This is a genomic window from Neobacillus sp. PVCKKU3, assembly GCF_058323225.1.
Window position 1 is genome coordinate 1 of record NZ_JBLVQN010000051.1, and the last position, 45275, is coordinate 45275.

33 protein-coding genes are annotated in these 45275 nt (G+C 41.2%); 9 read left to right on the forward strand and 24 right to left on the reverse strand.

Going from position 1 to position 45275, the window contains the following annotated elements:
• Window positions 1-363: 363 nt before the first annotated feature.
• Window positions 364-825 (forward strand): SRPBCC family protein, encoded by a 462-nt coding sequence (locus ACNQGS_RS25165; RefSeq protein WP_491489716.1) that lies wholly within the window; start codon window positions 364-366, stop codon window positions 823-825.
• A gap of 485 nt (window positions 826-1310) precedes the next feature.
• On the opposite strand, the gene ACNQGS_RS25170 is transcribed toward ACNQGS_RS25165, so the two are convergent.
• The 5 genes from ACNQGS_RS25170 to ACNQGS_RS25190 form a co-directional block, all read right to left on the reverse strand.
• Window positions 1311-1550, reverse strand: a complete 240-nt coding sequence (locus ACNQGS_RS25170) for a hypothetical protein (protein ID WP_491489717.1) — start codon at window positions 1548-1550, stop codon at window positions 1311-1313.
• A gap of 265 nt (window positions 1551-1815) precedes the next feature.
• On the reverse strand, window positions 1816-3078 hold the full coding sequence (locus ACNQGS_RS25175; protein WP_491489718.1) for an MFS transporter: 1263 nt from the start codon (window positions 3076-3078) through the stop codon (window positions 1816-1818).
• Between the two features lie 129 nt (window positions 3079-3207).
• Window positions 3208-4059 (reverse strand): creatininase family protein, encoded by an 852-nt coding sequence (locus ACNQGS_RS25180; RefSeq protein WP_378588438.1) that lies wholly within the window; start codon window positions 4057-4059, stop codon window positions 3208-3210.
• Window positions 4060-4097: 38 nt separating this feature from the next.
• Window positions 4098-5462 (reverse strand): MFS transporter, encoded by a 1365-nt coding sequence (locus ACNQGS_RS25185; protein WP_378588435.1) that lies wholly within the window; start codon window positions 5460-5462, stop codon window positions 4098-4100.
• A 188-nt stretch (window positions 5463-5650) separates the two neighbouring features.
• Window positions 5651-6403, reverse strand: a complete 753-nt coding sequence (locus ACNQGS_RS25190) for a helix-turn-helix transcriptional regulator (RefSeq protein ID WP_378588432.1) — start codon at window positions 6401-6403, stop codon at window positions 5651-5653.
• A gap of 412 nt (window positions 6404-6815) precedes the next feature.
• Between ACNQGS_RS25190 and ACNQGS_RS25195 the strand changes: the two genes are divergently transcribed.
• On the forward strand, window positions 6816-9848 hold the full coding sequence (locus ACNQGS_RS25195) for an efflux RND transporter permease subunit (protein ID WP_491489719.1): 3033 nt from the start codon (window positions 6816-6818) through the stop codon (window positions 9846-9848).
• A 111-nt stretch (window positions 9849-9959) separates the two neighbouring features.
• On the opposite strand, the gene ACNQGS_RS25200 is transcribed toward ACNQGS_RS25195, so the two are convergent.
• A complete protein-coding gene (locus ACNQGS_RS25200; protein WP_491489720.1) occupies window positions 9960-11075 on the reverse strand; it encodes a M20 metallopeptidase family protein in 1116 nt (371 codons plus the stop codon).
• Window positions 11076-11179: 104 nt separating this feature from the next.
• Entirely contained in the window at window positions 11180-12640 is a 1461-nt protein-coding gene (locus ACNQGS_RS25205) for an amino acid permease (protein WP_491489721.1), read from the reverse strand.
• A gap of 410 nt (window positions 12641-13050) precedes the next feature.
• On the opposite strand from ACNQGS_RS25205, the gene ACNQGS_RS25210 reads away from it, so the two are divergent.
• Complete coding sequence (locus ACNQGS_RS25210) at window positions 13051-14481, forward strand: sigma-54 interaction domain-containing protein (protein WP_491489722.1); 1431 nt, start codon at window positions 13051-13053, stop codon at window positions 14479-14481.
• 107 nt (window positions 14482-14588) lie between these two features.
• Here the strand turns inward: ACNQGS_RS25210 and ACNQGS_RS25215 are convergent, their stop codons facing one another.
• The 4 genes from ACNQGS_RS25215 to ACNQGS_RS25230 form a co-directional block, all read right to left on the reverse strand.
• Window positions 14589-16664: a sensor histidine kinase gene (locus ACNQGS_RS25215; RefSeq protein WP_491489723.1), complete on the reverse strand. Its 2076-nt coding sequence runs from the start codon at window positions 16662-16664 to the stop codon at window positions 14589-14591.
• A complete protein-coding gene (locus ACNQGS_RS25220; RefSeq protein ID WP_491489724.1) occupies window positions 16639-17325 on the reverse strand; it encodes a response regulator transcription factor in 687 nt (228 codons plus the stop codon). The genes ACNQGS_RS25215 and ACNQGS_RS25220 overlap by 26 nt, the downstream gene beginning before the upstream one ends.
• A 200-nt stretch (window positions 17326-17525) precedes the next feature.
• Complete coding sequence (locus ACNQGS_RS25225; protein ID WP_491489725.1) at window positions 17526-18449, reverse strand: alpha/beta fold hydrolase; 924 nt, start codon at window positions 18447-18449, stop codon at window positions 17526-17528.
• 21 nt (window positions 18450-18470) lie between these two features.
• Entirely contained in the window at window positions 18471-19697 is a 1227-nt protein-coding gene (locus ACNQGS_RS25230) for an MFS transporter (protein WP_491489726.1), read from the reverse strand.
• 103 nt (window positions 19698-19800) lie between these two features.
• On the opposite strand from ACNQGS_RS25230, the gene ACNQGS_RS25235 reads away from it, so the two are divergent.
• Window positions 19801-21570, forward strand: a complete 1770-nt coding sequence (locus ACNQGS_RS25235) for an ABC transporter substrate-binding protein (protein ID WP_491489727.1) — start codon at window positions 19801-19803, stop codon at window positions 21568-21570.
• Window positions 21571-22299: 729 nt separating this feature from the next.
• Here ACNQGS_RS25235 and ACNQGS_RS25240 read toward each other — a convergent pair.
• The 8 genes from ACNQGS_RS25240 to ACNQGS_RS25275 all read right to left on the reverse strand — a co-directional run bounded on the left by ACNQGS_RS25240 (window position 22300) and on the right by ACNQGS_RS25275 (window position 32887).
• Entirely contained in the window at window positions 22300-24309 is a 2010-nt protein-coding gene (locus ACNQGS_RS25240) for a (Fe-S)-binding protein (RefSeq protein WP_491489728.1), read from the reverse strand.
• Between the two features lie 49 nt (window positions 24310-24358).
• Complete coding sequence (locus ACNQGS_RS25245) at window positions 24359-25234, reverse strand: electron transfer flavoprotein subunit beta/FixA family protein (protein ID WP_491489729.1); 876 nt, start codon at window positions 25232-25234, stop codon at window positions 24359-24361.
• A gap of 14 nt (window positions 25235-25248) precedes the next feature.
• Window positions 25249-26325 (reverse strand): electron transfer flavoprotein subunit alpha/FixB family protein, encoded by a 1077-nt coding sequence (locus ACNQGS_RS25250; protein ID WP_491489730.1) that lies wholly within the window; start codon window positions 26323-26325, stop codon window positions 25249-25251.
• A 19-nt stretch (window positions 26326-26344) separates the two neighbouring features.
• Window positions 26345-28321: an oxidoreductase gene (locus ACNQGS_RS25255; RefSeq protein WP_491489731.1), complete on the reverse strand. Its 1977-nt coding sequence runs from the start codon at window positions 28319-28321 to the stop codon at window positions 26345-26347.
• 149 nt (window positions 28322-28470) lie between these two features.
• Complete coding sequence (locus ACNQGS_RS25260) at window positions 28471-29700, reverse strand: PucR family transcriptional regulator (RefSeq protein WP_491489732.1); 1230 nt, start codon at window positions 29698-29700, stop codon at window positions 28471-28473.
• A 194-nt stretch (window positions 29701-29894) separates the two neighbouring features.
• On the reverse strand, window positions 29895-31310 hold the full coding sequence (gene gnd / locus ACNQGS_RS25265) for an NADP-dependent phosphogluconate dehydrogenase (RefSeq protein WP_491489733.1): 1416 nt from the start codon (window positions 31308-31310) through the stop codon (window positions 29895-29897).
• A 34-nt stretch (window positions 31311-31344) separates the two neighbouring features.
• Window positions 31345-32172 carry an HAD family hydrolase gene (locus ACNQGS_RS25270; RefSeq protein ID WP_491489734.1) on the reverse strand — a complete coding sequence of 276 codons (828 nt, stop codon included), beginning with the start codon at window positions 32170-32172 and terminating at the stop codon, window positions 31345-31347.
• Window positions 32173-32215: 43 nt separating this feature from the next.
• The gene (locus ACNQGS_RS25275) at window positions 32216-32887 is read right to left on the reverse strand and encodes a GNAT family N-acetyltransferase (RefSeq protein ID WP_491489735.1); all 672 of its coding nucleotides are present in this window, start codon (window positions 32885-32887) and stop codon (window positions 32216-32218) included.
• A 302-nt stretch (window positions 32888-33189) separates the two neighbouring features.
• Here ACNQGS_RS25275 and hxlA point away from each other — a divergent pair, with 302 nt between their 5' ends.
• Together hxlA and hxlB are read left to right on the forward strand one after the other, a co-directional pair.
• A complete protein-coding gene (hxlA, locus tag ACNQGS_RS25280; protein WP_378588400.1) occupies window positions 33190-33831 on the forward strand; it encodes a 3-hexulose-6-phosphate synthase in 642 nt (213 codons plus the stop codon).
• A gap of 16 nt (window positions 33832-33847) precedes the next feature.
• The gene (gene hxlB, locus ACNQGS_RS25285) at window positions 33848-34405 is read left to right on the forward strand and encodes a 6-phospho-3-hexuloisomerase (RefSeq protein WP_378588397.1); all 558 of its coding nucleotides are present in this window, start codon (window positions 33848-33850) and stop codon (window positions 34403-34405) included.
• A gap of 72 nt (window positions 34406-34477) precedes the next feature.
• On the opposite strand, the gene ACNQGS_RS25290 is transcribed toward hxlB, so the two are convergent.
• Window positions 34478-36109 carry a PucR family transcriptional regulator ligand-binding domain-containing protein gene (locus ACNQGS_RS25290; RefSeq protein ID WP_491489736.1) on the reverse strand — a complete coding sequence of 544 codons (1632 nt, stop codon included), beginning with the start codon at window positions 36107-36109 and terminating at the stop codon, window positions 34478-34480.
• 280 nt (window positions 36110-36389) lie between these two features.
• On the opposite strand from ACNQGS_RS25290, the gene ACNQGS_RS25295 reads away from it, so the two are divergent.
• Window positions 36390-38054: a PucR family transcriptional regulator gene (locus tag ACNQGS_RS25295; protein ID WP_491489737.1), complete on the forward strand. Its 1665-nt coding sequence runs from the start codon at window positions 36390-36392 to the stop codon at window positions 38052-38054.
• A gap of 40 nt (window positions 38055-38094) precedes the next feature.
• Here ACNQGS_RS25295 and ACNQGS_RS25300 read toward each other — a convergent pair whose 3' ends face one another.
• The gene (locus ACNQGS_RS25300; RefSeq protein WP_491489739.1) at window positions 38095-39498 is read right to left on the reverse strand and encodes an amino acid permease; all 1404 of its coding nucleotides are present in this window, start codon (window positions 39496-39498) and stop codon (window positions 38095-38097) included.
• Window positions 39499-39556: 58 nt separating this feature from the next.
• Window positions 39557-40333 carry a creatininase gene (locus ACNQGS_RS25305; RefSeq protein ID WP_491489740.1) on the reverse strand — a complete coding sequence of 259 codons (777 nt, stop codon included), beginning with the start codon at window positions 40331-40333 and terminating at the stop codon, window positions 39557-39559.
• A 515-nt stretch (window positions 40334-40848) separates the two neighbouring features.
• On the opposite strand from ACNQGS_RS25305, the gene ACNQGS_RS25310 reads away from it, so the two are divergent.
• Both ACNQGS_RS25310 and ACNQGS_RS25315 read left to right on the forward strand, forming a co-directional pair.
• A complete protein-coding gene (locus tag ACNQGS_RS25310; protein WP_491489741.1) occupies window positions 40849-42084 on the forward strand; it encodes a M24 family metallopeptidase in 1236 nt (411 codons plus the stop codon).
• Between the two features lie 163 nt (window positions 42085-42247).
• The gene (locus tag ACNQGS_RS25315) at window positions 42248-43474 is read left to right on the forward strand and encodes a YbfB/YjiJ family MFS transporter (protein ID WP_491489742.1); all 1227 of its coding nucleotides are present in this window, start codon (window positions 42248-42250) and stop codon (window positions 43472-43474) included.
• Window positions 43475-43522: 48 nt separating this feature from the next.
• On the opposite strand, the gene lpdA is transcribed toward ACNQGS_RS25315, so the two are convergent.
• Complete coding sequence (lpdA, locus tag ACNQGS_RS25320; RefSeq protein WP_491489743.1) at window positions 43523-44923, reverse strand: dihydrolipoyl dehydrogenase; 1401 nt, start codon at window positions 44921-44923, stop codon at window positions 43523-43525.
• Between the two features lie 32 nt (window positions 44924-44955).
• Window positions 44956-45275, reverse strand: a 320-nt coding sequence (locus ACNQGS_RS25325; protein WP_491489744.1) for a HesB/IscA family protein, incomplete at its 5' end; no start/stop codon positions are given.

Here is a 45275-nt window from a genome sequence, read left to right on the forward strand (position 1 = left end):
CAGATTTACAATATACCATCTCTTTCTGAACTAGTCAACTGTTTTTTTCAAAAGACAGCAACTCAGTTCAGCAACAGTAATTAATATTACCGTAGTGATCTTTAAATGTCAACTATTTTTTTGAGATAAAATGTTTTTCGTCATATCTCTTAGCGACAAACGTAATATTACTAGATTATTTTTAACACGTCAACATGTTTTTTTGTTTTTTAAAGTTAATCCCCAAACATGACACCGCATTCTTATAGAATTAAAAGTTACGGTACATATCCTTCGCCCAAGCTGTAAGGGACAAATCTCCCTTTAATTTACGGAACATATAATAAGAAGATCTTATTAATGTAACGGAAAGAAGGTAAATGAATGCCTACCGGAATGCATCAAGTTGAGGTAGATGTACCGATCAATCAGGTTTGGGATTTTGTTAAGGATATGGATAATTGGGCTCCTCTTATCCCTGGATATATTCAACATCGGAAATTTACGAACCGTCAGTCGACTTGGGAGTTTAATAGTAACATAGGATTCATAAAGAAAAAGATCAGTCTGATGGTCACCATAAAAGAATGGATTGAACCAACAAAGATAACTTTTCAGTTAAAGGGGGTAAATGAAGGACTTTCTGGTGAAGGATATTTCCTAGCAGAGGCGGTAGATGCAAATAAAACGAAGATAACCGGCTTTCTTGAACTCATTGCCGGCGGCGCAATGGGTCCGGTAGTTAATGCGATCCTAAAGTCTCAGCTTCCTAAAGTAACGAAGGATATGGTTACTGCAATCGCTACTAAATTGGAGCAGCTTAATACCAATGTATCTCGAGTTTAGCCCCTAAAAAGGGACAGTCCCCTGTTTTGTTTAATTTGAGCGGTCTGTCCCGTTACTTAGCCATCCCCCAACTTCCAACAAAGTCCCCCATTTATTTTTTTAATTAAACGTTTGATTAATTGCAATGAAATGCTAATAAAAATAGGCTTTCCATTGGTTTTTATAACTAAAAACATTGTCGTTTACACAAACGTTTAATTAAATTTGTACATAACTCAAGTCAAGCGGGAAACTGGCATCTTTTTAGGGCAAAATAATTGCAGAATGAACAAGAAAATAACCGAAGAATTTATATCCCACCGCCTTCATCGCTCATGACCTCAACTGCAATTGTCAATATTCGCCAGATTTCCTTACTAGAAATCTATACAAACGTTTGGTTAAAAACTCGGACATGCGTGTTATGATTGGGCAAGACCTTAGAAGCTTCTAAAAAATTTGTCAGTTACTCAAACGTTTGATTGAATTCACAAAAACATTGCTGTTTAAGGAAGTTGCCTAATTAGCATATTAAAAAATTGCAGATTTTTGCCGACGGGAAAATAAATAGACAAAATGCTGCAGAAAGAAGAACCGTCCGACGCTGCTGAAATCACTTCATAAGAGGCAGATAAAAGATTCCCCCACAGGCTTGCTGATTGTCTCCAATAAACATATGAAGACCATTTTCCGTCTTGCCCTAAACCGTTTTGGTCTTCATCGACTTTATGAAGTCCATTTTTCATCTTACCCTAAACCGTTTTGGTCTTCATTGACCCTATGAAGACCATTTTCCATCTTGCCCTAAACCGTTTTGGTCTTCATCGACTTTATGAAGTCCATTTTTCATCTCGCCCTAAACCGTTTTGGTCTTCATCGACTTTATGAAGTCCATTTTTCATCTTGCCCTGTACTGTTTTGGTCTTCATTGACCTTAGGATGGTCCATTCAGAAGAGATTTTTCAACTTCGACACAGCCGTTTTTTTATCTTAATCAGGTTTTATTTTTTCTCAGTGATCTCGATCCGTCCCCTTGCCACATTCCTTAAGCACCATCACTCCAATCAAGCCAAATATGGAGAAGATGACTGGTGTGATGAAACCATAGTGGTAACCGGCGCTTAAACTGCCTGAAGCGTTCTGAAAGTGATCTAAGACATTTCCAAAGATACTTGGCAGCAATACGGCACTCAAGAATCCACCTGTATTCGCAAATCCGGAGGCAAGGCCGGATTCCATGACCGGAAAAGATTGACGAACGGCAGCAAACGTTAAGGCATTTGCCCCATATGCAAGACCAATAACAAAGAAAAGCATCGTTAACAAGAAATTGGGAGGATTCCCTTTAAATAAAAGAAAGGTAGACCAACTCAATATTAGAATGATATGAACAACCACATAAGGGCGTTTAATCATCTCTAGCCGGCTTGAAATCCAGCCAGATAAAGGAGCACCAATCAGTGCCCCGACCAGACCAATCAAAATAAGCTGGCTCGCCTCGGAACGTGTCATTCCATACATATCCATCCCATAGGGCACTGCCCATGAACCGATAAAACCTACATATGTTCCGACAATCCCAAAGTGACATAAGAATAACGCCCATGCCTGGCGATTCGAAACAATTCTTCTCAGTAAAACCAACGTTTTCTCACGTTGGGTCTCATCTTTTTCAATTATTGTTTTATCAGAAAGGACTTGTTTTGGCTTTTTGACGAGCACAAAATAAAGGAAAATGCCACATAGACATAATAATAGGCCTGTTGAAAAAAACGCAGCCCTCCAACCAATCAGGTCAATCCATAAGGAGAATGGAACTGTCGCCAACAGAAAACCAAGACTCCCCGTCATTGCCGCTACACCGATTAAGCGGGTAAATTCCTTCGCACTAAACCATTGGCTCAAGATTAACACCATATTGACCCAGATGGTCGCATCTCCCATCCCCGTAAAGATTCTGGCAAAAAACAAGACAAATTCATGGGTGCCGAGACTATAAATGATGGTACCGAGACCCGTAAGGATCGCACCGATAATGAGAAAAAAATTGGGACCAAATCGGTCAGCCATAATCCCCATCGGAATTTGCAAACCCGTGTATACAAAAAATTGAATGCTTGCCAGTAAACCAATCGTTGTTGCTGTTACATGAAAATCCCTCATTATTTGGTCCGTAATCAATCCCGGTGCAGTTCGCTGGCTCGACATTATTAAATAAGTAAACAGTACGGAAGCAAATACAACCCATCTAAATCGGTTATTTTGTTTGTCCAATGTATCTACCTCTGTGAACTTTTACTTTATATATATGGTTTTTCTGGCGGCGGTAGAAACTAGTTTTTGAAAAAAAGCGACTCCCATATTAAGAATCGCTTTTTGAAGACCTCATTTATTCATTGAAATTTATGCCTTTCCGCCTGGCAAATGTGCCCCGTATTTTGGAAGAATGGTATCCCTCGTATAATCATCCACCTGACGAAGGGTTTCAACGATAGCCGGCATATCCAATGCTTTCACAAGTTCATTAATGGCTTGGACACCTGCATCTGCATGCCCTTCTCTTTCCTCAGCTGTTGTCAAAAGCGGTGTAGCCATATGATCAGACGGCTCATAGAAGTAAGAACCCACTGCGCCGGATTGGTAAGCGTACTTCCCTAATGTATTGCCGGGATTTTTACTCATCCCTGCTAACATATGCTGCACTTCGTAAGTCACAGAAGGAGATTCAGGCATATTCAATGGAACATCTTCTAATCTGCCTAAAATTTTATAAGCACCAATCGTCATCTCATGGAATGAATCCATCAGATTGAAATTAGCTGCCTCTGCTGCTTTTAAAACGTCCATATACAGGGCAGGCACTTTCGTCTCATCAAAGAAATCACGAACCATGCCGCTTACGGTCAAATAAGCCGGGCCATGACTGGTGATATAGATTTGCCGTCTAAAGCCTTGATTGAGCAGAGACTTGGCGATTTTATCTAAATACGCCATTCCGTCCTTTACGCTCATTTGAATCGTTCCCCGGCCGACAATCGTTCCGCCTGGGAAGAAATACGGTAAGTTGTGCAACACAAGCCCATCTGATTCTTCCGCCATTTTTAAAGCGATCGCTTCCGCTAATACCGTCTCGGAATCCAGCGGTAAAGCTCCATGTGTTTCCGTTACTCCAACAGGAACAAATATAATATCATTTCTATTTAAATATTCTTCAACTTCCCCATTGGTCAGTTTTGAAAGGAATCTAGTACGCATATGAATCTCTTCTTTCTTGAAATTTCTATAAAAACCTATTAAACTGCTCTTCTTTCTTTTAATAGCGCATACATTTCATTTGTTCTCTTTTCATTCAGGTTATAGATCATCCCTACACCAATCAACATTAAAATGAATGCAGCGATTGGCATGCCGGTGTACATTTTTAATACACCTTCTGCTACTGCCGGTGATTGAGATTTTGCCCCGGAAACGAAGCCTACCCAACCTAATGCATAACTGCCGAGAGCGGAACCTAAACCCATCCCCACTTTACGAGCAAAGGAATACAAGGAATAAAGTGTTCCTTCGTAATGTTTCCCAGTTTGAAGCTCTGCATAGTCGATGCAATCTGTTACAAGAGCCCAAACAACCATAACGAAGACAGCAGAACCGATTGTAGCAAGGTTATATAAAACCATAAACACATATACGTTTTGAATTGTAACCAATGTCATTATGGCTGTTGCAACTAAACTAAAGATCGCAGTAGCTATGACTAAATTTCTTTTATTAAACTTCACAACTAGTTTAGGAACTATCGCGAATAACACGAGCGTGACACCAATGCTAATGAAAGAGTTGATAGCAAAAGCGCTTGGCATACCATAACGTTCCGCAAAAACAATTGGAGCTAATTGGCTTACACCATTGATCATAAGAAGAGAACCTATTGATGCAACCATCATTCCAATTAAAGGTCTATTTTTAATCGCTACCTTAAATGCATCCTTAAAACTGTAATCGGAATTGGCTCCTGCTGTATGATCATCACGAATACGTTCTGTTGATAATTTTACAAGTCCTGTATAAGCTAATACCGATAAAATACTAAATACAATGGCAATTTGAAAGAATGCATCCGGAACTACAGCCTTAGATTTATCATAGATAAACATTGGAACGAAGGATAAGAATCCAACTCCAACAACCATACCGCCAATCGCACGGGCACGAGATAATTTTGTGCGTTCAACAGGATCATTTGTAATAACAGATGCTAGCGAGCCATAAGGGATCGAGTCAGCTGTATAAGCAACACAGAAGAATAAATAAACGAATACTACCCAGATATGAGTTGCTGCGGATCCCCAACTGGATACGTTTGCAAAAGCTAATAAGCAGGAAGCGGCTAAAATCCATTTAGAAATATTAATATACGGCAAGAATTTATCGCCAGATTTGCCTAATTTCCAACGGTCAGGAAGAGTCCCCATTACCACATTGCAAATTGCATCAAAGAATTTGCCCAATAAAAACATCGTTCCCATAAAGTAAGGGCTTACCCCTAATACGTAGGTACAGAAGATTAAGAAAAACCCACCTATATATAAGTTAACAAAACTTCCCCCAATATCCCCTAGCGCATATCCAACCTGGTCTCTTACTCCAAACTTTTTCATATAAAACCCCCATTTTTCCTTGTAGATTTTGCAAACGCTTAATTTATTTCTTGAAATTAAGTATATATCTGATTTTGAAAGCGTTTTTATATTATAGTTGCATCCTTTTATAGTATAATTGCGAAATTTCTGTTTTAAAAAAAGTCCCAGAACGCAGAAAATAAGCGCATGAACTACTCACGCGCCCTTCATTTCTTTTTCAGCTTTTTAAATTCGACCGGGGTGATTCCTTCTACCTCTTTAAAAAATTTGGAGAAATATTGGGGGTTGCTGAATCCTACCATGATGGCAATTTCCGTCATGGTGAGATTTGAGTTCAGGATGAGCTCCTTTGCTTCCTTCATTCTTCTTAGGTTCCGGTAATTACTGATTGTTATGCCTTTTTCTTTTTTAAACGCCCGCATTAAATGTGAGGGGTGAACATGTATTTTTCGGGCTATTTCCTCCATTGAAATATCCTCTGCAAAGTTCATCTCTATATAGTTTTCTGCTTTCTCCACAATTGTTAAGCTGCCGCTATTTGATTTTCGGATTTTAGGGTCGGAATACTCTTTTATCATAAATGAATGAATCTGATCTAGTTTAGCGATGGTTTCGGCATGCTCAATCATAATGGCATATTTTTCTGAGATAAAGTGGCATTGCCATGGGCTTAATCCGCCCTTTTCTGCCGCATAGCTATAAAGGGTATTGTGTGATAATAGAATATTTTTATAGGATCGAATTTTATTATTCGGGACCCTGTTTAGAAGGTTAAATTGGTCATCTCTAAGCATCAGAAATGCATCATTTTCAAATTCAGTTATCAAGTCCCGATCACCCATTTGAATTCTATAGAGTAATTTTTCCCTTAACTTATGCCCGGCTTCAATGTATTCAGGTGTAAGTCCATTTCGATTAATATTTGGATTTGGAGTATCTGTTTGCTGATGATCGTTCATTCATTTTCCCTGCCTTACACATTTGGCTTATCCACCTATTATATTATTTTTTGCTACTTTCTTGCATTTAATTAAGAGACCTCGTCTGCCTCTTGCTTCTGCAGCCGTATTTTAATGACAAAAGGAATCTAATATACAGACTTATGTCAAAGAGATCCATGTAAAAATGAAGCACAAGAACCGTCCCCATGCCTCATTAATGACGAAAGTCACATAGATTTATTGACTTTGGTTACTATATCGGAAATGCCCTGTGGTCCTATAATCAAGAGTGTTAAATACAAAATGCCTACTGAATCGTCCTCTAAGGTTATTTTTTTGTAAATTTATGAAAATGGACTATTCAGAATGTGGCAGAAAAGGTATAATTTACCTGTTTGTAATACTTTTGTACTAGAAAGGGGTACATATTATGACTTGGTTTACCAAGTGGGCATTACGGAATAAGGCCGCATTAGCTTTTTCTGTCGTTGCCTCAATGATTTTTGGTATTTTCAGTTACACTACGATTCCAATGGAGCTAATGCCATCTGCTGATCAGCCGTACGTTACGATTTCAGTCGTCGGAAACGGCGTCGATGCCGTCAGCATGGATGAACAGGTCACACAGCCAATTGAAAAAGCCATAAACGGCGTTAAAGGAAAACAAAATGTAGTTGCACAGACCGGGAATAACTTTACCCAGTTGACCGTCACCTTTGAATCCAGCATTGATATCAAAGAGGCAAAACAGCAAATACAAGAAAGAATTTCGATGGTCAATCTCCCCAATGGAGTCATGAAACCATATGTAGTCAACCTCAACACATCTGAAATTCCAATTGTAGAATTAGGACTCACCTTTGATAAGGAAGTTGGCAATACTGAGCTAAATCTCGTAGAGAATGAGATTATGCCGATGTTCCAAGACTTAAAAGGTATCGGCAATGTCATCGTAAACGGCGGGAAAAATCAACAGGTAATGATTAAAGTCGATCCAGAAAAATTAGCCGCTGCTCGGTTCCCGCTTGAAAAACTTTATACTCTTCTTCAAGGAAAAAATGCATCCGTCGCAATGGGCGAGCAAACGCTAAATAACGAAGCAACAAGCATTATCGTAACAGGTAAATTAGAATCGCTTGACGATCTCAAAAACATCGAGTTAAACAGCAACACCAAACTGCAGGATGTTGCCGATATTACCATGCAAAAAGATACCCAAAGCATCACCCATTTGAACGGAAAGAATTTCATTGACGTCGTTATTCAGAAGGATTCCACATCCAATGCCGTAACGCTTGGACAACAGGTTGAAGACACGGTTAAAAAAATCAATCAAGACTACAAGGGAACGCTCCAAGCAACAATAGTGATGAATTTGGGTGATACAGTACTTGATTCTATTAATTCGATGACAAGAGAAGTATTGACCGGAGCACTATTTGCCACGCTTATTATCTGGTTATTCCTGCGCAGTTTCCGGATGACCCTGATCACGATTGTCAGTATTCCGCTGTCACTTTGCATTACGATGATTCTACTTTCTTTCTTCGGCGTTACCTTAAACATCCTCACGCTCGGAGGTATTGCGGTATCAGTCGGACGGCTAGTGGATGACAGTATCGTGGTAGTAGAAAATATTTACCGAAGGAAAAAAGATAATGAATTGACCCCCGCTTTTCTGATCGAAGCGGTAAAAGAAGTAGGAGCAGCGATCACGTCTTCGACTCTTACAACTGTGGCAGTATTCCTTCCAATGCTGATTGTTTCTGGAGGTTTACGTGATATTGTTGCCCCGTTCGCCATTACAATCACTTGTTCATTACTAGCTTCACTGCTTGTTTCGCTGACAGTGGTTCCAGCACTCAGCTGCCGGATGATGTCAAAAGTAAAGATGAAAGATCACAAGCAGAATTCCTTCTACCCATCACTGTTGAAATGGTCGCTTAACCATAAATGGCTGCCCATCACAATAGCAGTACTCGTTGTGGTTGGGTCTGTCGGATTATTTGTGAGCATGCCTAAAGGGTCTGTCGATCAGAAGGATTCCGCCTATATAGAAATCGGTCTTCGCTATCAAAACGGTACTCCATTTAGCGAAATGGAAGACGGGGTTGCGAAAATGGAGACCATCCTTGCAGATAAAGAAGGGGTAAAAACCCATATTACAATCGCGGGAGTCAATGAGGACGCTGCCCAATATGGCAATCTGCAGGATGCAAATATGGTACGTTTTATGGTTTTTCCTAAAGAGGGAACCGACTCCGCCAAATTTGTGAAAGACATCCGAAAAACAAAAGATCAGTTTCCAGATGCGGAGCTTACAGCTGACACCGCAGGATTGATGGGGACCAACAAAACGACTGTTTCCATTGATGTCATTGGAAAAAATGATGACGACATTAAAAAAGCCGCTGATAAGGTAAAGGAAAAAATCAGCAGCATTGATGGCGTCCTAAAAGTAGAAAGTAACGATCAAAATACAAAGCCAACCGTTACCATTCAGGTAGATTCAAAAGTAGCAAATGCACAGGAAATCTCCCAATCGATTTATGCGATGCTTCAGCCTGCTGTAATTGGAAGCATCAAAATAGACGGACGAACCACCGCCGTAAAATTAGGAGCACTAAAAGAGATTCAAACGGCAGACGATTTGAAAAATCTTCAGCTGATGTCACCAAATGGACCTGTTACTTTATCCAGCATTGCGAAGGTTGAAGAAAGCAAGGAGCAAGGCACGATCTTTACTAAGGACGGACATCATTATCTTCAAGTCACGGCTCAAGTCAATCCCGACAAAATGGTCGACGTCGCCGGCAAAATACAGCAGCAGCTTGTCACTTGGGGCAAGGATAATACGTTTGCCAAAGGAACAAGCGCTGAACTTACGGGTTCTTCCATGCAGTCATCCGATCAGTTAGGCGAACTTGCCAAACTGGCCATGTTCTCCATTGGAATCGTGTTTATGATTTTGCTTGTGACCTTAAAGTCGTTCCGGGCAAGCATCGCCATCTTGATTTCGCTGCCGCTTGCAGCAATTGGTTCGCTGTTAGGGCTGGTTGTTACCAACTCCAGCATTAATATTTCTTCTGGTATCGGAATGCTGATGCTCGTCGGAATTGTGGTAACGAATGCGATCGTGCTGGTTGACCGAATCCGTCATAACGAGGAAAGAATGAGTATCCGCGAAGCAATTTTGGAAGCTGGAACCGTACGTTTACGGCCAATTTTGATGACAGCACTTGCAACGGTATTTGCTATGCTGCCACTCTTATTTGCGCATGAATCAGCCATGAGCCTAAACCTTGTTTCCAAGGGACTTGCCGTCGTAGTTATTTTCGGACTCATCGTGTCAACGCTTCTGACACTGATTGTCATTCCGACATTCTATGAACTATTCCATTTCCGGAAAGCAAAAAAACAAAGGCTGCAGGCTGACCAAGTATCAGATACTTTAAGTCAATAAAAGTGGTTCACGGGACGGTTCTGCGGGACTAGAAATAATCAACTAGAACCGTCCCCGTGTATGCCCCAACTAGGGTTTGTTTTATACTTAAAAATTGCTTTAAATAGTTTTTTATAGCTCAGCTAGTCCTTTGAATAGTTCCACTCCAGTTTCAATGAGGTCATCTTGGAAGTCATACTCATAGCTATGCAAATTCGGGTAGTCTTCTCCGTTTCCAATATAACAGTAAGAACCTTTTGTGAGTTTCGTGTAGTGACCGAAATCTTCTGATGCACGGAACGCTTCCGTCATTTCAGCCATTGGAATGCCTTTTTCTTTGCAGACTTGACGAATTTTGTCAGAGCTCTCTTTATGGTTTGCTGTTTCTGGGAACTCCTCCTGATACTCAAAGCTCACCTTGAGCCCATAGTTTTCTGCTTCAGCCTTTGCAGCCTTTTCCAGATTCTCCTGAAGTTTGACCATCTCTTCTTCGTAACGTGCTCGAATCGTCATCCTTAATACACCCTTGCTTGCATTTACACCGAATGCTTTTGCACCAATATCAACTTGAACGATCGTGCATAGAACGATTCCTTTATTGTTTGCAGGAGAAATGTATCCAGGAATAGCATCAATGATCTTTGCAATAGCAAATGATGGATTTATACCTTTTTCTGGTTCGCTGGCGTGAGAAGGAACACCTTCCATATAGATGGACATACCCTTGGATGCAAATTGTGCTGTTCCATCAATGACATGGACCGTATTTTTTTCAACACCACTCCAATTATGCCAGCCAAAGATTTCATCAATATTGTTTTCCTTGATAAAAACAGAGCATTCGGCAGCACCATTCCCTGTTTCCTCTGCGTGCTGAAACAGGAAGAAGATGTTACTGTCACAGCCTTTCTGATCAATCTCCAAAGCGAAACCACAAAGAGTTGCAGAATGTCCATCATGTCCACATTTGTGAGAAACTCCTGGGAACTTCGAACCGTATGGGAGATTGATTGTTTCCTCAATTGGAAGAGCATCGAAATCTGCGCGGAAAGCTATGTTCCTTCTTCCAATCTTAGAATGATAGATTGCATAGAACCATGAGCCTCTATCGACAATTTCGAGCTGTGTATATTTTTTAAGAAAATCAATCAAATATTGTTTCGTCCAAATTTCCTGATTCGAAAGTTCAGGATGCTGATGTAAATCATGTCGCAATTGTATAGCCAATTCTAGATTTTTACTTTCCATTTTCATTCTGTCTCCCTTAATTAATGGCAAAAACCCTGCTTTCCAGAAGGATTACCAGGGTATTGCATCAAATGATTTTAATGTGATGATACAAATAAAATTTTTTATTTTATTTCTGTTTCATTGATATGGGCCTTTAAGAACGGCTCATAGTTCATTTCCTGCAGCTTCCCTTTTTTATTCAGGTACCTGCCAATAATAAAGTACAATATTAGCATCGGTACTCCAATGTAGAATGAAAATCTTGTATCAGGGCTGTAGGCAGTGTAAATGGCAATACCAACTAAAACCACTAAGCAGATGATCGTTGGAATCGGATAAGTTCCCATTTTGAACTTTAGCTTGTCTACAGAACCTCCGTTTGCCACCAGCCATTTTCTAAACCGATAATGGGAGAGAAAACTGCCGAACCAGCCAAGCAGAGTATTGAATCCAGCGATGGATGTCAGCCAAATGAACACTTTATCCGGTGAAACGAAGTTGGTGATAAGAGAAATCTGTCCCAGAAATAAAGTCAGAATAACCGCATTCGTTGGGATACCTCGTTTGTTCACTTTTCCTAATGCTTTCGGTGCTTTTCCTTCTTTTGATAATGCAATTAATGTTCTGCTAAGTAAATATACGATGGAGTTTGCAGCAGAAGCTAAAGATGTAAGAATAACGATATTCATGATTGCAGCCGCACCTGGTATACCGGCAAAGTCAAATAAGCCAGCATAACCATTACTCAAAACGCTTACATTTTTGTGAGGAACAACCAATCCCATAACTGTTATAGAACCAACATAAAAAATTAATATCCGGAAGAAGATTGTGTTGATTGCTTTAGGCACATTCTTCTGAGGGTTTACTGTTTCTCCTGCTGCTGATACAACCGTTTCAACCCCTAAATAAGACCAGACTACCCCAGTCATCATTAATATGACCGCTGTAAATCCATTCGGGAACACGGACTCGCTCGTCCAGTTGGATAATCCAATAAATCCTTGATGTCCAATTACTCCAAAGATCATTAGAATCCCCATAATCAAGAAAATGATAATGGCCAATACCTTAATTCCTGCAAACCAGTATTCAGCTTCTCCGTACGATTTAACATTGATCAAGTTTAAGACCAGAATCAATAATGAAATCCCGATACAGAATACAACCGGCGGAATGTTTGGGAAAAATTGATTTAATATCATTCCCCCTCCTACAATTTCAGCCCCAAGACCGAGAAAACCGTTAATGTATAAATTCCATCCGACCATGAAACCTAAAACCGGGTGGACAAACAAACCCGAATAAGTAGTATAAGCACCAGGAGTCGGCATGAAGGTGGACATTTCGCCAAGACCTTTCATTAAAACATAAACTAAAATTCCAATCACTAAATATGCAATAGGGCCCCCAAGAGCACCTGCTTTCGATACTACATTTCCTGAAGCTAGGAATAACCCTGTTCCAATTGTTCCACCAATGGACATCATAGTAATATGTCTACGTTTAAGCCCACGGTGCAACTCATTACCTTGATCCCCAAATTGTTTTTTTGGCTCCTCAATCTTTTTAGCAGCTTGCATAAAATTTCCCCTTTTTTCTTTAATTCGTTTCCGATCTTGTTTTCTGAGCAATTCTTCTGTTCCGATTGTGGCAAAGAGATGCTTTTCAAGAAAAACCGTCGGGAATATTTTGCTGGTTCAACAATCTGAACAAATTAAACGACTTACATTTTGTATATTGCAAGAAGCATGCCAATTTCAAAAGACTGATAAATCAGCACATTCAAAAAAGAATCTATTAAATTTATAATTCATTTCTAACTCAATGATTCTATATAGATTCAATTCGTGTCGAAAAATGTATGAAAACGTCTTATAACATGCTATAGTTTCTTACATAGGGGTTCAAATTGAGTCGCATACGAATCAAAAATACTGAAGGTTTAAAGCTTTTCTAGCATAAGAAAATAACTTATGAAAGGGGAAACACTTTGACTGCAAAGATCTTACAACAATTTGATGGGCAATTACTCTTAAAGATTATTAATACATTAAAAGATCCCATTTGGATTATTGATAACCAAGGGAATGTATTATGGGTTAATCAAGCAGCTTATGATTTTTTTTCAGTATTACAAGTCGATGAATTGGTTGGCCAAAACGTAATAGAAATGGAAAAACGAGGTTTATTTACCCCTTCTATCGCACGGCTTGTTATCGAACAAAAACAGTTTGTAAGCACCACGCAGGTCACTCAAAATAATGTTCACTTGCTAGTTTCCAGTGACTATATTCCCGACGAGAAGGGGGATATCCAATATATTGTTACCCATGCAAGACAATTATCCCAAGTTATCAATCAATCGAGTGAATTAGAAAAAATCGAATCTATTCTACAACTATATAAACAGCAAATTCGTCAACTCATCTTACAACAAAAAAATCAGCAATATGAAGATTTCTATGTTGGAAAAAGTAAAGTTTCTCTGCACCTTATCGAATGGTCCCAAAAGGTTGCGGATATAGATACAACGATTCTTTTAACAGGAGAAACAGGTGTCGGAAAAACGGCCTTTGCCTACAGTATTCATCAGCTGAGCAGTCGCAATAATAAACCATTTATCCATTTAGACTGCGGTGCCATTCCAGAGTCCCTCATTGAATCTGAATTATTTGGCTACAAAAAAGGGGCATTTACAGGGGCCAATGCCAATGGAAAACTCGGTTTAATCGCAGCAGCTGATCAAGGCACTTTGTTTTTAGACGAAATCGGGGAATTCCCTCTTCATCTACAATCAAAGCTTCTTCAATTTCTGCAAAACAAGACATATCGGATGATTGGGGATAACCAAGTCCAACAAGCGGATGTACGAATTATTGCAGCAACCAATGTGAATATAATGGAACGCGTCAAAGAAGGAACATTCCGTAAGGACTTATATTATCGTTTAAACATCCTTCCTATGGAAATCCCACCCTTACGTGAAAGAAAAGAAGATATTATTCCACTTTTGAATTTTTATTTAAAAAAATTCAATCAAAAGTATGGCCGTCAACATACTTTATCCAAAAACATAATGGATGCCTTATACAATTACAGCTGGGATGGAAATATTCGTGAACTTGAAAATCTAATGGAACGATTAGTGATTACCTCTGCTGGACCAAAAATCGATATAGACGATTTACCAAGTGACTTCCCCCTTCACCAGTCTCAACAAATGCTCTTCCAAAACGTAGAAGAAGTGAGTTTACCAATCTATTTGGAACAGATTGAAAAAAACATTTTAATTAAAGCTTATAATGATACCAATAGTACTTGGAAAACAGCCAAAAAACTCGGTGTATCCCAATCCTATGTCATTCGCAGGCTAAAAAAATTCAATTTGAAAATACGCGAGAAGGAATTGGTTGAGGAGTAGGTCCATAGGGACAGTTGAACCGTCCCCATGTCCTACAAAAACAGTGCCTGTCACGCCCCGAATAAAAATGGGGAAAGTGACAGGCACTTAATTTGATTGGAATGCTTTTATTGATCCTTCGGCATATAGATCATGGACTTGAATAAATCTCCATCAATTTGTATCGCAAATTTTCCTCCTTGGTTTTCAATGAGGCTTTGGGCAATAGAAAGTCCTAAGCCGCTACCTTGGCTGGTTCTGGATTCATCCCCTCTTTTGAAGCGTTCCATTAATTCATCTGCTGAAATATTCAATTCATAAGCAGACATGTTTTTGAAGGTAAGAAGAATCTCGTTCCCTACATCCTCGAATTGAATATATACTCTTGACCCTGGAAGTGCGTATTTGGAAATATTGGATAAGACGTTCTCAATGGACCTCCACAATAGTTTTCCATCAGCTAAGATAAATAGCTTTTCATCGGGGTAATGAATCTTTAGTTCCAGCCCGGAAGCCTCAATTTTATCGCTCACTTCTCCAAGCCCCTGTGTGACTAACGAGACAATATCGACCCGCCCCAATTGAACTGGAATATTTCCGCTTGAAGCCTTTGTTGCCTCAAATAAATCATCCGTTAAAGTTTTAAGCCTCTTTGACTTTTGATCCAGTACTTCAAGGTATTTTTCTACCTTTTCAGGATTTTTCTCTTGTTTCAATAAATCGACATAGGTAATGATGGCTGTTAATGGTGTTCGTATATCATGAGAGACATTCGTAATTAATTCCGTTTTTAATCGCTCGCTTTTCAGTTCGCTATCCACTGCTGACTTCAAACCATCAGTAATGCTGTTAATATTCTCAGCCAGACCAGCAAACTCTCCCTTTTCACCAACATAGATACGATGCTGGATATCGCCTTCTTTAATTTTGGCGACGCCTTCCTTTATGGCTTGGAATGCCTTGACCTTCTTAAGGGCAAACCAGGCCGCAAGACCAATGGTTATCGGGAACATAAAAAACGTTAAAGCAATCAGCACCGGGTATCCGATGACGATTAATACCGTCTTTACGGCGACACTTCCGCTCCCATAAACGTGTCTTACAAATTGAATCAGCCTGTAAACAATTTGGTAGGTTATAGTATGCTTGAAGATGGTTCGATATTTGATATGCCTTATGAGTGATAAGATCAATAGGAGTACTGCTGCCGAAATCGGGATGGTAATCGGAGTAACCAATTTCGGGATGTTTGATGATGTAAAGTTATCCAACAGGGCCACCCATAATGCCATTAACCCCATACATAGCAGGATATTCAATTCAACAAATAATTTATCAATCGAGTGCAGACGCAGCTCGTCATCCTTGAATGACTTTCTACCCGTCACGAACACTAGATACAGGAAGGAAAGAATGAAACCAGTCAGATAGGCTAGCAATTTATAAAAGCTGGCTGTTGCTATTCCTTTGGTGTCTTTCCAATCTTGGATTTTCGTTTGTAAAAACTCTTTGGAAAAAGCTACATAAACAACCTGGCCTTTCGGATCCCAATCCTCTTTACTCTGGATCACCTGAAGAAGATTTTCATTCTCCTCCGCTGCTTTTGGATACAGCTCATTTTTATAGTCTTCTAGGATGAAATAGGAAGGAAAGGATTTAAACTGTTCTTTTGTGGTATTCAAGCTGTTTTTATAGATATTGACACCATCACTGGCATAATAAAAAGGATTTTTAACCTCTTCTACCCTCTGCAATAATGAATGAAAATCTCTTAAATCATTCCTTATAAGCTCATCCCTAACTTGGGCGATCTTATCTGCGTATTCAGTTTTAAATTTTTCAAAGTTTTCCGCTTCTGTTAAATTGGGGTTATAATTCTTTGAATTACTTTGAAAGTCATAAAATAACTCTTGTTCTCGTCTTTTTAATTCATCCTCATTGATCGTTCCGCCATTTAAAATATGTTCCTCACTCTTATAGAACCCAACCAACCGGGTGAGATCCTCCGCAAGGTAACCACTTTCTTTTACAAAGGAATGGCTTTGAAAATAATTGTCTTGAAAAACAATGCTAAATTCCCCGTCATTCACCACTTCTACTTCAACAATCGTTTTCACTAAGCCTGTAAAACAGGTAATCACCAGGAGAAACACAATCATCTTTGTGATGATTGAATGGCTATATTTTTTCAACCTTGTATCCAACTCCCCACACCACCTTCAAATATTTTGGCTCTTTCGGATTGATTTCTATTTTCTCTCTGATTTTTCTAATATGAACAGAAACCGTGTTTTCCGGACTATATGCTGTTTCGTTCCAAACTTTTTCATAGATATCTTCCATGGAAAAAACTCTGCCGGCATTAGCCGTCAGCAGCTTTAAAATCTTATATTGTACCGGTGTAAGATGAACGGCCTCGCCATCAATCGTGACTGATTTACTCTCATCATCGATGGCGAGCCCTCCCGTTTGGTAAACATTACTCTTGGTTTCAAGACTTCCCAAGGTTGTATATCTTCTCAGCTGGGATTTCACTCTTGCGATTAATTCCAGAGGGTTAAATGGCTTCGTTATGTAGTCATCCGCACCGACATTTAACCCCAAAATTTTATCGTAATCCTCTGATTTGGCTGAGAGCATAATCAAAGGGATATTATTCGCTTCTCTAATTTTCATGGTCGCCCGGATCCCATCCAACTTAGGCATCATAATGTCCATAATGATCAAATGGATTGCTTGGTTATCAATGATATCAATGGCCTCCAATCCGTTATAGGCTGTGAATACTTGATAACCTTCATTTTCTAAGTAAACACCAATCGCTTCGACAATTGCCTGATCATCGTCACAAACTAATATATTCATAATAAATTTCACTCCTATATCTGTATCGGATATCCAATCTCCCCTTTACCTTTCGTCCTGAGACCATGATACCCAGCAAATCTTAACAAACCCATGATGCAAATCTTAAGATTTTCTTAACATGTACCAAGCATACCCGTATTTTATATCTTAGAAAACCTTATATAACAGGAAAGGGAACAGCTTTTGGCGCTGTTCCCTTAAATTACATAATTTGCTCCCTCTAAAAACTGAATGACCAATTGATTCACCACATGGGATTGTTCTGCAGGCAAACAATGTGAACAGTCGGGGATACGGTGAACCGTCATTTTTGGTGATTCCTCTGCGCGTTTGATTGCCTGATGGACAGACGAATAAATCACTTCTTCCTCACCGATTACAACTAAAGTTTCAGGCAGCATTTTTTTCAGCTCTGTTTCTTTAAAGACGGTCGGTGCCACTTTTAATTGAATTCTTCCAAATTTATAGCCTTTTAAGAATTGATCGTACAGTATTTGGTTGGGCGTATTTTGCTCAGCAAACATCCACTTATATAATTTTCTTATAGAGTGGGAGTTTCTTAATAGAGTAGCAGGGAGCAATTTGAACGGAAATTTCCAATTCAACCTACAAATGCTCATGACTGGCGCCAATAAAACCAATTTCTTGACTCTATCAGATTGCAAACTAAACTGCAGGGCAATCCATCCCCCCATGGAATGACCAATTAAATAAAAATCTTCAATATTCAAGGCATCCAGTACCTCATTCAACCAGCTGTTTAATTCCAGACGGGATGTGACCGGACGAACACATTCACTTTTACCAAAATCGCCTATCGTGTCGATGGCATATACTCGGTAGTTTTGGGACCAATCGGGAGCATTTGCAAACCACATTGTCGAACTTACGGTCATGCCGTGAAGCAGCACAACCGGCTGGGCATCCGTAGGGCCGCAGGCAATCACATGTGTTTTCCCAAAAGTCGTTTCGATATAAAAAGTCTCTACTTCCATGTTCCATTGTTTTAGCGAATGGTCATATTGCTTGTAATATAACTCTCTCTTGACCGGATCTGGAAAGGTCAAATTTTCTTCTTTTTCCAAGCCATTGGTCGCGTGCAAATCTATCATTTCACCCATAATGAGCCCTCCCTAAAAAATCTACTTCACTTTCCACAAAAAAGTTTTGCGATACACAAGAAACACGATTAAATTCACGAGCCCTGCCATAAGAAAAATCGGAGCAGCCCCCCAAACATTCATCACCCATCCCGACACATAGACTGTAACCGGCATCCCCACTCTGAAAAACGTTCCCGTAATTCCGCTGATCCGGCCAATCAGTTCGGGAGACGTTTGTTCAAGCCTGAACGTATAAGCACAAACAGAGTAAAATGATGTCGCCATTCCGCTGATAAATAGTGCTATAATCAAAATATGGTAATTATTTGAAACATACATTAACAAATAGGCAACCGAGTGGAGAATTGCGGATACGCCAAACAACACGCCGAGCCCCCACGACTTCCGCAGCTTGCTAGATAACATACTGCCCGCCATCCCTCCAATCCCGACAGCCGAGATTACCAGCGCCACTTTTGATGAAGCTAGGCCAAGGTCAATTTTTGCAAAAATAACCACTGTTGTCTGGACAACGACCATGGTTGAATTTAATACCATGATAAACATAGTCATCAGCCATAGGGCTTTGTTTGCCCTGAAGGCACTCCACCCCTCACGAAGGTCGACCAGGAAACCGAAGCTTTCCCGACGGCGGTATTCCGATTGATGGGATAATCGGGACAGGATGACAAAGCAAAGTATATAAGCAAAAGCGGTTACCAATATGCCCTTATAGAAAAACGGCAGCAGCAGCAGCAATCCGGAAATGACCGGTCCCATCACGCTTACAAATGTCTCGATGAACGAAAACTTGGCATTCGCAGAATGAAAATATTCTGGCGGTATGTTCAGTTTCACCAGCCCCACCTGTGCATTAAAATAACCGTAATTGAAAGTCATCAGCAAGAAGCCAATCAGGTAATAGAGCATTAGCCAGTTGGATTCTATTTTTAACAGCCAGGCCAACCATAGAAGCAGTCCGGCTTGCAGACCGATTGACCCGAGTGCAAATCTCTTTTTATTCAGTCGGTCAACGAACACGCCGATGAAGATACCAAACAGCAAATTGGGCAACAACTCCGCCGTCCGCATCGTGGTGACTGCAACTGAAGAATTCGTCAATTCTAACAAAATCAATGGCAGCAGCAGTTCATATATACGATTGGCAACACTCAGCAGAAAAGTTGAACTCAGCAGAATGAGGAAGGATTGATCCCTCCAAATACTCGCTGTTTTTTTGTTCACCTTCACAGATGTTATCGACACGATTCCATCCCCTTCCGTCTTTACTTTTATTGTAAGGGGAGTTCTCAATCGTAAAAATAGAAGAAAAGATGCGGTTTTATTTCGAGTTTTTAGGAGGGCGAAAATGAGATTAATCGAGGACTACAAAGCTATACGTGATTTTTACCAGCATCAGCCCAATCAAACACCCTTTCTGACCACAATGGAAGAACTCGCAAACATTCTATTTTGTTCGCAGCGTAATGCAAAGTTTATCCTAACAAAGCTGGTTGAATCAGGCTTGGTGGCATTTTCCCCCGGCCGCGGTCGTGGGAACAAGTCTCATCTCACCTTTTTAAAATCGGTTGACGAAGCTGTTTTTGCTGAAGCGGTTGTTCTTTTTAAAACCGGAGAGATTACGGAGGGCTTGGAGCTTGCCGCACGTTTCGGCACTCCCACTTTAAAAAACCGGCTTTTGCAATGGCTGACTCATTTTTTTGGATATGAAAAACAAGAAGTGAAGGATATCATTCGTCTCCCGATGTTTCGCACCTTCAATTCCATGACTCCTTCCAAGGCTTTCTTCGATTTTGATGTCCATCTTATAAGGCAGGTCTATGACACGATTGTTGTATATGATTATTCTTCAGAATTAGCGGCGGGACAACTGGCCCATCATTGGGAATGTAACGAGAACAAAACCGTGTGGACCTTCTATTTAAAAAAAGGAATCCTCTTTCATAACGGCAATGAATTGACCTCGAAAGACATACATCACACGTTTTCCTTGCTTGCAAGACCGGATTTTAAACAACTCTGGCTTGTCGAGAATATCCATTTCATCGAATGTTTGGACCCGTATGTAGTGCGATTCCATTTGCACAAACCCAATGCCCTGTTCCTGCCCTTCCTTAGCTTTCCGGCTCTTTCGATAGTTTCCTCGGGAAGTTCAGGCTATATCGGAACCGGACCTTTCATGGTTCATACATACAATAAAAATTACTGCGTTCTCGAAGCCAATCCCCATTACTATGAGGGAAGGCCCTTCGTCGATCGGTTTGAAATTTTGAATGTGCCAAAAGAATACGAGAAAGAATTGTTGGAGGATAAAAGCAGTATTTTTGTCAACACAGGCGAAAGCCGTTACTTTGGCAAATCAGGACATGAACTGATTGAAGGAAGCTATGAAGGTAGCAGCTTGTTTACATTCAATTTGCGAAAAAAGACCGGGCCTCAGCAAAACATTTATTTTCGGCAAGCTTTAAACAAATTGATTGACCGAAAGAAACTGATTGCGGAGCTTGGACCGCCTAGGATGATCCCTTCCTATAGTTTTGAAATGAACCAATCTCTACTTGCGACTTCTCAAAACGTGGAGGATAAGGAAATCGGGTTTCTTTTGCAGACATCCGGCTATCGGGGAGAAACTGTTCACCTATTCACCTACAACCGCCATCAACCCGATGCGGAATGGCTCAAGGCCGAAGCAGCCCAATATGGAGTCTTGATTGATGTCACGATTCTCGGCTGGAATGAAATGCTGAAAGAGGAAAACATCGACCAAGCGGACAATATTTTATTTGAGGCCGTGTGGGGTGAACAGGAATTGTCGAAACTCGAACTCTACCAATCAGGTTATAGCTTTTTACGGAGGCATCTTAGCCAGAGCACCGCTGATTTGATTGATAGAAAAATAGATGCCATCCTCTCAACGCCAAAGGGAAAGGACCGTTCGCTTCTTTTTTCAGAAATGGAGTCACTACTCCATTCAGAACAGGCTGTCGTCTTTCTGGTCCATAAAAAAATCGAGTCATCCTTTGATTCATCCATTAGAGGAGTACAGTTAAATCCCCATGGACAAGTCGATTTTAGAAATATCTGGATTAAACCAGAGCTTGCGAAAAAGAGGAAATAACTTAAGCCTAGATTTCATCTTTTTCTAGATTGGATTATAGATATACTGATTTTGAGATAGATAACTGGCTGCAAGTAAGAAAGCTTAGCATAATGGGGGAAAAAGCAATGAAGTCCATTTATAAAAATCCTGAGGGCAAGAAACAACTCCTCGAAATATATGACAAAATGCAAAGTGGATTGGAAACTGAAATTGAGGGGTTTTTTTAATAAGTCAATGAAGACCAATACGACCCCACGCAAGGCGGAAAATGGTCTTCATAAGGTCAATGAAGACCAATACGGCCACACGCAAGGCGGAAAATGGTCTTCATAAGGTCAATGAAGACCAATACGACCCCACGCAAGGCGGAAAGTGGTCTTCATAAGGTCAATGAAGACCAATACGACCCCACGCAAGGTGGAGAGTGGTCTTCATAAGGTCAATGAAGACCAATACGGCCACACGCAAGGCGGAGAATGGTCTTCATAAGGCCAATGAAGACCAAAACACCCCCACGCAAGGCAGAAAATGGTCTTCATAAGGTCAATGAAGACCAATACGACCCCACGCAAGGTGGAAAATGGTCTTCATAAGGGCAATGAAGGCCAAAGCCACCCCACGCAAGGCGGAAAATCGGCTTTCATCCACCTTCTTAGGAAGAGGAATTCAGTAGCCACCAACCTTCCCCATATCCCAGAACAACTCAAAATGAGGCATGAGAACCGTCCCCATGCCTCACTTACCTTATTAAACTGCCACATGAAGTACGTTTGCATTTACCGCCATTAGTACCAGCTCTGATATATCAACCACTTTGATCTGGTCCTCTACGCCAAGAGATGCGACTGCTGCTGTATACATAACCATATCTTTTGGACAGCTTACGACAAAGTGGGTTACTCCAGGTAATGTTAAGGCTTCTTTAATCCGGCTTTCTGAGGGGCGCTCTTGGACTCCTGATTCATTCATCCACATTCGGCCGCCGCCAGCGCCGCAGCATAAGCTTCCCCCGCGATTCCGCGGCATGTCTACAACCTCAACCCCGCAACGATTTAGGACCTCCCGCGGCTGTTCGAAAATCCCGTTCCACCGCCCGATATAACATGGATCATGGTACGTTGCCCTAATTCCAAGCGGGGACTCAACGGAAAGTCTTCCCTCATTGAATAATTCTAAAAATACCTGGCTGTAATGATAGACCGGCTTATCTAGTCCAAGCTTTTGATAGTCGTTAGCAAGCGCATTGAAACTATGAGGGTCTGTAGTAAGAATCCGATCAAAGTTTGCTTCTTTTAACGAAGCCATGTTTTGATTTGCCAGCTGTTCAAAAAGTCCAATTTCCCCCATGCGAAGTGCATCATTTCCTGAGCTTACTTCACTGTTAAATAACAAGCCTACGTTTAAATCGGCCTTTTTAAATACTGAACTTACTGAGTGAATGGAATTTAAAACGCCCGGGTCCGTCTCAAAGGATGCTACATCTCCCAAGAACCATAGCCAATCTACCTTTTCATTACGGGCGTCCTTGAAGCGGTAATCAACCGAAGCAGCCCAGGCCGGTCTTAGCTTATGGTCTTTTCCATACACATTTCCGTGATCAATGAGACCTTCCAGCGTTGCTTGTGCTCGTTCTTCTAATAATCCATTCTCAACCAATGAAGCACGCAGCCCGACAATTTTTGGTACATGTTCAATGAATACCGGACAAGCCTCCTGGCATGCGCCGCAAGTGGTACATGACCAAAGCGTTTCAGCAGAAATCACATTTCCGGCAATTGCCCAATCTTCATTCATTGCCGGCTTATTTCCATGCAGTTGTTCTAGATGAGCATCCCTTAGGTTTAGGATAAGCATCTTCGGTGATAAGGGAGACCCTGCTTTGTTGGCAGGACATACGTCTTGACAGCGTCCACATTCCGTACAGGTATATAAATCCAAAATGTCTTTCCATGTAAAGTCTTCATATGTTTTAATCTCCTCTAAAGACTGATTCGAGTCATCTTGTGAGACTAATTGGCCGGGCTGATCCATTTTCCGGAAGAAGATCGCCGGTACTGCAAAAAAGACATGCAAGTGTTTCGACGTTGGCAGGTACATCATAAAAGCAAAGATGATTCCGATATCCATTAAATAGCCAATTGTATAACCAATAGCGGGTATATTGGTTTGGTCCAGCCACAGGGCAATCCAAACCTTAGAAAGCATAACCCCAAGAAAATGGCCATCTTTCATTTCATCAATCCCGTATAACGAGTCTGCGACAAGCGGAAAAAACGATGTATGGATCACAATGCCAATCATAATAGCGGAAATCATTCCAAGGATTATTTCTCCATCGCGCTCATCTGACCCTTCATAGCGCTTCGGACGGATGACGCGGCGCTGGTAAATAGCCAAAACCACGCCAGTCAAAACTAGTAAAACCCACAAATCGATAACAGCTTGAAGTACCACCCCTACTGAAAATGTTGGGGAAATGACTTGCCCAATCGCTTCAATAATATCCAGCATCAGGATCACAAAACCGCTGAATATAAATAGATGGATGATCCCTGCCAAACGGTTGCGCAAAAGCCGTTTATGTCCAAATACCTGGACTACCATCGAGGAAAGCCGCTTGCCTATCTGATCCATCCGGTAAGTAGGCCGGCTCCGGCGCATTGCCAGCAAAATAGGTCTCAGTCTTAGAAGCATCAATGTTATTGATAAACCTGCCAATAAAATAGTCAGCAGGCCTAAAAGTCCTTGTAACGTCATCTTTTCACCATCCCCTCGCTGTTCAATCTAAATAGATAGACAGATAGTTTTACAGAAGTTTTTCAGGAAGCAGATCCTTCTTCTTCAGAAATTCAATAATCTCCCGAACAGCCTCTGACGGTGCCGCTTCCACCATTTTTTTATCCTCTTCCTTCCCCGCTTTTGCAGTTTGTGCGGGTCCCCCGCCCCTTAGGAATTTTAATCGGTCAGCCGCACTTTGACTTGAGTCGATAGCAGTCCGTTTCGTCCGCGGTTTCGGCGCTTCGACTGAGATTACCTTTGTTCTCGGCAGCCCGTCCCACTCCGGATTTACCACTTTGATCTGGACATGATTTTGACCGGCCCAGTTTCGGCGTTTGACGGAAACATATTTGACAGGAAAATATCCAGCCTGGACCGATAGCAATGCAGGCATGCTTACAGAAAGTATTTGACGCCAGCCACCCAGAAGGCGCTGTCTTACTTCTAAGGTTTTCATATCCCGTTTTTTGACGAAATCGACACGCGGTATACTTGGCATGCCGAGATAAGTTGCCAGTAACGCTGGCAGTGTTCCGGTACCGCCAGCATTACCGCATATAATCAAATCAAACGACTGCTTCCTTAGCCAATTAGCGAGAATAGTAGCCGTAACCGTAGAATCCTGCCCAACGAGTCCCGGAATTCTACTAATCTGAACGACCGATTGAACCCCAAAAGCTAACGCATACTCCAAAGCTGCTTCACTAGATTCGCTGCCAAAGCTAACGGCAATCAATTGATCATTTTTCCCACAGAGTGAACTTGCCAGCTGGATTGCCGCAACACTCGATGGTTCAATCATATATTTGACCGATGTTTGCTCATCAAAATACGTTTGTTTCACAGTCTCGAGTGTCGTACTTTGCAGCGATAAGAACGAATCGATGCATACAGCCACCTTCATATGTCATCCCCCACTTAATTGATCAAACTGACAGCTTTCGGCCTTTTGTCCGCAGCCTGTGATGTCCCTCCCGCTTCTAGTTCAGCTATTAATCCCCTTATGATGGTATCGGCATCACCGACAATTCCTAAATGGGCGATCTTAAATATATTTGCGTTCTTATCCGTATTAATGGCAATGATCACCTCAGAATCACGCATCCCATCGACATGTTGAGAAGCACCCGCTATCCCAGCGGCGATATACAAACGTGGTTTGACAATCTTCCCCGTTTGCCCCACCTGCCTAACATAAGGAACCCAGCCTAAATCTACCGCTACCCTGCTTGCCCCCACTGCCGCTTCAAGGAGAAATGCCAGTTCTTCCAAGGCTTTAAAGCCTTCCACTCCCTGAATGCCGCGGCCGCCGGCCACAATCCGTTCTGCTTCAACCAGATCTAGCTCACTTGGGTTTGGAGGTAATAACTCTACCGTTTGAACAATCTCTGTTTGCTTCTTGCTAACATCCTGGCGCAGGATTTGTGCCTTTGCCTGCGGTTTCGTTTTTCCAAGGCCGGCAACTCCAGGCTTCAGACATACGCACCATGGATGATCATCAGACATGCTGATTGTCATTTGTCCTTTGTTTTGCCATATGGATTGAATGACCTCAAGCTTGTTATCTGGAGTAAGTTTAAAACTGATGGCATCACGGGCAATTACTCCCTCCCAAGCACCGATCAGACGGCAAGCGCATTCAACCCATAGAGGGGTGGACGGACACAACAGCAGCCGGGGGGATTGACCATTCATGCTGTCTAGCAAAACCTGGCTATACCCCATAATTGAGCCTGGTTTGCCAAATTCCGCATGTTGTAAAACAAGAACTTTATCCGCCCCATTTGCAGCTAATTGATGGCAATCTTGATCCGAGATCATCTCAGACTTTCCAAACACAATCGCCAGTGTTTTCCATCCGGTCTTTTTGGCCAGCACCTGGGCATCTTGAAGCAATTCTAATGTGATTGTATCCCACTGCTTTCCCGTTCGTTCCGCAAGCACCCAAATCTGTGAATCTTCCGCGAATCCGATGCTACTTGTTTTTTCAGGCACAAATCCCACCCCTTTTCACTTAAATCTGTCTAGCGACCCTTGTACCTTCTAATAGCGCATTATTTAAACCGCGTGCAGCGACGGCATCGCCAACAAGGTGAAGATCAGCTACTTTTCCTTTCAGTTCTTTCCATAAGCCGTCATTTGCAACTCCTTTTGCAGCCACTACCACAGTATCGTATGGTCCCATTTCCCATTCACGATGTGATAGATAATGTTCAACTAACACGGTTTTGTCCTCATTGATTTCTTTGGCATTTGTTACAGGAGTAATCTGTACACCCAGTCCATCCAAGCGGGCATATAAATCAGGACGCATCGTTCCGTCAATTTCTTCACCTACAACCCAAAGGCGTGAAATCACTTCTACAACATGACCTCTTTCAGCTAGGAACTCCGCGACAGATAAACCTTCTTGATGGTGGTGTTCATCAATAAACAATACTCGTTCTCCGATTTGGGCGGTTTCGGCCAAGACTTCTCTGGCGGTAACAACAAATGGTAAATCCGTTCCCGGAATATCGAGTCTTCTAGCTGTTGAACCAGTGGCGACAACGACTGAATCGGCACCAAATGCTACTACATCCTCTACTGTAGCGGTTTTGCCCAATTGCACCTCAACACCTAACTTGCGGCACTGCCCTTCCAACCAGTCGACGGAACTGGCCCATGCTTCACGATTAGGGGCTTTAGCTGCCAAACGAATTTGTCCGCCCAGCTGGCCGCTTTGTTCCCAAATTGTTACATGATGTCCAATCTCTGCAGCCATACGTGCCGCTTCTAGTCCGCCTGGGCCTCCGCCAATGACTAATACTTTTTTCGCAACCTCTGCAGGCTTCCATTCCATCAATTCGCTTTCGCGGCTGATGAGAGGATTTTGGACACAAACCATTGGTTTACCGATATAAATTCTGCCGATACAGCCTTCATTGGCACCCATACAAATCCTGATGTCATCTATTTTGCCTTCCTGTGCCTTTTTAGGAAGGTCAGGGTCTGCGATAATGGCACGGTTCATTCCGACAAAATCCGCTTGCCCTTCTTCAAGAACTTGGTTTGCTTGCAGTGGGTGGACAATTCTTCCACAGGTTAGAACCGGTACATCACATCCATTTTCCTGCAGATAGGAGCGGATGGCCCCGGCAAAACCGGTAAAGATTCCAAGAGGATAGTTCATCGATGGAACCGTTAATGCTGTGTGATATTGTGTCGCACCCACGGACCCAATGACATTGAGCAAGTCAATTTTTCCACTCTTCACACTTCGAAGCGCAATTTCCTGCATGTCTTCATTTGTAAGACCGCCTTCAATCAGTTCATCACCTGTGATCCTTAACGCCACTAGGAAGTCATCCCCGACGGCGTCTCGAACGGCGTCGATCACTTGATTGCCAAATCTCATCCGGTTTTCCAAGCTGCCGCCATATTGATCGGTCCGGCGGTTTGAAATAGGCGACCAGAAGTTATCCATCATATGTCCGTGGGCTGCCGAGATTTCAACTCCATCAAATCCGCCTTTTTTCAATCTTAATGCTGCCTGAACATAGGCATCCACTAACCAATCAATATCGTCAGGCTGAACAATATGCGGCATATGATAATGATTTGGTTCCGGTATATCGGACGGGGCATAGGTTGGGAGCCATGTAACATCATTCCAGGTACGGCGCCCGCGGTGTGAAATCTGGGCCATCAGTACGGTACCATAAGGCTTGATTTTTTCTGACATTTTTTTGAAATAAGGAATTACACTATCATCCCAGTTGTGAATTCCGCCCCAGTCGGAGTTTGGAGAAGTAGGATGGACGGAAGATGATCCCATCGTCATCAGCAATCCTACACCACCCCGGGCTTTGGCTACATTGTAATCGATGAATTGATCAGAAGGATTACTTGTAGGGTTAAAAGCGGTAGCATGCGCAGTAACCGCAATCCTATTTTTGATTTCAATGTGACGAATTTGTTTTGGGCTAAACAGCAGATCCAGATTTTCCATTTTTTCCTCTTCCTCCCTGAATGTTTCACAATTTTTTTAATTTTATAAATTCCTTACTTGGTTTTAATTATAAAAATTCTCCCTGTTCTTTTCTTCGTATAAAATACAGAAAAAAAAGAGGCAATTTTTGCAAAAATACACAAATGCCTCTACGTTAAAAATTTTTCAGTTTTTAGGTCAAAATAAAGAATTAACTTTTGCATCGGATCCATTAAATCGATTTCCCCGATTTCCTCTATTCTCTTTAAGCGGTAATTAAGGGTATTGATATGAATATGCAGCGCACTTGCGGTTTCTTTAATATTGTCATGTTTTAAATAGATTTCTAGCGTTTTCAACAAATTAGAATTTCCTTGCTGGTCATATTCGCCGATTTTCTGCAGCGCCTGATTCTGATAGGCTTCATCGGCATTTTTTTCTAAAATGGCGGGAATAAACCGAAGAAATCCTAATTGAGGGTAATGGAAAATACCTTTTGTTTCCTCTGGAAGCTTTCGTTTAATCCCAATGACCGTTAAGGCTTCTTGGTAGCAGGTTTGGATTTTCCGATAATTGGAATAGACACACCCGCAGCCTCCGATAAGCCCCGCAATCCCTAGTTTTTCCGTCATTTGCGAAATCGCACTCGAAATAAAACTGCTGCAATTTTTATTAGGAGTACCTTTCCGGGCATCAGGATTAACTAAAAAAATAAGCCTTTGGCCCTCATTACTACTCATGATGACCTGCACCGATTTGAAAGTGTTCGCTAAATAAGCAATTTGCCTATACATGCTTTCACTTATTTCTTCTGGAGATTCAAATACAATGACACTAAATTCGGGAGGAAGAGAGACCTTTACCTGCAGCGCCCTCTCCTTGATTCTTTCCGGAGTATTGATCTCACCCGATAGAATCTGCTGGAAAAACTTATGGTATTCTTCGTGTTCATTTTTTCTTCTAGACCTATGCTGCAATAGTTTGATGCCCACTGCTTCTGCAGCCTCTTTCAGCAATTGGGTCTGCCACTCTTCATCCGCATGTCCGGACCCAATCACCCAAATATGGCCCAACAGGTCATTTCCATTCCTTACAGCAATCGCAATCCGGCTGCCAAAACCGGCCTCGTCGATGGGAGAAACACGAATGGGATTGTCACCGTTTTTCAGTTGTTGAATGACACCATCCCTCCATAACCCATTAATGATAATTTCCGGTACTTGGCGATTAATGATCGTCGCAATCCTGCCGGCGTCTGTGACCTTTTCATGCGAGCTATAGGCAAGAAGCCGGAAATTGACATCCTCCACCGTAACGGGACAACCAAGCAGATCACTAATCGTATCCACCAATTCTTCGAGACTATCAATGTGAACAAATGAATTACAATCTTTCCCCATCTACCTAACCCCTTTTAGTCGAATTCTATCATTACCCGCGAAGGAAATCTTCCAATCCCTATTTTATTTAAACCATGTTTAACTGTTCCCTACCAATGACGAATATCACATATCCGCACTTATTTTCCCACCAATTATGAATTATTCGAAAAATAAAAACCCTTGGCTAGGCCTAGGGTTTAAAATAGAATTGTTTATTTTTCCAGCCACTCAGTATGGAAAATACCTTCTTGATCAACACGTTGATACGTATGTGCACCAAAGTAATCACGCTGTGCTTGAAGGAGATTAGCCGGCAATGTCTCTGAACGATAGCTATCATAGTAGGCAATCGCGCTTGAAAAAGCAGGTACTGGAATGCCGGACGTAATGGCCACTGCCACTACTTCTCGTAACGAAGATTGATAGCTTTCGACAATCTCTTTAAAATAAGAATCTAATAATAGATTCGTAAGTCCTGGATTCCGGTCATATGCCTCTTTAATTTTTTGCAAGAATTGCGCCCGAATAATACAACCGCCGCGGAAAATCATGGCGATATCGCCATAACGGAGGTTCCAATCATATTCTTCTGACGCAGTCCGCATTTGCGCAAATCCTTGTGCATAAGAACAGATTTTACTCATATACAAGGCTTTTCTTACCGCATCGATGAAATCCTCTTTTTTGCCTTTAAAGGCAGTTGTTTTTGGCCCTTTTAACAATTTGCTTGCCTTCACCCGCTCTTCTTTCATAGCGGAAATAAACCGGGCAAATACCGATTCAGTGATAATCGGGAGCGGAACTCCCAAATCCAGGGCATTCTGGCTTGTCCACTTGCCAGTGCCTTTTTGTCCGGCCGAATCCAAAATGACATCGACAAGCGGTTTGCCTGTTTGTTCGTCCACTTTTGTGAAAATATTGGCCGTGATCTCAATTAAATAACTGTCTAATTCCCCTTTATTCCACTCTAAAAATACTTCGTGAAGCTCTTCCGCTTTTAAACCCAGCAGCTGTTTCATTATAAAATAGGCTTCCGATATTAACTGCATGTCACCATATTCAATACCATTATGTACCATTTTGACATAATGTCCGGCCCCATTTGGTCCGATATAGGTGCAGCAAGCATCTCCTTCTACCTTTGCAGAAATCGCCTCCAAAATGGGTTTCACCAATTCATAGGCTTCTTTCTGGCCGCCTGGCATGATGGAAGGACCGTTTAATGCTCCTTCTTCGCCTCCTGAAACTCCTGTACCAATAAAATGAAGGCCTGCTTCCGCTAATTCCTTATTTCGTCTAATCGTATCCTGGAAAAACGTATTGCCGCCATCAATAAGTATGTCCCCTTCTTCAAGATAAGGTTTTAAAGATTGAATCGTTGCGTCTGTGGCCGTACCCGCTTGAACCATTAACAAAATTTTTCGCGGTCTTTCTAATGAATGTATAAACTCTTCCACACTATATGTGCCGACAATCTTTTTACCTGCTGCTTCTTTGGTTAAAAAAATTTCTGTCTTATCCGAGGAACGGTTATAAACCGAGACGGAATATCCCCGGCTTTCAATGTTTAATGCAAGGTTTTTCCCCATTACAGCTAAACCAATTACACCAATCTGTTGTTTTGGCAAAATTCCTTCTTCCTTTCCATAGCATCATCTAGAATCATCTGACAGAAGATGGCTCCTGCGGTTGAATTAACTGCAGAAGATTAAGCACTGCATATGCAAAACCGTCTTCGTCATTGGTTTTTGTAACAATAGAGGCTTTCTCTTGAACATATCGCGGTGCATTTCCCATTGCCACGGATGTTGTTGCCACTTCGAATTGGGCGAGATCGTTCCCGCCGTCGCCAAAAGCAAAAATCTCTTCGAAAGATACATTCATGATCTGTTGATAGCGTAATAAGGCCTGCCCTTTTTGAGCTTCATTTGATGTAATTTCAACATTATTCGGAAAGGAAGAGGCCATTGCGATCTCAACTTGATTGTTTAAACTCTTTTTTACTTCCTCAATTTTTTCTAGTTGATCATTCTGAACCAAGGCAATTAATTTATAGATTTTGAGGTTTTCCAGGTTGAAAATTTCATCGTATTGATAGTCATGGAAAACAACTGCTAATTCTTCATTACTTTTCCGCTGCAGCGGAGGCAATGTGGAAGGGAAACCGCCATGATTCGTATAGACCAGCACATAGACTCCGATTCCATGTAAAATAGAGAATATCTGTTTATAGACGGTAACCGGTATGGAAGTCTCGAATAGCAGGTTTCCCTTTTTTGAGTATAAAACAGAGCCATTTAAACAAATAATTGGAATTTCCAAGTCTTGTATTCCGTTGATTTTTACAATATCTTTATACGCCCGACCTGTATTGAGGATTATTTCATATCCTTGTTGTTGTAATTCATTCAAGGCCAAAATATTCTCCTTCGATATCTCATGCTGAGAGTTTAAGAGTGTACCATCTAAATCAATCGAAACACATTTCATTGCTTTATCCCAATCCTTTCATCCCTGTGCCAATTTCCTTTACCTAAATTGGCAGCAGCTGAACCTGTTTATTTTTTTCCAAATTCTGAACCATCACATACCATGAGATTGGTTTGTTTGATAAAACGGTATAATATCGTTTTAAAAATTTCACAATAAGGCTTGTAGGCAGTTCTTTCAGATTGCCATCGGTCGGAAGAAAGCAAAGATCGAGGCCGGTTACAGGCTCGCCGTCATTATTCCAGGATGGATGAACATAAGGAAAATCAAGGCGTTTATAGCCGAGATGCGCCAATACCTCGCGGCGGACATAGGGATCCATCGGCTTAACACCGCCGAATCCATAATCGTCTACTTGGTATGGATCATAGACTTCGGCAAACATACCATATAACTCTTCCCCGTTTTCTGCCGCTAAAGCTTTCAAATCTGCTAACCTCTTATTGGCCAAGAACGGTCCAATCCCCAGCCCGGCTTGACCAATAATGGTAAAATCAGTCATCGCAATATTAAAGTCTTTATAATAACGATATTCCGTCGCTCCTACTACCTTATTATTTTCAACTGCCACAAAAACCCGAATATTAGGGTCTTCCAAAGGTTCTTTCCACAAATTAAATTCTAGTACTTCTTCCGGCGGGAACACTTCTCCCATCAATTGATGCAACTGTTTAAAATACGGATCTACTATATTTGTTATTCGATGGTATTCCACTTTTTCTTCACCCCTATTATTGATTTAATCAGCTTTTGCCAAATACAAATAAAAGATTATTTTTATTATTAAGTACAGATTGAGTTTTAACAAGTACACACTTTTTTGTTAGATAGTGAGAAAAAAAACACCTAATTTGTAAGATGGTGCCAAGATTTAAAGCAGGTTCAAAGGTCTTTTCGGCACGTTTTTACAGTGTCATTTTTAACACTATATGAAAAAAAAGTGCATACTTTGTTTTTGGAAAATTGCAAATTATAATGAACATTGTAGCAACCAAAATATTAAAGGAGGAACAAAAAATGGAATTACAATTAGCTCTAGACCTAGTAAATACTGAAGAAGCAATTAAATTGGTGGAAGAAGTTAAAGACTACATTGATATCGTAGAAATCGGCACACCAGTAGTTAAAATCGAAGGTCTTCAAGCAGTAAAAGCTGTTAAAGAAGCATTCCCACAATTAAAAGTACTAGCTGACACGAAAACAATGGATGCAGCAGGTTACGAAGTTTTAAAAGCAGCCGAACATGGTGCTGATATCGTTACGATTCTAGCAGTGGCAGAAGACGAGTCGATCAAAGGTGCAGTGGCAGAAGCGAAAAAACAAGGCAAAAAGATTCTTATTGATTTAATCGCTGTTAAAGATATTGCCAAACGGGCCGCAGAAGTTGACGCAATGGGTGTAGACTATATCTGTGTTCACACAGGTTACGACCTGCAAGCAAAGGGCCAAAACTCCTTTAAAGACCTTGAAACACTTAAGAGTGTCGTAAAAAATGCAAAAACTGCCATCGCAGGCGGCATTAAATTAGAAACACTTCCAGAAGTTCTTAAATCAAACCCTGACCTTGTCATTGTAGGCGGCGGTATTGCGAACCAAGCTGATAAAAAAGCTGTTGCGGCTAAAATGCAAGACATGATTAAGCAACATGCTTTAGTGTAAGAAGGGTATTTCAATTATGACAACTCTCAAATATGCTTCAGAAATTGTAAAAGAGGTAGATCGGACAATCGGCCAAATTGCCGAAGAGGATTCTGAAAGATTAGTAGACAGAATTCTTGAAGCCAGAAAAGTGTTTGTAGCCGGGGCTGGAAGATCTGGATTTATGGCCAAATCTTTTGTAATGCGCTTGATGCATATGGGGTTAGATGCTTATGTTGTTGGTGAAACAGTAACCCCCAGCCTGCAGGAAGACGATATTTTAATTATTGCTTCTGGATCGGGTGAAACGAAGAGCCTTGTCTCAATGGCAGAGAAGGCTAAATCAATCGATGCCACTGTTGCAGTTGTTACCATTTCTCCGGAATCAACGATTGGCAGATTAAGCGATGTAGCCATTAAAATCCCGGCCAAGCCAAAAGCTGGTGCGGATGGTGATTACAAAACCATTCAACCGATGGGCTCATTATTTGAGCAGACCCTCTTACTTTACTTCGATGCGACCATCTTAAGGATCATGAGCAAGAAGGGTTTAGAATCTGGCGTTATGTATGGCAGACATGCAAATTTAGAATAAAATTTAAAACAGCTTCACCATCCGGTGAAGCTGTTTTATTTCACTAAGTAAACAGCGGATTTAAAGTTAATTTCAACTACCTTGATTTGACAATGATTCAAGGTCGAGCGCGACCTTAATCCAAAATTGACAGCTCGTGGATGACAAGCTATCCCCGATGAGTTCCTCAATCCGTTCAATTCGATACCTTAAGGTATTCCGGTGAATATGCATGGCTTTAGCGGCACTTTCCCGGTTGTACTCAAGCGAAGCGAGACATTTTAGCGTCTCATAGAATATGAAACCACGTTCGGTAAGCAGTTCCTTCGGCAGGATTAAGTTCCGTAATTGCTCAGCCCTATCCGAACTCATTGCTCCATAAATAAGCAGCTCACGCCTAAATCGGCCGGCAAAATAAGGCCCCTCTGATTGACTTTTGTATAAAACGATGGGGACTAAAGCTTTGGCCTCACGGTAGCTTTCAGCAAGAGATGAAACGCGCTGCTTTGTTTCCCCCAATATAAGCACCGGGGCTGCTTTTTGGCTGCTTTTGTTTATGTTAAGTTGTAAGCGCTTTAGTTCCTTTTCGATTAAATTCTGATCTCCGCTAAAAGATAGGATTAAGACAAGCTGATTCTCATATATCTCGCATAATCCATCAACTTCAGCTGTATGCTCGATCCATTGTTCACATTCAGCCAGCAGCTTGTCCATATCTTCCCGCTCCCGAGGTCCAAGCTTATTTTCATCAAAGAGAATCAGGCCCGCAAGCCAATTTGTTCTCCGTGAAAAACCCAGCTCTTGTACTTTTTCTTCCATAATAGCGGGGGCTTCTTGCGGATTTTCGATTAGAAACTCCAGTAATTCCAAACGTAACTGTCTATTTTTCAGCTCCGTTTCCTTGTTATGTAGTACCTGATCGATAAGGAGAGCTGCCGCAAATTCAAGGATAGGAACCTGTTCCTCCGTCAAGTCATTACCTGGGGGTAAAAGCCAAAGAGTTCCCCAAAAATCCCCTTCTATTTGAAGTGGAACAACAAAAGCATTAGTTTGTTCGCTGATTACCTGTACTTCAGTTTCTATCGGTCTATCGTCAAGCAGACGATCAGATAGACTTTTTTGGAATATTGGGATAAGGGAACCTAATACTTCTGGCAGGTTCATGCTGGTTTCTTTTGGAACTGATTGTTCTAGTACTTTGTTCGCAGAATCTGTAATGACGGCTGGGCAGTTCAAATGTTCACTCAAAAGCTCGCAAACTTTTATCCTGCTATTTGCCTCTCCCAATTCTTTGGCAAGTTTACTAGGCAGTTGGGCGGCTAATTCTCTTTTTTTAATTTTGCGGTTCATAATTTCAATATGAATCGCATGGGTTATTTTCACAAATGGTACATGATAGGGTGCTTCTAAAACAGGAATCGCATATTTTTCTCCAAATTCCAAGGCGGCCGGAGGACATTCTGTTAAGTAACGTCCGGTCGCAAATAGAATGCCTGAAATTTGATAACTCAAATATCCTTCAAGAAGTTTACTCTCCAATTCCTTATCTTTCGGCCAGCTTTGTCCGCTAGTTAAAAGCAGTTCCCCTCCCTCCAGGAAATGCTGCACATCATCATATTCAAAAGCGTGAGCCCAGCGTACTCTTCGATACAGTCCTTTTTGCCCTGAACGGACGGTTATACTGCTCAACTGCGACAGCTGCAATGCCTCTTTAACTGTTATCACGCAGTTTTCCCCCTTTGTGCCAAATGTATAGAAAATTCCAAATTTTATTATGATATTTTAGCATTATAGTACAATTGTGCAAAATATTAAATAATGCTAATCTTATTAAGCTACTATTTTATGATAAAATAGTGTAGAGCTTCTAGCTTTATACTTATAATTTTCCAAATCTTTTGATAATGCTTACATACCTATTCTATCACTTTAATAAGTTTTCTGCACTCTCAGACCCCCTGCTATGAAAGCGCTATATCTATGAAATTAAAAAAGGAGGATTGCTATGATTACAATGAGAGAAGTCTTACAATTTCCTGAACTCCAGAAAGCGGTGGTCCATGCCGGAAAAGGCGGTTTAGGCCGTAAGGTCCGCTGGGTTCACGTCATGGATACTGAGGACGTGGGCCTCTTTTTAGAGGGTGGAGAATTTCTGTTGACGTGTGGACAAATATGGCCGCAAAATAAACAAGCGGAAGAAAGACTTCTCAACTCCTTTCTTCGCAACCAAATTTCGGGTATTCTCTTTGCCACAGGACGATACTTAACTGGATGCCCAGCCGCTGCATTAGAATTTGGTGAAAAAAACTCCATTCCTGTAATCGAAGTTCCATATAATGTCCCGTTCGTGAAAATTACCGAACAAATTCATCTGGAAATCATAGACCGACACTATAAAAAAATAGAGCGATCCGCACGGGTTCCAATTGAACTTAGGGATAAATTACAATCTTCCCCCAGTTACTCGTCCATTTGTGAAATTCTTGCCGGTTATCTTAATTGCCCAGTTGCGATAACGGATACTGCCAATCAAATTTATGTAAAGGCATCTCCAAACGGAGGAGAGCGTGTTAATTTTCAAAAGTGCATCAATACTTTTATTCAAAACAGGCAGTCCCAACAGCTGATGAATAATGCAAAAACCGTTAATTTATCTGATAATCCCCCATCCTATATTATGAACGTTCCGATAAAGATAGAGGGAATAAAAAGGGGTGCTCTTTGGCTGATCAGTCCGGGGCAAAAAGTAAATGAAGAGTTTGCTTATAGCCTCGATTTTGCCGTAGACCTCCTGGTTGATATCGTTTTAAATAAGCAAGATCTCGAAGCAAGAGGCAGACAGTTACGTCTTGAATTACTGGAACTTCTGCTTGAAAATCCTGAAACAGCCTCTATCATCATTGAAGAAAAGATTCAGGAGCTTAGAATCGAACAACAAAAGCATTGGCTGGCAGGACTGATTCTTGTCGGGGAAAACAATCTTACCTCTCCCCTATCAATCGGGATGGAGTCAATTCGTGATGAATGTAAAAAGTGGATTGATGAAACCGAAGGGCTAAACGGCTTTTGCGAGATCTATAAAGAGCAGTTAGTGCTTTTTCTAGCATCTAATCTGGATAAAGCTTCTATTAAACAAGCAGTCCATCATTTACAAAATAATGTAAGAAATACAACAGCTCACACAGCTCCAGTCGTGGTATTAGGAGAGATCAAACAGCATGTTTTGTCTTTTAAAGAAAGTTACCAGGAAGCTAAAGCTTTGGCGCCTTTAGTCATTCATCAAAGCCATTCGGGGGGAGCCTACTTTTCGGAGCAATTGAAACGTGAAATGTTTCTTTACGGGGGGCTAACCCCCAAGAAAGCAATGGAATTTAGAAATATCATCTTACCAAAGGAATTACTGACTGAACATGGAACAACCCTATACGAAACATTAAAATGTCTTGCATTAAATAACTATAATCGCGATAAGGTAACAAAAGATCTTCATATCCATCTTAATACTTTACGCTATCGTATTAAAAGAATTGAACAACTTTTTGAAGAAAGCTTAACGTCGCCACGGTGTCAATTTTGGATTCAGGTAGCGCTTGATCTTGAATCATTGGCTACTGAATACAAGGAATCGGATCTGAAGAACGAATCAGAAGGCGATATCGCGATAATTTGAAAAAAGGTCTAATGGCGACTCCCATTAGACCTTTTTCACGCTAATCCAGCTTAGTTATTTCAGGCTTAAGAATGTTGGCATTAATTGAATTTTTCTTGGATATGTTCGTTTTAATAGCATATAAGATGACTACTACAATGGCACTAAGGATGCTTAAGGTAAACTGAGACTGGGTACTAGCGTTAAAAGCCATTGTCGTGATGACCGCGATGATTGATAAACTGGCCAAAATTGTCAGATACGGGTATGCCCACATCCGTAATTTAAGACGTTCAGGCGCTTCACGCTCGATCTTTTTGCGAAGTATTAGCTGCGAAATAGCGATTAATAAGTAGACGAACAGCGCAATAGCTCCGGAAGAGTTCAATAAGAATTGAAACACTGTATCTGGTGATACGAAAGCCATAATGACGGAAATGAATCCAAATATCGTACATGTCAGGATAGCTTTTAACGGGACTCCTCTTTTTGTCACTTGTGTAATCCATTTAGGAGCGTCTCCTTTATCACCTAGAGCAAATAACATCCTCGAAGCAGTGTATATGCCGGAGTTCAAACATGAAAGGACGGCTGTTACAACAACCAGGTTCATAATCGTATCAGCGTATGGCATCCCCATTACTTTAAGTGCACTAACATACGGATTTGCAAGCGCTTTTCCATCATTCCAAGGAATAACACTGACGATAATAAAGACGGACCCTACATAGAATGTCATGATCCGGACAATAACAGAGTTTACCGCTTTTACGACTGCTTTTTCAGATTCAACTGACTCAGCTGCGGCAATTGTTACGATTTCGGAACCAACGAAGGAAAAAATAATGGTAGCAACAGCGATAAAGACGATTCCAGGTCCTTTAGGAATAAATCCGCCATGTGCCGTCAAATTAGATAAGTGCATTTCTGTGCCAGGCAATAAACCAAAGATGTAGGCACCACCGAGGGTAAGGAATAACGTGATGGCAACAATTTTTATCAATGAGAACCAATACTCAAATTCACCATAGGCTTTAACTGAAAAGATATTCGTGACCGTTAAGGCTACAAGCAAAATGAGATTTAATGCCCATAAAGACATATTAGGAAACAACCAATCTCTTAATATTTGAGCACCGGCAATGGCTTCTACTGCAATAACAATAACCCAGAAATACCAATACAGCCAGCCCACGGTGAACCCCGCCCAATTTCCCAGCGCCTCACGTGCATAATCAGAAAATGATCCTAATGATGGCTTAGCAACTACCATTTCTCCGAGCATTCTCATAATAAGAATAACTAGGATTCCTGCCAATAATGCTGTAATGACAGCAGCCGGTCCTGTCATCTGAATAATAGCACCGCTCCCGACAAATAAACCCGCACCGATTGAACCGCCAAAAGCAATCATTGTTAAATGCCTAATCTTTAGGCCTTTTTGCAGTTGTCCTTCCTGACTCATAAAATCTCCCCTTATTAAAGATTATTTTTTGTTCAGATGTAAAACAAACAAATGGAGACTATTTAAAAGTGACCAAATCTAAGGAGAATTCTTTTTTCAAAAAGGAAACGATTGTTTTTGTTGCATCTTCTACGATTAGTTTCCCTTTCTCTGCAGAGCTGGATCGTGCTGAATGCAAGCATCCTGTAGCTGGGATAAGAGATTTAGATGGAGGAAAGCTTTGATAGGTTGGAGGACTAACCATTCCATCATCCGTAATCAAATCTTCATTAACAAGTTCTGGTGAAAGATGCATCATTAAGGATGTTTCTGAAATTGCCGCATGTTCTAGGGCCCAGCCCGGGAATTTTACTTCATCAAATACTCTTGACACTGTTTCAGCAGATAGATTATCCCACCAATTGCAAATTAAAACCTTAGGAAACTCTTCTGTTTGATTTCGAAGCAAGAGATCACAAGCTTCCGAAAGGAATGCCTCATTCTCATAATGGGCACTGAAAATGAGAATTTGCTTCCAGCCATCAGCCACGAACTCTTTCAATAAATCGTATACTAATGAGGTTAAAGTAGAGCCGTTTAGATCAATCGTTCCTGGGAACATCGGCCCGCCGCCTGAGGCCGGCAGTGATTTATACCCATAGGATACTGTTGGGGCTACTACCGCATTCACTTCCTCGGCGATAGCCAAACTAAATTGTGTTGCGATAATCGTGTCAACACCAAGCGGCAAATGGGGTCCGTGTTGTTCTGTAGAGCCGACAGGTAATATTAAGATCCCATTCTCTACTTTGTCACGATATTCTTTCCAGGTCATATTACTAATAAGACGATTCATTCCTCTACTCCTTTCAATTGTAATGACCTTCTGCATCATGAGATGAAACTGCTTTCATTAATCTAAAATCCTGTTGTTACCTCCCATCTTCTATCATGAATTCTCTAAGCTGCTATTGGCTTTGTTTTTTAAATCTTAACACCCTATGAAAGCGATTACTATTGACCGAAAGTGCTGAATTTTTGGAAAATTACACATAATTTTATATCTATTTTAGACAAATACCACAAAATAACAAGCAAAAGATGAGATTTCTACAAACTAGCTTTCGATGTATTGGAACTATCTTGTACTGCGTGCACAAAATTCCCCCTGTTTTTAAATCAAATATTAAGCATGAACATCCAATTGTTTACACGGTATATCGGTTGTAAGATGAAATTATATCAGATAGTTTTCAAAATATTTAAAAATTGGTGGTGGTTGCTATAAGTACATAAGAATAGAAGATTTTTAGCTTCCAGGTTAGCAAAGTTTAAAAATAATTTTATTATCAGGAAGGTAGGAGAAGAAACATGCAACAAATCACAGATCTTGAAAGAACGAAAATTCTGCACAATGGCGAAAAGTTTAAAGGCACTTTCTCAAGAGCGGAAATGGAGCGCCGTAATACAAACCTTCGTAATTATATGGCTACAAAGGATATTGATGCTGTATTATTCACTTCATACCATAACATTAACTATTACAGTGATTTCTTATTTACTTCTTTCAACCGGAATTATGGACTAGTTGTTACCCAAAACAAACACGTAACAGTCAGCGCCAACATCGACGGCGGAATGCCTTGGAGAAGAAGCTTCGATGAAAATATCGTTTACACTGACTGGAGAAGAGACAACTACTTCTATGCCATCCTAAAAGTTTTGGAAGAATCCGGAGTTAAAAAAGGCCGTTTAGGCATTGAAGAAGACCATGTATCCGTTGATCTTCGCAAAAAATTTGAAGATGCATTTCCAAACTTTGAATTAGTTGATGTTTCTCAAGACATTCAAAGATCACGCTGGATCAAATCTGCTGAAGAAATCCAACACATTAAAAATGGTGCAAGGATCGCTGACATCGGCGGTTATGCAGTTGTTGAAGCAATCCGTGAAGGTGTGCCTGAATATGAAGTAGCTCTTGCCGGAACACAAGCAATGACGCGCGAAATTGCAAAATTATATCCGCAGTCTGAATTAAGAGACACTTGGGTATGGTTCCAGTCTGGTATTAATACTGATGGTGCTCATAGCTGGGCTACATCTAGACAAGTACAAAAAGGTGATATCCTAAGCCTTAACACATTCCCGATGATTGCCGGTTACTATACTGCTTTAGAGCGTACAATGTTCTTGGAAGAAGTTTCTGATGCCCATCTTAAATATTGGGAAATCAACGTTGCCGTACACAAGCGCGGTATTGAATTAATCAAGTCTGGTGCAGTATGTAAAGATATTTGTGCAGAGTTAAATGAAATGTTCCGCCAGCATGACCTAGTTAAAAACCGTACATTCGGATATGGCCACTCATTCGGAGTTCTATCACACTACTATGGCCGTGAAGGCGGGCTAGAATTCCGTGAAGATATCGAAACAGTTCTTCAACCAGGAATGGTCGTTTCTATGGAGCCATGCTTCAATATTCCTGAAGGAAAGCCAGGTGCCGGCGGCTACCGTGAGCATGATATCTTGGTTATTAACGAAGATGGTACTGCTGAAGATATCACTGGCTTCCCATTTGGTCCTGAATATAACATTATTAAGAAGTAATTCAGACGCTTAATAAAACAAAAGTTTGCTAGAACTGGGGGTTATTCGCCCCCAGTTTTATTCGCTTATAAAGCAGGAAACTTTTTTGAAGCAGACACATAGATTCTATTGTTCAGCAAAAGAGGCTGCTATTAATCTATGCAGAAAGGAGCATTAGAAATAAATGAAGAAAAACCAGCAAATTTGGAAGTATGCCTTGACATCCACATTGGTATCTTTATGTGTAATTGGCTTCGGCAGGATGTCTTATGGGATTCTAATGCCCTTTATGAAAGATAGTTTATCACTTACTTACCAGCAGGCCGGATTATTGGGTACAGTTACTGCTGTCGGCTATTTGAGCCTAGTTCTCTTTGTTGGCATATTTGCGGCGAAATGGGGATCGAGGAAGTTAATCATCATCGGAACCCTGCTTGTCACCTGTGGTTTAGTCTATTTAACCTGGACGCAAACTTTTCTTAGCTGTTTAGTTGGAATGGTACTTTTAGGGATCGGGGCTGCTTTTACCTATACCCCGCTGGTAAATATCGTGGTGGGATGGTACCCGCAGCAAAGAGGAATGATGATTGGCTTTATCATTAGCGGTTTAGGATTAGGGTCACTAATTTCAAGCATACTAATTCCAGTCTTTACTGATTGGTTTTCCACCAATGGCTGGCGATATCTCTGGCTTTTATTCAGTTTCGTCACTCTTCTTTCTTCCTTTGTTTCCTATAAAATCCTTCGAGACCCTCCAACAGTGTTACATAAAACTGTTCAAAAGGGACATTCTTTTGTTCATGATGTGTACCTAAATAAAAAAGTTGTCCTGGTTGCAGTCATTTATGGGTTGATTGGATTTGCTTATTTAATTCCACAAAGTTTCCTTTTTAGCTTTTTATTGGACTCACATATTAATCAATATTCTGCCGGCCATATCATGTCTTTGGGCAGCATTATGTCCATCTTTAGCGGCCCGTTATGGGGAACGATTTCGGACAAAATTGGCAGGAAGACGTCCATGCTGATTACCCTTTTTCTCGGCGCCATCTCGATGATCATCCCGATCATATTTCCGGTATACCTTGGGTTTGTCATCTGTCAATTCCTGTGGGGGATTACGTACGTCGGAATGCTTTCGCTTATTCAAGCTCTTTCAACAGAGCAGGTTCATCAATCTTACGCACCTGTTGCATTAGGTTATGCCACTGTTTATTTTGCTGTCGGACAATTTATTGGCCCAGGCCTTGGCGGCTGGTTTATCGACTATCTTGGCGGAATCCCTTCTGCGTTATATCTTTGCAGCGGGCTACTTCTCGCAGCCTTTGGATTATCCACACAATTAAATAAAAAAGTAAAAGGAAAGCTGGTACTCGAAAAGCATCATGAATTAATGGAAGGCCATGAATGAATTCCAATGTAAGAAGGGTAACCCAATGCTGAGTTACCCTTTTATTAATTAGGCATGTAGTTCCTTCCCCTCAACTGCCAGTGCCGCTTCGCCAATCGCTTCGGCTAAGGTCGGATGAGGATGGATGGTATGAGCAATCTCCATCGATGTTGCATTTAGAACCTGAGCTAACCCCAGTTCCGTAATCATATCGGTTACATGCGGTCCAATCATATGAGCCCCTAGCAGCTTATTAGATTCTTGATCAACAACCAGTTTGACAAAGCCATCCGCTTCCCCAAATACGAGCGCTTTACCGATTGCCCGGAATGGGAACTTACCTGTTTTCACCTGATAGCCTTTCGAGATTGCCTCATCTTCTGTCAGCCCGACACTTGCTACCTCCGGGCTTGAATAAATACATTTGGAAACAAGCGTATAATCGAGTGGTGCCGGTTTTTCACCCGCCATATGTTCAACGGCAATAATGCCTTCATGGGAGGCTACGTGGGCAAGCTGCAGGCCGCCAATTACATCACCAATGGCATAAATATTCGATTCACTTGTTTGATAGAATTCATTTGTCCTAATTACACCACGGTCAACTTCAACAATCGTATTCTCAAGACCAACCCCTTCCAAGTTGGCCAGTCTTCCGACAGATACGAGCAGTTTATCAGCGGAGTATGGAACTTCCTTCCCTTTTTGTTCCGCCTTAATCGATACACCTTCGCCTTTTTCTAATGTTTCTGGCAGCACCTTTGCACTAGTGACAATTTTTACGCCTTTTTTCTTCATAAGGCGCTGTGCTTCCTTCGAAATTTCCTTATCCTCTGTCGGCAAAATGCGATCTGCATATTCAATAACTGTTACTTCTAATCCAAAGTCAACTAACATAGACGCCCATTCGATTCCAATGACGCCGCCGCCAACAATTAGAATCGAACTAGGCAGTTCTTCCATTTGCAGTGCTTCGTCGGATGTCATGACATACTTCCCGTCCGCTTCCAAACCAGGCAGTGTTCTTGGGCGGGAACCTGTTGCGATTAAAATATTTTGACAGTTTAAGAGGATTTCCTCCTCCTCATTATTCAGTTGCACTGAAACATTTCCTGCCCCTATAATCCTGCCTTTGCCTTCATAAACATCGATTTTACCTTTTTTCAGCAAATGCTGGACTCCCTTAAACAAGCGGTCCGTGATTTCTTCCTTCCGGGCCTGGACTTTTCGAAAATCAAGGCTGACTTCAGGCGCAATCACTCCGAATTTTTCTCCATTTTTTGCATTTGCAAATACTTCGGCACTTCTCAGCAGTGCCTTGCTAGGAATGCATCCTGCATGCAGGCAGGTTCCGCCGAGCTTTCCTTTTTCCACTACTGCCGTTTTTAATCCTAATTGGGATGCCCGAATGGCTGAAACATACCCGCCTGTTCCCCCGCCGATAATGACAACATCATATTCCTTTGACATTCTATATATCTCCTTTTATATCTATTTAAATCTCAGGTGGCACATGCACTTGAGCTAAAGCTTTCGCCAACCTGAAAACCCTGTTCCTCTGTATAATCAATTTGTGTTACTTCATCTAAATAACGTTTTGTAAAATGGTCAATTCGAATTTGAATTCCTTCATATTCAATCACCGTATCATTCCGCCGGATCTCATCAAAAATAAGATTAAATTTAACTGAAATTCCGCATCCGCCGGCAATATCAGCATCAATCCTTGGAAACTGATCTTCTTTTGTGTCTATTGTTTTCAGCTTGTTTACTGCTGCTTCTGTTAAGCTGATTACCATTTCTCTCTCCCCCTTTATAGTCC

What these genes read in the sequence shown, in the direction of transcription:
- ACNQGS_RS25295 (WP_491489737.1), top strand. Translation starts at nt 36,390, where the DNA reads ATGATTACAATGAGAGAAGTCTTACAATTTCCTGAACTCCAGAAAGCG.
- ACNQGS_RS25305 (WP_491489740.1), bottom strand. Translation starts at nt 40,333, where the DNA reads ATGAATCGTCTTATTAGTAATATGACCTGGAAAGAATATCGTGACAAA.
- ACNQGS_RS25165 (WP_491489716.1), top strand. Translation starts at nt 364, where the DNA reads ATGCCTACCGGAATGCATCAAGTTGAGGTAGATGTACCGATCAATCAG.
- ACNQGS_RS25300 (WP_491489739.1), bottom strand. Translation starts at nt 39,498, where the DNA reads ATGAGTCAGGAAGGACAACTGCAAAAAGGCCTAAAGATTAGGCATTTA.
- ACNQGS_RS25195 (WP_491489719.1), top strand. Translation starts at nt 6,816, where the DNA reads ATGACTTGGTTTACCAAGTGGGCATTACGGAATAAGGCCGCATTAGCT.
- ACNQGS_RS25170 (WP_491489717.1), bottom strand. Translation starts at nt 1,550, where the DNA reads ATGAAAAATGGACTTCATAAAGTCGATGAAGACCAAAACGGTTTAGGG.
- ACNQGS_RS25240 (WP_491489728.1), bottom strand. Translation starts at nt 24,309, where the DNA reads ATGACGTTACAAGGACTTTTAGGCCTGCTGACTATTTTATTGGCAGGT.
- ACNQGS_RS25255 (WP_491489731.1), bottom strand. Translation starts at nt 28,321, where the DNA reads ATGGAAAATCTGGATCTGCTGTTTAGCCCAAAACAAATTCGTCACATT.
- ACNQGS_RS25200 (WP_491489720.1), bottom strand. Translation starts at nt 11,075, where the DNA reads ATGGAAAGTAAAAATCTAGAATTGGCTATACAATTGCGACATGATTTA.
- ACNQGS_RS25205 (WP_491489721.1), bottom strand. Translation starts at nt 12,640, where the DNA reads ATGCAAGCTGCTAAAAAGATTGAGGAGCCAAAAAAACAATTTGGGGAT.
- ACNQGS_RS25310 (WP_491489741.1), top strand. Translation starts at nt 40,849, where the DNA reads ATGCAACAAATCACAGATCTTGAAAGAACGAAAATTCTGCACAATGGC.
- ACNQGS_RS25185 (WP_378588435.1), bottom strand. Translation starts at nt 5,462, where the DNA reads ATGAAAAAGTTTGGAGTAAGAGACCAGGTTGGATATGCGCTAGGGGAT.
- ACNQGS_RS25180 (WP_378588438.1), bottom strand. Translation starts at nt 4,059, where the DNA reads ATGCGTACTAGATTCCTTTCAAAACTGACCAATGGGGAAGTTGAAGAA.
- ACNQGS_RS25315 (WP_491489742.1), top strand. Translation starts at nt 42,248, where the DNA reads ATGAAGAAAAACCAGCAAATTTGGAAGTATGCCTTGACATCCACATTG.
- hxlB (WP_378588397.1), top strand. Translation starts at nt 33,848, where the DNA reads ATGACAACTCTCAAATATGCTTCAGAAATTGTAAAAGAGGTAGATCGG.
- hxlA (WP_378588400.1), top strand. Translation starts at nt 33,190, where the DNA reads ATGGAATTACAATTAGCTCTAGACCTAGTAAATACTGAAGAAGCAATT.
- lpdA (WP_491489743.1), bottom strand. Translation starts at nt 44,923, where the DNA reads ATGTCAAAGGAATATGATGTTGTCATTATCGGCGGGGGAACAGGCGGG.
- ACNQGS_RS25260 (WP_491489732.1), bottom strand. Translation starts at nt 29,700, where the DNA reads ATGGGGAAAGATTGTAATTCATTTGTTCACATTGATAGTCTCGAAGAA.
- ACNQGS_RS25220 (WP_491489724.1), bottom strand. Translation starts at nt 17,325, where the DNA reads ATGAATATATTAGTTTGTGACGATGATCAGGCAATTGTCGAAGCGATT.
- ACNQGS_RS25270 (WP_491489734.1), bottom strand. Translation starts at nt 32,172, where the DNA reads ATGAAATGTGTTTCGATTGATTTAGATGGTACACTCTTAAACTCTCAG.
- ACNQGS_RS25245 (WP_491489729.1), bottom strand. Translation starts at nt 25,234, where the DNA reads ATGAAGGTGGCTGTATGCATCGATTCGTTCTTATCGCTGCAAAGTACG.
- ACNQGS_RS25235 (WP_491489727.1), top strand. Translation starts at nt 19,801, where the DNA reads ATGAGATTAATCGAGGACTACAAAGCTATACGTGATTTTTACCAGCAT.
- ACNQGS_RS25225 (WP_491489725.1), bottom strand. Translation starts at nt 18,449, where the DNA reads ATGGGTGAAATGATAGATTTGCACGCGACCAATGGCTTGGAAAAAGAA.
- ACNQGS_RS25190 (WP_378588432.1), bottom strand. Translation starts at nt 6,403, where the DNA reads ATGAACGATCATCAGCAAACAGATACTCCAAATCCAAATATTAATCGA.